Origin of the sequence: Ureibacillus endophyticus, from assembly GCF_003628435.1 — a bacterium.
Taxonomy (GTDB): domain Bacteria; phylum Bacillota; class Bacilli; order Bacillales_A; family Planococcaceae; genus Ureibacillus; species Ureibacillus endophyticus.
The window spans coordinates 1-41,062 of record NZ_RBZN01000030.1; the positions used below are offsets into that span (position 1 = coordinate 1).

General features: G+C 32.4%; 33 protein-coding genes and 1 pseudogene. 2 read left to right on the plus strand and 32 right to left on the minus strand.

The window, feature by feature from the left end; all coding sequences use genetic code 11:
- Positions 1–91: 91 nt before the first annotated feature.
- The 13 genes from D8M03_RS11820 to D8M03_RS11885 all read right to left on the minus strand — a co-directional run bounded on the left by D8M03_RS11820 (position 92) and on the right by D8M03_RS11885 (position 15,533).
- Positions 92–826, minus strand: coding sequence for a YveK family protein (locus D8M03_RS11820; protein ID WP_121214990.1), 735 nt, complete (start codon positions 824–826; stop codon positions 92–94).
- 100 nt (positions 827–926) lie between these two features.
- Positions 927–1,592 (minus strand): glucose-6-phosphate isomerase, encoded by a 666-nt coding sequence (locus tag D8M03_RS11825; RefSeq protein ID WP_121214991.1) that lies wholly within the window; start codon positions 1,590–1,592, stop codon positions 927–929.
- Positions 1,576–2,919 carry a hypothetical protein gene (locus tag D8M03_RS11830; protein ID WP_121214992.1) on the minus strand — a complete coding sequence of 448 codons (1,344 nt, stop codon included), beginning with the start codon at positions 2,917–2,919 and terminating at the stop codon, positions 1,576–1,578. The genes D8M03_RS11825 and D8M03_RS11830 overlap by 17 nt, the downstream gene beginning before the upstream one ends.
- Positions 2,909–4,108, minus strand: coding sequence for a glycosyltransferase (locus tag D8M03_RS11835; protein ID WP_121214993.1), 1,200 nt, complete (start codon positions 4,106–4,108; stop codon positions 2,909–2,911). The genes D8M03_RS11830 and D8M03_RS11835 overlap by 11 nt, the downstream gene beginning before the upstream one ends.
- A 58-nt stretch (positions 4,109–4,166) precedes the next feature.
- Positions 4,167–5,207: a glycosyltransferase family protein gene (locus tag D8M03_RS11840; RefSeq protein WP_121214994.1), complete on the minus strand. Its 1,041-nt coding sequence runs from the start codon at positions 5,205–5,207 to the stop codon at positions 4,167–4,169.
- Between the two features lie 4 nt (positions 5,208–5,211).
- On the minus strand, positions 5,212–6,336 hold the full coding sequence (gene wecB / locus D8M03_RS11845) for a non-hydrolyzing UDP-N-acetylglucosamine 2-epimerase (protein ID WP_121214995.1): 1,125 nt from the start codon (positions 6,334–6,336) through the stop codon (positions 5,212–5,214).
- 3 nt (positions 6,337–6,339) lie between these two features.
- The gene (locus D8M03_RS11850) at positions 6,340–7,449 is read right to left on the minus strand and encodes a polysaccharide biosynthesis C-terminal domain-containing protein (RefSeq protein ID WP_121214996.1); all 1,110 of its coding nucleotides are present in this window, start codon (positions 7,447–7,449) and stop codon (positions 6,340–6,342) included.
- Between the two features lie 88 nt (positions 7,450–7,537).
- Entirely contained in the window at positions 7,538–8,740 is a 1,203-nt protein-coding gene (locus tag D8M03_RS11855; RefSeq protein WP_211330913.1) for an ATP-grasp domain-containing protein, read from the minus strand.
- 81 nt (positions 8,741–8,821) lie between these two features.
- The gene (locus tag D8M03_RS11860; RefSeq protein ID WP_121214997.1) at positions 8,822–9,859 is read right to left on the minus strand and encodes a polysaccharide biosynthesis protein; all 1,038 of its coding nucleotides are present in this window, start codon (positions 9,857–9,859) and stop codon (positions 8,822–8,824) included.
- A gap of 19 nt (positions 9,860–9,878) precedes the next feature.
- Positions 9,879–11,081, minus strand: a complete 1,203-nt coding sequence (locus tag D8M03_RS11865) for a glycosyltransferase family 4 protein (protein ID WP_121214998.1) — start codon at positions 11,079–11,081, stop codon at positions 9,879–9,881.
- A gap of 24 nt (positions 11,082–11,105) precedes the next feature.
- A complete protein-coding gene (locus D8M03_RS11870; protein WP_121215019.1) occupies positions 11,106–12,068 on the minus strand; it encodes an ATP-grasp domain-containing protein in 963 nt (320 codons plus the stop codon).
- A 639-nt stretch (positions 12,069–12,707) separates the two neighbouring features.
- Positions 12,708–13,790 (minus strand): DegT/DnrJ/EryC1/StrS family aminotransferase, encoded by a 1,083-nt coding sequence (locus D8M03_RS11880; protein ID WP_414674162.1) that lies wholly within the window; start codon positions 13,788–13,790, stop codon positions 12,708–12,710.
- Positions 13,791–13,895: 105 nt separating this feature from the next.
- A complete protein-coding gene (locus tag D8M03_RS11885; protein WP_245987566.1) occupies positions 13,896–15,533 on the minus strand; it encodes a polysaccharide biosynthesis protein in 1,638 nt (545 codons plus the stop codon).
- A gap of 1,336 nt (positions 15,534–16,869) precedes the next feature.
- On the opposite strand from D8M03_RS11885, the pseudogene istA reads away from it, so the two are divergent.
- Positions 16,870–18,392, plus strand: a pseudogene (gene istA / locus D8M03_RS11890) (IS21 family transposase).
- Position 18,393: 1 nt separating this feature from the next.
- Positions 18,394–19,143, plus strand: a complete 750-nt coding sequence (istB, locus tag D8M03_RS11895; protein ID WP_121215001.1) for an IS21-like element helper ATPase IstB — start codon at positions 18,394–18,396, stop codon at positions 19,141–19,143.
- Between the two features lie 103 nt (positions 19,144–19,246).
- Here the strand turns inward: istB and D8M03_RS11900 are convergent, their stop codons facing one another.
- From D8M03_RS11900 to D8M03_RS11990, 19 genes are all read right to left on the minus strand, one after another.
- Entirely contained in the window at positions 19,247–19,909 is a 663-nt protein-coding gene (locus D8M03_RS11900) for a sugar transferase (RefSeq protein ID WP_121215021.1), read from the minus strand.
- Positions 19,910–20,261: 352 nt separating this feature from the next.
- The gene (locus D8M03_RS11905) at positions 20,262–21,491 is read right to left on the minus strand and encodes a GNAT family N-acetyltransferase (protein ID WP_121215002.1); all 1,230 of its coding nucleotides are present in this window, start codon (positions 21,489–21,491) and stop codon (positions 20,262–20,264) included.
- 716 nt (positions 21,492–22,207) lie between these two features.
- A complete protein-coding gene (locus D8M03_RS11910) occupies positions 22,208–23,737 on the minus strand; it encodes a lipopolysaccharide biosynthesis protein (protein WP_121215003.1) in 1,530 nt (509 codons plus the stop codon).
- Between the two features lie 308 nt (positions 23,738–24,045).
- Positions 24,046–25,050 (minus strand): UDP-glucose 4-epimerase GalE, encoded by a 1,005-nt coding sequence (gene galE / locus D8M03_RS11915; protein WP_121215004.1) that lies wholly within the window; start codon positions 25,048–25,050, stop codon positions 24,046–24,048.
- Positions 25,051–25,297: 247 nt separating this feature from the next.
- Positions 25,298–26,056 (minus strand): tyrosine-protein phosphatase, encoded by a 759-nt coding sequence (locus D8M03_RS11920; RefSeq protein WP_121215005.1) that lies wholly within the window; start codon positions 26,054–26,056, stop codon positions 25,298–25,300.
- A 171-nt stretch (positions 26,057–26,227) separates the two neighbouring features.
- Positions 26,228–27,784, minus strand: coding sequence for a ribonuclease Y (gene rny / locus D8M03_RS11925; protein WP_121215006.1), 1,557 nt, complete (start codon positions 27,782–27,784; stop codon positions 26,228–26,230).
- 393 nt (positions 27,785–28,177) lie between these two features.
- Positions 28,178–29,242, minus strand: coding sequence for a recombinase RecA (gene recA / locus D8M03_RS11930; protein ID WP_121215007.1), 1,065 nt, complete (start codon positions 29,240–29,242; stop codon positions 28,178–28,180).
- A 239-nt stretch (positions 29,243–29,481) separates the two neighbouring features.
- Positions 29,482–30,738 (minus strand): competence/damage-inducible protein A, encoded by a 1,257-nt coding sequence (locus D8M03_RS11935; protein ID WP_121215008.1) that lies wholly within the window; start codon positions 30,736–30,738, stop codon positions 29,482–29,484.
- Positions 30,739–30,751: 13 nt separating this feature from the next.
- On the minus strand, positions 30,752–31,330 hold the full coding sequence (gene pgsA / locus D8M03_RS11940; protein ID WP_121215009.1) for a CDP-diacylglycerol--glycerol-3-phosphate 3-phosphatidyltransferase: 579 nt from the start codon (positions 31,328–31,330) through the stop codon (positions 30,752–30,754).
- A 46-nt stretch (positions 31,331–31,376) separates the two neighbouring features.
- Positions 31,377–32,258 carry a helix-turn-helix domain-containing protein gene (locus D8M03_RS11945; protein ID WP_414674161.1) on the minus strand — a complete coding sequence of 294 codons (882 nt, stop codon included), beginning with the start codon at positions 32,256–32,258 and terminating at the stop codon, positions 31,377–31,379.
- A gap of 18 nt (positions 32,259–32,276) precedes the next feature.
- Positions 32,277–33,074 carry a DUF3388 domain-containing protein gene (locus tag D8M03_RS11950; protein WP_121215011.1) on the minus strand — a complete coding sequence of 266 codons (798 nt, stop codon included), beginning with the start codon at positions 33,072–33,074 and terminating at the stop codon, positions 32,277–32,279.
- Positions 33,075–33,380: 306 nt separating this feature from the next.
- A complete protein-coding gene (locus D8M03_RS11955) occupies positions 33,381–33,635 on the minus strand; it encodes a DUF3243 domain-containing protein (RefSeq protein ID WP_097072205.1) in 255 nt (84 codons plus the stop codon).
- Positions 33,636–33,678: 43 nt separating this feature from the next.
- Complete coding sequence (gene ymfI / locus D8M03_RS11960) at positions 33,679–34,407, minus strand: elongation factor P 5-aminopentanone reductase (protein WP_121215012.1); 729 nt, start codon at positions 34,405–34,407, stop codon at positions 33,679–33,681.
- Between the two features lies 1 nt (position 34,408).
- Positions 34,409–35,704, minus strand: coding sequence for an EF-P 5-aminopentanol modification-associated protein YfmH (gene yfmH / locus D8M03_RS11965; RefSeq protein ID WP_121215013.1), 1,296 nt, complete (start codon positions 35,702–35,704; stop codon positions 34,409–34,411).
- Positions 35,705–35,707: 3 nt separating this feature from the next.
- Positions 35,708–36,970, minus strand: a complete 1,263-nt coding sequence (yfmF, locus tag D8M03_RS11970) for an EF-P 5-aminopentanol modification-associated protein YfmF (protein ID WP_121215014.1) — start codon at positions 36,968–36,970, stop codon at positions 35,708–35,710.
- A 208-nt stretch (positions 36,971–37,178) separates the two neighbouring features.
- Positions 37,179–38,138 (minus strand): ABC transporter permease, encoded by a 960-nt coding sequence (locus D8M03_RS11975; RefSeq protein ID WP_121215015.1) that lies wholly within the window; start codon positions 38,136–38,138, stop codon positions 37,179–37,181.
- A gap of 1 nt (position 38,139) precedes the next feature.
- Positions 38,140–39,186, minus strand: a complete 1,047-nt coding sequence (locus tag D8M03_RS11980) for an ABC transporter permease (protein WP_121215016.1) — start codon at positions 39,184–39,186, stop codon at positions 38,140–38,142.
- Positions 39,179–40,726, minus strand: coding sequence for an ABC transporter ATP-binding protein (locus D8M03_RS11985; RefSeq protein WP_121215017.1), 1,548 nt, complete (start codon positions 40,724–40,726; stop codon positions 39,179–39,181). Before D8M03_RS11985 ends, D8M03_RS11980 begins: the two co-directional genes overlap by 8 nt.
- A 179-nt stretch (positions 40,727–40,905) precedes the next feature.
- A partial coding sequence (locus D8M03_RS11990; RefSeq protein WP_147404820.1) for a transposase occupies positions 40,906–41,062 on the minus strand: 157 nt, incomplete at its 5' end.

Consider the following 41,062-nt stretch of genomic DNA (forward strand, 5'->3'; position numbering starts at 1 on the left):
CAAAAACAAGGCGCAACCTTTTCGGAATGTTTGTCAAGAGCGATTGTCATCTCGTTCGAAGAGTAATTTTGAGCCTAATACTTTGTGATTTTCAGTTTTTCATAGAAGTTTTTACACTACCTGTTCGGGATGGTAAGGGTATTTCTAAATCCTTCTCTGAAATCGATTTTACAATTCCCATAATTGGGAGAGCTAAAATTTCTTCAATATCTTGTTCAGTTTTAATTGTAGTATCTAAAAATGCTAATAAAAATGCCAACCCAACTCCAAGCATTAATCCAATAATAGCCGCGATTGCGACATTTATCAGTTTATTCGGCTTAACTGGGCTAGGATTCTCACTTAATTTAGCAACTGATAAAATACTTATATTATCAACATTCATGAGAGAAGGAATCTCTTCTTTAAACACTTCTGCGACCGTGTTTGCTATTTCAACGGATTTTAAAGGACTCTCATCTTCTACTCGAATATTGACGACCTTCGAGTTATCCGCATTAGATACATTAATTTGTCTTGCTAAACTTTCTGGTGTTGTATCCAAATTTAATTTTTCAATCACCTTCGTTAAAATAACAGGAGATCGAATGATAACATTATACGTATCAATTAATTGTAAATCCGTTTCTAACTGGGACCAGCCGTATTCTTGTCCACTATTCTTTTGGTTAACTAAAATTTGTGTTTCAGCTTCATAAATGGGAGGAAGCACATAATAACTGATGATTGCAGAAATGACAGAACAAACGAATACGAGGGATAAAATTAAAAATAGCCGTTTCTGTATTATTTTCAGGATTTCTATTAAACTGATTGATTCTTCCACAGTATTTGCCTCCCTGAAGCATGAATTTTTACATTGACATATTATTCTATATTCATAAATTTATTGCTAATTGAACGGTATTATGAATGGAATTCTCTCATTATTTCTTTTTTAATAAACCATTCATTTTATTTATATATATATCAACACCAGGCTGATCAAAAGGATTCACATCTAATAAAAAGGAACTCATGACACAAGCCTTCATAAAAAAATACATTAAAAATCCCATATGGTATGCATCTAATTTTTTCAGCTCTAATTGGATCACAGGAATCCCACCTTCAATATGGGCCAATATACTACCTTCCTTTGCGATGCGATTTATTTCATTAAAGCTATAAGTTGATAAATCATTTAGTTGATCCTCATTTCGGATATCGAAAGGAATTGGATAATCATCTTGTATCTCCTTAAAGTGTAAAAATGTTTCAAATAAGATTGGGCTTCCCTCTTGAATATATTGACCAATTGAATGTAAATCAGTGGAATACGTTACAGCAGAAGGAAATATACCTTTTTTATTTTTTCCTTCACTTTCACCAAATAACTGCTTCCACCATTCATGAAAGAAAGCAAGACTTGGCTCAAACGATGCAAGTAATTCAACCTGATATCCTTGTTTGTATAGTTCATTTCGTATGACGGCATATCGATAAGCATCATTTAGTTCTATGTTATCCACATTTAATAAAACCGCAGCTTCTTTCACCCCTTCAATAAATTTATAAAAACCTAATCCCTCTCTTTTAAACGTTTTCTGCACCCTTAATATAATTTATACCAATTAGAAATAGAGACGTTATAAAAAATAATTCATCTGCAAATAAAATATCTAACGTTAACCAAGGAGCAAAACATGCAATAGCAAAGATAAAAATATTAAGATTTATTTTTATCCTTTTATTAACAGAATCAATTTGAGTTTTATCAAGAATATTAAACAAGTGAATAATCCAAAAGAGTAAAATAATTGATCCGATTATCCCAAACTGATAAATAATTTGAATGATCGTATTATGTGCTGCATCGGTAATTCCACCGTTAAAGACTTCTGAATAACCTTGGCCAAATAACAGTCTCGTGGGATTTTGTTTAAAAAAAGTAAAATAATCTGATAAAATATCACTTCTTCCAGTTGTTAGTGTTGATATATCACTAACCATATTAAAGCGTATTGAATACATATTTATTTGTTTTGCAAATAATTCTGATGTTGCAATAATCAAACATCCTAAATTAATTACTATAAAGATGGATATTTTAGTTGTTATTTTCCCTTTACTAATAAGTGCAACTAGAGACCAAATTACTATAATGGAAAGTAAAACCACTAAAAACATTTTAGAGACTGACAATAAACCAAAATATAATAAAGTAAGCACTAGAATAGATAATAAAACTACATTCTTAAAGCTTTTATTTAGCATAATAATAAGTAACCCAGAAACTGCAACTAAAATATGTGCTGAATAAAAATTTGCATCCCCATAAAAACCGCTTAATCTAGTTAATCCAATAGTTTCCCAATTAGAAACTTTTATAAACGGAAGCATGTGTGAATAATTCATAAGAATTTTAGAAGATAGCCCTGCAAAGACTATCCCTAAAGAAAAAAACACAATGCATATTTCAAAAGATATTTTGCGATGATAAACTTTTATATAAGTAGGAATTAAAATTACCATAAATATGAAAACTAAGTAACCTAATGAAAAACTATTACCAAAAAATAGTTTAATTATCATAGTATACGTAAATATAGAACAAGTTAATATTAAAGATTCTATCCTTAGTATACTTATTTTTCCTTCTAACTCATTGACGATTAAAAAATAGATAAAATACAATACAAAACATATTGTATAGAATGAGTGATCCTCTGCATTAAACTTCATTACAGGTGACCATGGCAAATAAAATAGCAAGATAGCTAAAAATAATGAATACGGACTTATTAATAGTATTGTGATTAACAGTAGCAAACTCAATAAAATAATACTATTCATATTTAAATAATGACCTATAGATATTAGGGAAATATCTACAAACATAAGTATAAAAATTATTAATACTTTTCTGTTATTTAACATTATTAGTTGCTCCATTTAACAAAAAATCAAACTGTTTAAGCGCAACTTCATTTGTAAAATGTTGTGTCATTAAATTGTTTTTAATTTTGAGTAGAGCATTCTGATTATTTAATAGATCGATTAGTGATTCTTCAATACCAGTTATTGAATTTTCACATACCCATCCACAGTTATTGGATTCAACCATTTCTATAGCTGATAATGTATTTGTTGTTAGGACAGGTAAAGCAAGCGCTCTAGCTTCATCTAAAACCATTGGGGCTGCTTCATGATAAGAAGGAAGGAAAAAAATATCTGCATTTTTCATAAACCTATACGGATTTTTTTGATCACCATGGAGAATAACAAATTCCCCTAATAAGTAATCTTGTATTTTTTGTTCTATTTCTTTTCTTTGCCTACCATCCCCAATAATTTGCCAGGTTATTTTATAACCTCTTTTAATTAATCGATTAATAATTTCAAGTGCTCTAATAAGCCCCTTTTCTTCACTCAAGCGTGCCACAGTTACAATATTAAAATATCTAGTATTATATTCTACTGGAAATTGATTTGCATTTTCTTTAATGCATTCATAATCATGACAATTCCTAATACAATAAGTTTTCTGTGTTAGCTCAGGTATAGCCTCTATAAAATTGTTTTTACACGATTCTGATACTGCAGCAATACTGTTAAATTTTAAATATAAGTTTCTATTTTTATGGGTATTACCACCATAATTTAAAAAATCACAATGTATGAATGCTATTTTACTAGTCGACTCAATTTTGTTAAGTACAAATTCATTACATCCGCCATAAAAAGATTTTTCATTTGGGCTTTGGACAAAAGAAATAGCTACATCAAACTTTTTTAATTTCCTTTGAGTTAAAAATAAAATTTTCATTGGAATTTCGTTATTTATCAATTTCGTCCATAAAACCAATATTGCTCGAAGAAGATAATAAAATAACCCTTCCTTTTTCGACTCCTTTTGTGAAATAGCTAATAATTTTAAAAATGAATTTGCGTGTATAACATTAACTTTTTTCGGAATTTCCTCACTGTAGTTACCACTATCACTAAATAAAAATAAAGCAATTTCATACTTATCCTTTATTTCATTTAATAGGTTAACGAGTGCTTTCTGGATCCCTCCTGAAGCTAAATTATTGCTTACAATAATTATTTTCTTCTTTTTAGTCATAAAGGAATACCTCTTTACGAATTTTTTAACTAAAATTTCAATCTAAAAAGCAAGCTAACTACGAATTAATAAACTTGATAAGATTTTTTTTGAAAAGATTATTTTCATTTATTGTTTTTGAAATAAAACGTTTCCTGCCTTCATTAAATTCCTCTGTATTAAATTGTGTTAAATACTTTATTATGTTCTGGTCTACATTACTAAATGAACTAAGTACAATTCCCAAATTATATTTAGATATTTGATCAGCTAAATAAGTACCTTCATAAGCTATCATGGGTTTTCCATGTATTACTGAATTATAAATTCTATTAGGTAACGCAGTCTTATTATTTATGCTATCGTTATATCTGAGAACATTGACTAAATCGCAATTGTTATACAACTGCTCCTCAACATCTTTTAAATATCTACCAGTAATTAATACATTTTTAATTTTATTTACTTCTACGAACTTTTGTATATTTTCGTTAATCTCACTTTCACCATGAAAAAACATTTCAAATCGATTGTTATTACTTAAAGACTGTATTAACTCTTTGTTTATTTCGAAATCCCTAATAGCACCTATATTAGCAATACCTATTTTTTGCTGGTTAAAAGGTCGGATTTCCTTTAATTCATTTATACATGTTATTTGTGTATTGTGATTAATTAAATAATTTAGATTTTCAGGGAGCCATTCCTTATAACAGGCGGAAGAAATAACTGTAAACGAAGTGTATTGTATTAACTTTTTTAAATTAAAAAAATGTTTTATCTTATTGTAATCTCTTATATCTATCACAAAATTCTTTTTATATTTTTTTATTAAAATATTTTTTAGAAAATAGCTTAACTGTATTCCAAATACGATAATTTTATCGTACTTCTCATATGTTAGTTTGTATAATAAGTATTTTTTGTATTTTAAATAATCATAATAGCTTCTCTTGTGGCCAATTTTCTTATCTTTATAACTAATATGACTATTCTCAATTTTAAACCTATCCCAATTAATAATGTCATAAGGTATATTAAGATGACTTAATATTAGTTCGTAATTACTTACATATGGCATAAATAATTTGTTTGAAGGACATACAAGTGCAATTTTCATGGCATTATTTCCCCCAAACTACTCTATTAACATATTCAGTGTATGAAACAATAATTTTAATTATCTTATCAGACACGTTTGGCATACTATAATCATTAACCATTCTAATAGTATTAACGTCTTGTGTTTCTAATATCTCTAACCCTTGTATTATCCTTTCCTTCTTAAGCCCTACCATCATTACAGCCGCTTCTTCCATTGCTTCTGGTCTCTCATGAGTTTCTCGTAAATTTAAAGCTTTAAATCCTAGTATTGTCGCTTCTTCACTTATTGTTCCACTATCACTAAGAACAGCTTTAGCGTACATCTGCAGTTTTATATAATCATTAAACCCTAAAGGCTTCATTATCCTAACTAATGGGTTAAATTTAATTTCTTTCATCTCAATCATTTTTTTTGTTCGAGGATGAGTACTAAAAATGATTGGAAGTTGGTACTTTTCAGCGATTGCATTAATACTACCTATTAAATTACTAAAATTACTATTATTATTTATATTTTCCTCTCGATGAGCAGATACAACAAAATATTTCCCTTTTTCAATATCTACTCTTTCTATCACATTTGACTTTTCTATATCAACTTTTCTTGAATTTAGCACCTCAAGCATAGGACTTCCTGTTTTAATTACACGGTCTGCAGAAAACCCTTCCTTTAACAGATATTCTCTTGCAATATCGCTATAAGTTAAGTTTATGTCCGCTATATGGTCGACAATTTTTCGATTAGTTTCTTCAGGTACCCGTTGGTCGAAGCATCGATTCCCGGCTTCCATATGAAATATTGGAATTTGTCTTCTTTTTGCAGCAATAGCACATAAACAACTATTTGTATCTCCTAATACTAAAAATGCATCTGGTTGAACTTTCTCCAATATGGGATCGATTTTGATTAATATATTTCCAATGGTTTCAACTGCAGTACCTTTTGCAGCATCTAAAAAATAGTCAGGTTTTTTTAAATTAAAATCTTTAAAAAAAACTTCATTTAACTCATAATCATAATTTTGTCCAGTGTGTACAAGTATATGTTCAATGGCACTAGTTTCTTCTAGTTTATTAATTACCTCAGAGAGCCTAATAATTTCTGGCCTAGTACCGACAACTGTCATTACTTTAAGCTTTTTCAAGATTTAAACCTCCTGAAAATAAGTGTCTGGCTTATCAGGATCAAAGTGTTCATTTGCCCACATTACTGTTACTAAATCATTTTTACCTACATTGACGATGGAATGTGTGTAACCTACAGGAATGTCAACAACCTGAAGCTTTTCTCCACTTACTCTATATTCAATAATGTCCTCAGAGTCAATCTTCCTAAATCGAATTAGACCTTCTCCACTTACTACTAAAAATTTTTCGTTTTTCGTATGGTGCCAATGGTTTCCTTTTGTAATTCCTGGTTTCGATACATTAATCGATACTTGACCTTGATTCTTTGTTTTGAGAAATTCAGTAAACGAACCACGTTCATCACAATTCATTTTTAAATCATAGGAAAAGTTATCCTCGGGTAAATAACTTAAATATGTGCTATATAAATTTTTTACAAGTTTATTTTCCATATTCGGTATATTTAAGCTGTCTCTTGTTTTTTTAAAACTTTGTATTGTTTCCGCTAATTTACTTAGTGTGATAGTATGTATTTGGGGTACAATGAAATAATTAGATATTTTCGACGGGTTACCATTTAATGCACAAATAAATTCTTCTAACACATCATCAATATAGCAAAGGGTTAGTTCAGTTTCTGGATGACTGATTTGGATTTCTAAGCCTCTTGCAATATTATGACAAAATGTTGCCACTACCGAATTATAGTTTGGTTTACTCCACTTTCCGAAAACGTTTGGTAATCGATATACATACGCAGTAACGCAATTTTCCTTTGCATAGTTAAAAATTAATTTTTCTGCCTCTAATTTGCTTCTCCCATAAGAAGTTCCATTTTCAGCTTGTATTGAAGAAGTAAAAAGTATAGGGGCTTTATTTTTATGTTCTTTTAATAACTGTAAGAGCTGAAATGTAAAATCTACATTTCCACTAAAAAATTCATTATCACTTTGAGGACGATTTATCCCAGCAAGATGGAAGACAAAATCACAATTTTTTGTATATATACTAAGTAATGAAATATCATTTTCTTTTGTAAATTCAAATACTTCGTAAGAACCTATATTTCTTAGTTCTGTAACAAGATTTTTCCCTATAAATCCATGTGCACCTGTTACAAGAATTTTCATATATACCACCTTTCACTCGGATTTTAATGAAAATTTGAATTGGTACTCTTGATGCCATAATCTATACAATATCAAATAAGTTTTTTTACTATACACTTTCAATCTCTAATTTTATTAATTTAGAAATATTCTCCATCTTTTCTTCCATTTCCTCAAAAGTCGAGAAATTTAATATCATTATTCCAACTTTTTCATATGCACTATTAAGTTCATATATTTTATCCCCTGGGTTAACAAATAAGTCATATTCTACTATATTAGTTTTTATGTCGCTATGAAATTTAATCCCTTTAAAAATACCGTTAACTTTACTATTAATTACATATGTTGCCCAGTATCCCTCTGGCTCAACCACGGATAAATCACTACAGTCTTCCCCTAACGCAGCTTTCAATGTATATTCAATGAGATCAACCCCAGTTGCATATTTAATTGCATTTGGATTCCAGTCACCACCATTTCTCGGAGCTACTTCAATTAAGTAGACATTTTCATTCTCATCAATACGGATGTCAAAATTATATGCACAAGTTTTCATATTTAGTAAGTTCAATAATCTATCAATTTCTGCATGGATTTTATTTTGGATACTTTCAGGCATTATATATGGCCAACTCGCTATAATTGATAAAAATGGATTACTATACCCTTCTGAAAATTTTTCATTAGAAAAACATCGAAATACAAGTTTGCCGTCAACAGAAAACCCATCTCCTCCAACGTGTGGGCCATGATTTTCAATATATTCTTCAATGATAAATCGCTTTACTTTCGAAAAAGCTAACGCATAAGAAACTTTTTCTTCTAAAAGTTCATGTGTATCAATCTTTGAAACTCCTAAGCTACCAGCAGAATCAACAGGTTTAATCATTACAGGCATATTAAAATTGTGAAAATCTGCTTTTGCTTCGTCTAATGTTTGATAGCCAATAGCTCTTGGAACATTAAAACCATTATCCTTTTGAAATCTCCTAAAGAGGTCCTTATTAGTTAGTATCATTATAGAATCATAGGGGTTTGAAGGTAGATCTAATTGTTCAGCAACATAAGCTACTGTAGAGGCTCCCGAATCAGCTTTGTAACATACAATACCATCAATATTTAATGATTTTGCGAGTTTTAGAACACTCTCTTTATCTGTTGTACTTATGTTAAAAAATTGATTAGCATACTTTTGACCAGGGCTTTTATTATTGGAATCACAAACAATTACAAAATAGCCCATTTCCCTTGCCTTTTTTATGGCAGGAATTTGAGAATAAGCTCCCCCCAGCATAAGTAGTTTTTTCAAAGTTATACACCCCTTTTTTATTAAATGTGCACTACATTTTCTACAAATTCGATATTACTAACCTTTAAAATTATAATTCCCCTAAACCTCACAATTATTTTTTTTATTCCACACAAATAATTCATTTTGAATATAGTCTAATTCTAATAATTTCTCCTTAATCTCTGGTATTTTTAGGATCCGTGTATTATTAGAGTTATATTCTTCAGTAATAGTAAGCAACTGATTTCCTTCAATAAAATACTTATCGTAATATAAATCTCTATGGTCTGCAGGAACTCTGAAAAATTCACCTAAATCTTCTGAAACAACATATTCTTCTTTTGTTAACAAAGTTTCATATTTCTTTTCTCCGTGACGTGTTCCAATTATTTGTATTTCTGTTTCCACATTAAATATTTCTTTTAACGCAATAGCAAGATCGCCGATTGTTGTGGCTGGTGCTTTTTGAACAAGAATATCCCCAGCTTTCCCATGTTCAAAAGCAAATAATACTAATTCGACTGCTTCTTCTAAATTCATTAAAAATCTAGTCATGTTTGGATCTGTTACTGTTAATGGTTTGCCATTTTTTATTTGTTCAATAAATAATGGAATTACGGACCCTCGTGAAGCCATAACATTCCCATATCTTGTACCGCAAATAAGTGTTTTTTCAGAAGAAACTGTTCTAGATTTAGCAACAAATACTTTTTCCATCATTGCTTTTGATATGCCCATTGAATTTATAGGATATGCAGCCTTATCTGTTGATAGACAGATGACTTTTTCCACTTCATATTCAATGGCAGATGTAAGTACATTATCTGTTCCTAATACATTCGTCTTTACCGCTTCTAAAGGGAAAAATTCACACGAAGGTACTTGCTTCAAAGCGGCCGCATGAAAAATATAATCCACTCCATGCATGGCATTTTTTACACTTTCAATATCTCTGACATCGCCTAAAAAAAATTTTAATTTATTACTATTAAAGTATTTCCGCATATCATATTGTTTTTTTTCATCTCTTGAGAAAATACGAATCTCTTTAATATTGGTAGCCATCATTCTCTTTGTAACTGCGTAACCAAATGAACCGGTACCACCTGTAATTAATAAGGTTTTATTTGTAAACATAAAATACAACCTCTCCAAATTATTTAAAATGATTTAGTATAATCTCATAAGAATGTTTAGTTGTATAATTTCTCTCCAAATATTTTCGTGCATTAGTTCCCATCTTATTTCTTAATTCATTGTTACAAAAACGCACTATGAGTTTGGAAAATTTTTCTACATCTATACTTTCACACCAATAACCAAATTCACCTTGTTCAATTACTTTCCCAATATCTGTATGAGAATCTGTAGCGGCTAAAACAGGCATTGCTGCTTGCATGTAAGATAAGATCCTTGAAGGAAAGTTTGGAATAGTGAAACGATGATCTAAAAAAATTAAACCTACATCACAAGAATTAGCTAGTAAATCGTATTCTTCTTTTGGTAATTCATTTAATAGTAATATATTTGATACATTTTTATTGTCTACAAAACTTCTTAGTTTATTAAACTCTGTACCAGATCCAACTATTGTAAAAAAAACTTTTTCATTAGATTGATTCGCCTTTAGACATTCGATTAGGAAATCAATTCCTTGAGGTTTCCCCAAGTTTCCCCCATATACAAATACTGTTTTATCTAAAGGAATGTTGTATTTTTTCCTTATCTCTATTTTTTTCCTGTCGTCTACTTCAACTCTAAATGGATCAATACTATTAGGGCAAACTTCTACACATTTCTTTGCAATCCTAGGATTATGATTTAGTATAAAATCTACATTTGCCTGAGACATACAACCGATTATATCCGATGCTCTATATAATTTTTTTTCTTTATATCTAAAATATTTATAGACTAAGCTACTTTTACGGAGCAATTTTAAATCAACTGCATTTTGTGGAAAAATGTCTTTCAGTAGCAAATAACACAATGCATTGTCTCTTTTTTTTATATAGCGAATCACTTTTTCAAGGGTAATAGGTGGAGTTGAATATAAAACCAAATCAAATTTGACATTATTCATGTATCTTTTGATAGCTCTTAAAAATTGATACTCTATCATAATTGTTGAAATCCCTTTTTCGACAGGGTTATTCTTTGTTAAATTACCTGTTCTAACTTTAAGAAAATGTACACCATCATTTCTCTCGTATTCAGTCGGTCTATTCATTCTTTTTTCGATGGAGTTAACTATATAAACTTGATGTCCACAATCTCGAAACTCCCTCAACAAATCTGTGTACAATCCTGACTCTTCAACATTTGTGAAACTTCCAATGGTTAAAAACAATACCTTCATTTGTTCACCTACATATGAATTCTTTTAATTTGATTCTAATTTTCCAACCTTCACTTCATTATATTTCATCATATAAATACCCTCTTCAAATTCACCAATCACATTTTCATTAACAATACCTTGCAAATTATTTATTAGCATCTTTGGAAAATTAATACCACTTTCATATGCATGTGGGTACCCTCCACCGAAACGAGGATTTACTTCTGAAATAAAGTACTCATCTTTTATTTTAAATATATCAATGTCTATCATCCCTTTATACCCAATACTTTTCACAACCTTTTGAATTAATTGAAAAAGTTTTGGATCTTTTACGGAAACCGACTTATCAGTTTCCCCTGCTCTCATTCTTATTTTTTCTTTTGTAAATATCGCTACAGGTTCATTTGAAATTAAATCGACATAAACATCTGCCCCATATTCAACACCATGCATAAACTCTTGAATTATCAAGTTATCATGATTTGCATACAAAATTTCGATTTCTTCTTTAGTTTTCACCTTATTTATGTCAACACTTCCACTTCCATATAATGGCTTTACAATTACAGGGAAATGGATACGACCCGACTCTAAATCTCTGTAAAATAAATCTTTATCTTGATAGGTTTGAATAGTATTGATCTCTCTTTTACGTAGATATTGGTACATTTTGAATTTATTAAAACTCATTTCTACAGATTTAACGGATGATACAACTGGGATAGTGCCAATGTTTTTAAATTTTTGCTCGTGCTCAGCGATTATACATATTTCTGGGTCAATTAAGGAAAATACCGCATGAATATTAAGATTTTTACAAAGTGATAAAATTGAATCTAGATAGCTAACTTCATCAATTCTTGGAACTATAAAATATTTGTCTGCTTCATACAGTGCAGGCGCTAATTCATTACAGTCTGTCGCAAAAACATTTCCTTTTTTTTTCAATTCCTTTTTAAAATATTGAACTATTTTATTTCTTGAGCCACAGCTTAATATCATTATATTCAACTATTTAGACACCTCATTTTTAACATTTAGATGTGATAACTATTTAAAATTTCATATCTATTTACTCAAGAATTTAATAATAGTTCCTTTTATTTTAATGACTTTCAAAATGTTGATTATCAAAATATTCAAGTCAATAAATAATGTAATATTTTCTATTTATTAAATATCTAATTTAATAGTTTCCTAAATGATAAGTTTATTCTTCCATTAATCCAGATAATCCAGGTTTTGCATCTTGTCTCTGTTTTGTCCTTTTAATAAATTGTGGAATATGTTTAACCACTTAAGGTCTTGTTCCAATAAAGAACACATCTAAATCATTTGTGGAAGTTCATCAATAGAAGTGTTTTGTAACACTATTACAAACCGTGTAATTCCAAAATTATCAATAAGTAATTCTCCTTTATCATCTCTTTATCCATAATTGTCCGAAATTAATGAATTGTAAATATTTTCTCATTTAACCCTGCCGCTCTTGTTTAAATATAGTTGAGCTATCCAGTTTAACCTTTACTAAAATTGCAACCAATAGGATAAGCAGGCTATAATATATTAAATTAATTAAGGTTAATACACTTTCCAATAATCTCTTTATATAGCTTCTATAAAATGCACCCTCAGTTTGCTTCACTTTATCCACAGTCTTTTAATCGTATCAACTACTCTCCCTATATCCTCATCTGTCATTTTGGTGTCAGAAGGTAAACAGACCCCTCTATCAAACAACTTTTCGGATATATCGTTTCCTACATAGTCGTAGTTTTTATAGAACGGCTGCATATGCATGGGCTTCCATACATGCCTTGCTTCAATGTTTTCATTTTCAAGAGCTTCAATTAAATCAAGTGGTTTTACCTTGCTATTTAATGTGATACAACTTAACCAATAATTCGGCTCATTCCAATCATTGATCGGCATAAATTCAATCCCATCAAGTCCTGATAATTCACGTGTATAGTATTCAAAAATGAATTTCTTTTTTTGTATCCGTTGATCCAATACTTGCAATTGCCCTCTACCTATCCCAGCAACCACATTACTCATTCGGTAATTAAAACCTAATTCACTATGCTGATAAAACCTTGCTGGATCTTTAGATTGTGTTGACCAAAATTTAACTTTCTTAATACGTTCTTCATTGTTTGAAACGAGCATACCACCACCAGAAGTAGTAATAATCTTATTACCATTAAAAGAGAAAATACCATAGTCGCCAAAAGTTCCTGTATGTTTTCCTTTATAGAAGGTGCCCAGACTTTCCGCAGCGTCCTCTATCAATGGGACTTTATATTTGTCGCAAATTTCCATTATTCGATCTAAATTTGCTGATAAACCATAAAGATGCACAACTAAAACTGCCTTTGCGTTAGGATATTTTTGAAATGCTTCTTCTAAAGCAAGTGGACACATATTCCAAGTTTCCAAATCACTATCTATAAAAACAGGAATCGCATTTTGATAAATGATTGGATTAGCTGTTGCCGAGAAAGTAAGGGATGAGCAAAAAACAATATCCCCTCTCCCAACTCCTGCTGCTTTTAATGCCATATGAATACTAGCAGTGCCAGAAGAAAGTGCCACAGCAGATTTTGTACCAATTTTTATTGCAAATGCTTTCTCAAATTCATCAACATTTGGACCTAATGGAGATATCCAATTTGTTTGAAAAGCCTCTTTTACATAATTTAATTCGTACCCTTCTTCGCTCATATGTGGCGATGAAAGATAGATTTTATTAGCAATCCGAGAATTTAATTCAGCTTTTAACAAGTTATTTTTTGAGAATGACAAATTCATTCCTCTTTCTTTATGGATTTAGGCTATTGTTTTAGGCTTACGAATTTTACTTTCCCAATTTCCATTTGCAACTTCAATAACTTTTGCTTTTAATTCATCCACTTCAAAATTTTCTAGTTCCATAAGGAAAGTTAATAACTGACTTTCTTCCATTGCATTCGCTTTACCAACGTGAATTTTGGGGTAGATATGTTGTTCCTGTATTTCTTCTTCATTTAATAACTCTTCGTACATTTTCTCGCCTGGGCGAATACCAGAAAATTCGATGCCAATTTGCTCTTCTGTAAATCCGGAAAGTGAAATGAGGTTCTTAGCTAAATCAACTATCTTAATTGGCTCACCCATATCAAGCACAAACACTTCTCCCCCCTCGGCAAGTGCTCCAGCTTGTATGACAAGTCTTGATGCTTCTGGGATCGTCATAAAATATCGCGTCATTTCAGGGTGAGTAACAGTGACTGGTCCTCCCGCCTTAATTTGTGCTTTAAAACGAGGTACAACACTTCCACGGGATCCGAGTACATTGCCAAAGCGTACTGCTGCAAAGTTAGTATTACTATTAAGAGCCATATTTTGTATAATCATTTCAGCTATCCTTTTTGTTGCCCCCATTACATTCGTTGGATTAACCGCTTTATCACTTGAAATCATTACAAAATTTTCCGCATTAAAAGTGTGGGCTGCTTCTGCAACATTTTTTGTACCAAAAATATTATTTTTTACTGCTTCACGTGGATTAAATTCCATTAATGGAACATGCTTATGTGCAGCAGCATGGTAGATAACGTCAGGTCGATACTGTTGTACAACTTCAAATATTTTTTCACGATCCTGTATATCCGCGATAATTGGTAAGATACGAATCGTTTTATCTCCTATTTTTTCTATTAGTTCCATATGAATTTTATAAATTGAATTTTCCCCATGACCTAAAAGGATGATTTCCCTTGGATTAAATTGAAGTACTTGTCTACATATTTCTGAACCTATAGATCCCCCAGCACCTGTGACTAGGATAACTTTATTTAGTAGTTTGCTAGAAATTCCATCCATATCTAACTTTACTTCTTCTCGACCAAGTAACTGTTCAAACTTTATCTCTTGAATATCATTTACAGTGGATTTACCCATTACAATATCTTCAATCTTAGGCATTGTTTTAATAGTTGCTTTTGTATTTACACAGCGCTCATAAATTTTACTCATTTCTTCTTTTCCTAATGAAGGTATAGCTAAAATAATTTCATCAATATCTTTCTCTTGCACAATTCTCGGTATATCTTTTGTTGTGCCACAGACTTTAACATTCATTAATGTTAAATTTTGTTTATTTGGATTATCATCGACAACTGCAACCACTAAATATTCAGGTTTGATATTTCTTTTTATACTCCGAATTAATAATGTTCCTGCTTCCCCTGCACCAACAATTAACACACGTTTAATATTATTTTGTGGTTTTACGGTATTACGATAATCGTGGAACAATCTTAATAAGAAGCGTGAACCGCCAATTAGCACTATATGTAATAACCATGTAATGAACATTACCTTAAAATAGATGCCGCCTTGAAAAATGAATTGAATGAAACTTGTTATTAATATACAAATAGTTACTGAGTAGCCTATTATAAGAAGTTCATTAACAGATGCCATACTCCATATACGATTATAAAGGTGGAAAAAATTGCTTATAACGTGGAAGGTAACTAGCAGTATAAAAGAGCTAATTGTAATTACTGAATCTAAATTTGTAGAGGAATTCACTAACCAATGACTTATAAAAATTGAGAATAGTACTATAAATGAGTCAATTATAAAAAAAATTGAGTACCTAAGTTTCAGATTCAATTTTGCACCTCTTTATGAATGGGTATGTTACATAATACATAAAGCATAAAAATAAGGAAGTAAAAGGAACCTGATTCTTTACTTTTAGTAGTATTATATTATTTCTCCATTCTGTTAGAACTGAAAAAGCCTCATTTTTTGATGTTTTATTATTAAGATGAAAATATTACTATAAATACTCTTTTGCCTAATTAATTGATTTTTTCCATGCTCTACTACTTGTCTTTTATCTTCTATCCATTGAAGCTGGGAAAAACAAAAACACCTCATTTTTTCCATTGAGAAAAGTGAGGTGTTTTTAATGTAGTGAAAATTGATTTTCAAATATAATATCTTATTATTATTTCTAAACCTATATTCTAGAAAAATTTATGTCCAGCTTCTTTCTAAATTAAACTCATAAAGATTTTCTTGGCGATTATTCTCCTTATTGAAATCAAAATCTTCATTATCATTTATCTCTTTAGAACGGATTTTGGAAATATAAAACAGTGAATCTATTAATCTTTAAAGTCGCATATTGGGGCAAGAGCATGTATTCAATACATTCTATTTTGGCGATCATTTAATACTTCTAATACATTAATATAGAAATCTTTTTTTAAGAAATAATAATCTGTAACAGCATTATTTTTCATTATTGTATAATATATAACGTGATAAATTCTTCCATCTGGTCATTATTTTTAATCATATATGCCCACACCACTTTTTAAAATTTTTTCCAATATTTATTGTTTTCTACTATGTATTTATTCAAATGAATCTGTTTCAATTGCAATCTTCATACTATATGGTTTTATATCATACATTTCATTATATTCACATAATTTTTGAGAACCGGGTGATAACGGACAACTTACGATATTATCCCTTTTGGTATAACAAAATCTAATCTTCATTTAGAACGTTTATATTTCCTCAGTAACATTTCCTTATTATATTAATTGTAAAAAGCTCTAGTAAATATTTAATAGATAATAAGTATCATAGTATCTAAAGTTATGCAGTTCTGTAACCGCTAGAATAGAATTAACAGAAACTGCTTGAATGCAATGAACACTTTTCGCCAAAATTCGCCAAATCTTATAAACTAGATATATTCTGTTTATAGGAGGCTGTATCAGTGGAGGAGAAACTAGTGTTATATATTGAGATTCAACAATTAAAAAAGCGAGGATTGAAGATTTCACAAATCTCAAAACATTTAAATGTTGCTAGAAATACAGTTTATAAATATTTGGAAATGACATTTGAAGAGGCTCAAAATGAATTTGTCATTCCTCATAAAGCAAAAAAATTAGACCCTTATAAAGATTGGATTGTGAATTGGTTACAAGAATTCCCGCATTTGAGTGCAGCACAAATTAAAGACTGGTTGTTGGAGCGTTGCGTTATCCTAATATAAAGGTTGGGGACAGTACCGTTCGAAGCTATGTAAATGAGATACGGGAAAAATATCAAATTGAAAAGTCATTACAGAAAAGAGATTACGAGTCTGTGGATGAACAACCAGCTGGAAAACAAATACAAGTCGATTGGGGACAAACAAAACAGAAAACAATCGATAAAAAAGAATTGAAGCTCTATTTTATCGCATTCGTTTTAGCTCACTCTAGATACAAATATATGGAGTGGCAAGATCGACCATTTACAACACAGGATACGATTCGATGTCATGAAAATGCTTTCCAATTTTTTGGAGGACGTACAGATGAAATCGTCTATGATCAAGATAACTTGATTGCAGTAAGTGAAAATGCCGGGGATATTATATTAACAAAAGAATTTCAAGCGTATGTAAAGCAACAAAAGTTCAGGATTTATCTATGCCGCAAAGCAGATCCAGAATCAAAAGGTATGATAGAAAATGTAGTGAAATATATTAAGGGGAATTTTGCGGATAGTCGGGTATTTAAAGATATTGAAGATTGGAATGAACGTGCCATTTCATGGTTAGCACGAACAGGCAATTACAATATACATAACACAACAAAAAAGAGACCAGTAGAAGTGTTTGTCGTCGAAAAGCAACACCTACAACCAGTCTCATCCCTGCTTAATTTAACAGAAAATATAACTAACCAAAGTATAACAAGGAACGTAGCAAAGGACAACACCATACGCTTTGAATCGAACCGTTATTCAGTTCCACTGGGGACATTTAATAAGCAACAACAAGTGTTTATCGAGATAAAAGATGGCAAACGGTTAGTCATTCGCCTTTCACCTACAGGTGAATCGATTGCGGAACATTCAATTTGTCGGGAAAAGGGAAAATTAATTAAGAATTCGAATCATAAGCGTGATCGTTCACACACAATTGAAGTTCTAAAAAAAGAAGTGCTTCAGTTATTCCCCTATGAATCTGCATCTTCTTACATTCAGCAAATATGCGATAAATATGGGAGGTATCGTCGGGATCAATTAGCCATTTTAAAGAAATTAGCGGAAGAAGAACCCGAAATGATTCCTGTAGCACTTGATAAGTGTATCCAAGAAAAACTGTATAGTGCAAATGATTTTCGGGATGTACTCTATTATCTCAAGAAAACCAAACTGAAGGAATCAGCAAGTATAGAATCAGGCAAAGGAACAATACCGTCCATCTCGGTTAAAACGAGAGATTTTAAAGAATATTTAAAAGCTATGGGAGGTGTTTGAGGTGAGTAAAAGTGTTTCAGATATCCAGATTTATTTTAAACAATTGCGACTAGCTGAAACAGCAGAGGGGCTTCCAGAGCTCATCCGCTTAGCAGAGCAATCTTCATGGACCTACTTAGAGCTTTTGGAACAACTAACAACATATGAAATTCAAAAACGTGAAATAAAGAGTATTGAAAAGCGAATGAAATGGGCACAATTTCCATACCAAAAAACACTTCAGGAATTTCAAATAGAAGAACAAACAGCATTAACTGAAAGACAATTAAAACAGCTTAGTGAGCTAAACTGGCTAGAGCAATTTTGTAATCTAATTTTATTAGGACCACCTGGTGTTGGTAAAACATTCTTAGCAATTGGATTAGGAATAGAAGCTATTCGCAAGGGATATCAAGTGACTTTTGTGACGATGGGAGAACTCGTTCAGCTCTTAAAAACGCAGGAGTTTACGCGTAAGGCCCAGCTGCAATTAAAGAGGCTCCAATCCTCGGATTTAATCATTATTGACGATATTATGTATATGGCTATGGATCAACGAGAAGCGAATCTATTCTTTCAACTAGTCAATCAGCTTTATGAAAGAAGTTCGATTATTTTAACTTCTAATAAAGGTCCTGAGCAATGGACGGAGTTAGTCGGTGATCAGGGAATTATGACGGCCATATTAGACAGGCTGTTACACCGAGTTGAGGTAATTCATATGAACAGTGATAGTTACAGATTAAAGCATCAACAACGTGTTTTTAATTAGCTAAAAGTGTTCAAACGATTCGAGCAAAAAATGTTCATTTGGACTTGACGGCGACAAGTTCTCATTTTAATTCTTTTTCATTGATTTTAATAACTGAAAGCAATTATGCACTTCCTTTGTAAATGTTATTGTGAAATTCCTCTTTATTTTTGTCTCCTTCAAAGTACTCCATTATTTTATGTGGATCTGCACATATGTCTTCCCGTTTAATCACTTTTTTTATTGTTAAAACCATTATCTTTAAATCATTTAATAAACTAATATTATCTATATACTTTACATCCAAATTGCATTTTTCATCCCACGATAGATAATTTCTCCCCCTTACTTGTGCGAGCCCAGTTAATCCTGGTCTTACTTCATGACGTCTTTTTTGATAATCATTATATAATTCCAGATACTCTACAAGTAAAGGTCTAGGTCCTATTAATGACATTTCACCCTTCAAAATATTAAAAAGCTGCGGCAATTCGTCTAAGCTTGTTGATCTTAATAACAGTCCAAATTTTGTTAATCTTATCGTTTCAGGAAGTAATTCACCGAATGCATCCCGTTCATTAGTCATTGTTCGAAATTTATACAAAGTAAAGATTTCTCCATTTTTCCCTGGCCTTTCTTGCTTAAAAATAATTGGACTACCAAGTTTTGTTTTAACTAAAATCGAAACCAGTAAAAAAAGAGGACTAAGGAATACAATAGCTGCAAATGAAATAAGTAAATCAATTAATCTTTTAATAACTTTTTCGTAAAACTTTCCAGTAAAAATGTTCAAGTATCATCACTCCTGTAGCATTGATCAATTTCCTCACCCATAATAAATTGATACCTAACTAATCCAAATACCCAAATGAATCAAAAAATTACTATAAATATATTAATGCTTACAGATATCAAAAAATTACTATTTCATCATTCGATACATCAAAAATGGCTTATTTTTTTAAAAAAGTTACCTAAGTACAATAAAAAAATATCTAATAATTCAAAAAAATATTTTATACCAAATGAGTAATAGGTACAAAAACCTATTATTGGACAAAAAATAAAACATCCCTAAAAGTCTTAATTAAAGACTTTTTGGAATGCTTTGTAACTACCTTATTAAAATTTTGCTCTCTTTAAAAGTAATCGATAAATGTAGGAATCCCAACTGGAATGATGTCCTCTAACACCGTAATTATTTCACTTTTACCTTTTAATCGTTCAATTTTTTCAAGATATTTTGGTCGTTTGTATCCTAAAATCATCGTAGTTAATGTTTGAATCGACATCATAACCAAAATATCCGACTTCTCATTTCCCTCATCGATTTTTTTCACTTTAACTTTCCAATCATTTGATGTAATTTCATATATTCCATTATTCCACTCTGCTAACCGATCTGTTATTTTTAATTGAATGTGGAAATTAGGCTCATCAAAAGGAAATCGTTCAAGGAATTTTTCAACATCCACGATACGAGCCATAAAGTACGGAGAGACTTTTTGTATAATCTCACTATCCTCTAATAAAAACGCAACTGGCTCATTTCCTGCTGTTTTTCCGTATGCATTATATACCATTGATTTATGGGCAGAAACGAAATTCCATAATCCTTTCCGCGCTTCTTCTTGTAAATACACAATTTCATCAATGTAAAAGTTTTCTTCCATAATTCGATAAAACAGATATCCTTGAGGAATATCATTTTCATCATAATATACTGCTGCCTGCAACTGTACATTGGTATCGACAAATTTTTCTTCCCAATAATCCTCATGGAATTTTTCATTCCAAGCAATTGAATTACGAATCATCACTCCATGGGTTCTAGATGCATATCGCTCATATACACTAATTACTTCTTCACTTAATGTTTCTACTCGTCGCATTTTTCCCGACACTTCAGCGTAGTGTGGAAATTGTGTATCCTTTACTTGAAACTCTACAATATCACATATTATCTCCCATCCTTTTTTCCGATAATAAGGAATTGAAAAGGGAAATAAATAGGATATATAACGTCCCTCTTGTCGCATTATAATCAAAGTTTTTTTAATTAGTTGGTCCATTAAACCCTTTTTGGAGTATTCAGGATACGTACCAATTGCGGTGATCCCCCCCATTTCATAACATTCACCAAATACATTTACTTGAAAAGGTAAACTTAAAATTTGGGAAACCAGTTGATCACCATCAAACCACCCTAAAGCATGTCCGACATGAAACTGTCTACTCTTTTCACTAACATATTTGCGATCTTTCTTGATAGACAAAGACATTTGAAAAACATAATTTAATAATTCAATGGATTGTGCCATCTCATCCATTCGAATTTCTCGCATGACTAACCCTTTTCTCTGATTCACATTTATCACCAATCATTATATTATTGACTTATTTTGCATCAAATAAAAAAAATTATGTTGATATTAAGAATATTGTTAAATAATCGTCTTTTATATTTAGAAACGAACACAATAGCTATTAACATTTCCGTGTTTAATGAGCTACACTTGTACTATCCATATCCATATAAATCTCCTTCCGTACATAATTAGTTGACTAGATCATTGGTACGTTTGGAGTATTTTTTGTTCATAGCTAACCTTTTTAGAACCCCTATACAAATGTCAATTTAATCATGTACAAAAACGCTCGTTTAACCATGTACATTTTTGATCCCCAGTGTATATTACAACTTTACTTGGAGGGGCGAGTATGATAGCCTTGTTTGGTCAGCCAGCCCTTGTAATAGCTGGCTTTTGGCTGACGAATCATGCGAGTAGAGGTCTCCATGTCAAGTTGTAATTATTCATAAACATGTATAGAGAAACGCATTTCGAACGAAAGTGTACATGCTTAGACAATCAAAAATGTACACTTTGATACGGACATTTATACCCCTACATAGAAGGGGTTTCATTTAACAAATAATAGCGCCCTCGCATTTTACGTGGGCGCTTGTATGATGCTAACTACTTTTAAATTCTCAAATCAAAATTTACTCACTCTAAATCCAAACAAACTCTAGTAAGATGCATAACACTTACGGTATTTTAATAATATTCTAATTATTTTTCCACTAACTCACCAATTTTATTCTATTCCTTATTAATCCTTTTAATAATTCATTAATATATTTAAATTCCATAGTTTTATTAAATAATATTAGGAAAATAAAATTTGGTATTGTTATACAAATTACTAGTTGAAGAATAAAGTTGACAATAGAACTATCACTAAATATATTTGCTATATAATACGTTATTATACAAGTAACAAATGTTACTATTCCATATAATAAATATTTCCTAAAAAATGGTATAGCAGATGATTTAAATCCATGTTTATAAAGAACAAAAGGTTCAACCCAGAAACAAGTTGTTAAGGTACTTATAGTTGTTGCTAATAAAACTCCATTTATCCCGAATGACTTTACTAATATTAAGGAAAAAGCTAGGTTTATAATTGCTTCAAATATTGGCTTATGTCTGTCATAATAATACAATCCAAATGCATCCTTAAAAGTCAAAACAGACATTCTCATACCACTTAAATAAAAATTTAAAATTATTAATAAGACTGTAAATTTATTTAAAATATACTCATTCCCAATCCATAATTGAATAAATGAATTAAATAGAATTACAAGGCATATTGCGGAAAAACCATATATCCAAAAGTTCATAAATAAAACTATATTAAAGATATATATTTTTTTATCATCTTTTTCAGTAGCTCCTAAATTACCAACACTGGCAGTAATTGATAAAAACACTTGTCCTAATACTGTATTTAATGCATTTATAATAAGTTGGTAATTCGAATATAAACCTACTAAATTTAAACCTATAAATTTAGAAATTACAATATTACTTGTTGAATTTACTACAACTCCTCCTAATCTATGAGCTACCATTGCACGAACATTTCTAGAAATCTCATTCATAACTTCCTTACTTAACTTCCGAACCGATACATCTTTTAAATAAGGATAAAGTCTATTTGCAGTTTTCGAAACAATAATATTTTCCATAAAGGTTACTATTAACTGACAAGTAAGGAATAATATAAAATTGTGTGTTAAAAGTAATATGAAAATTTGTATAATATTCAAAATAGCAAAAAAGCTATAACTGTAAAAGGTTGCTATATAGCGTTTTTGGTCTGCAATAATTAAAGAACGTTTATATGAATAAAAATAAGAAATCGCTGTATTTGCAACAAATAAAGAAAAAATTAAATGCACACTAGGAATATCCGGCATAGTTTTTATAAATAAGCTAATAAATGGAGTAAATATAGTCCCCAAAACTATTATTAAAATCCCTATAATTATATAAACCTTTTGATAAAGTTTCATTAGGGATTTAACATCTTCAATATTATTATTAGCAAGCGGTTTATATAAACTAAAAATCATGGCTGGGCCTATTCCGAGCTCAACCAATGATAACAAACTAATTATATTTGCAAATAAAGCATTTAGACTTAAGTAATCAACCCCTAGTTCGCCAATAAATACTATTCTTGCAATAAAACTTATTAATATACCAATTAATTGGCCAAGAAAAGCTACTAATAGGTTTTTTAACGAACTTTTTATACGCATAAAATCTCCTTTTACCTTTATAAAAGTATTGAATACTCTTCAAAAAAATCATTTGAAGAATTTTTCAATATTCACAATACGTGCCTTAAAGTATAGAGAGATTTTTTGTATAATCTCACTATCTTCTAATAAAAACGCCACTGGAGCATTTTATGATTATTATTGAGCGCTCTTTTATTTAACAAAAAATACAAGTGATATTATTTCACTTGTACTCTAGTTAATGGTTAAACTCAGTCAGTATTACCTCTCTAAACTGATGACCTTATTTTGTAATTTAACCTTTTTCATAGATTACAACATATTATTTATGTTATATCCCACAATTTATTTTTCTCAAATCGCCAAGCATCTCGGCACATTGTAACAAGGTCTCGCTTTGCTGTCCACCCTAGCTCCCTTTTGGCTTTTGAAGCATCAGCATAGCATGAAGCGATATCCCCAGGTCTCCTTTCAACAATTTCATAAGGGATTTCAATGTCATTTGCTTTTTCAAAAGCTTTCACTAATTCTAGTACACTAGTACCTTTTCCAGTCCCCAAATTATAAATATGAACACCTTCTGTTAAGTTTTCTAAAGCGGCAAGATGCCCTTCAGCCAGGTCTACTACATGAATGTAATCTCGAACACCTGTACCATCCACAGTTGGATAGTCATTTCCAAAAATACGTAATTTCTCAAGTTTACCTTTTGCCACTTGAGTTATATATGGCATAAGATTATTTGGTATTCCATTAGGTGCTTCACCAATCAAACCACTCTCATGAGCTCCTACTGGGTTGAAATATCGAAGAATTGATACTGAAAATGCTGGATTTGCACTCACTATATCTGTTAAAATTCGCTCACTAATAGCCTTTGTTTCACCATAGGGATTAGTTGTTGGCAAGAGATCCATTGTCTCTACAAAAGGCACTCTATTGTCTCCATACACGGTTGCTGATGAACTAAATACAAATTTATTTACCTCATATTTCTGACAAGCTTTTGTAATAACCATTGTGCTAACTATATTGTTGTAATAATAGTCTAAGGGCTTTTTCACTGATTCACCAACCGCTTTAAGACCAGCAAAATGAATAACTCCATCTAATTCATGACTGGAAAAGATGGTGTCAATTGCTTCTTCATCAGTTACATCTATCTGATAGAATCTAATTGCTTTATTTGTTATTTGCTTTATTTTATTTATAGAATCGGGTTCACTATTACAAAGATTATCTACAATAATTATTGTATGCCCCGCTTCGAGTAAAGCAACACACGTATGTGAGCCTATATATCCAGCACCACCTGTAACTAGAATATTCAATGCCTCACCCCCAATATTTCCCATTATCCCATTACTTAATAAGCTTTTATTAAAAAATACAAAATACCTATTGCAACAAAAAATAAAATAGTATCAAAAAATAATTCTTATAAATCAAGAGATTAAGTTATTATTTAACAGGAATATTAGTAGAATTTCAGGCATGATTAACCCTTATGATTCACTCTAATCGCAAATAGATATATTAATGACTGATTTTACTTCAATAAAAAGTTTATGATAGTTATTAAAATAACCATTTACTTTTCTTCACACTTACTGGTTCAAGAACAGTTAAAGGTTTATTCTTAATCACACAACGATTATTATCAAGCAATAATTTTACATAGTCAGTTAATCCCCTTTTTTCTAAAACCTTTAACCCCTCATTAAAAAGAAATGGTCGGGTGGTTAAGTTATGTGCATCTGACCCGTACGTATGAATTAAATTTGCTTCAATTAGTTTTAATGAAAACTTTTGAATCTTACGCCCATAGTTACCTGCTAAACTTCCTGCTGTAATCTGTGTGAAAGCCCCCATTCTTATTAGATCTTCTAGAAGTCTAGGATTTGCATAAATTGCTCTATTTCTCTCAGGATGAGCAATAATTGGAATAATGCCTGCAAAAGTTAACTCTTGTATAATATGTGATGTATAATACGGCACAGAATTTGAAGGAAGTTCGATTAACATATAATCTGATCCTGCTAACGAATGAATGCTTAGTTGTTTATATTGACTTAGGATATTAGTGGATAGCCTAACTTCATGGCCTTGATGGATTGTTAAGGGTATATTGTTCTTTAGAAGTTCTAATTGAAGAATACTTACTTTTTGATGTACTTCACTAAAATCAACTGAATAAAGTGGATGTTGGTAATGGGATGTGGCGACTATTTCAGAAATTCCTTCTTCTACAGCACGATTTAACATTTTTATAGTCTGCTCCATTGTTGTGGGACCATCGTCTACATTCCATAATAAATGGCTATGTAAATCAATCACCGACTCTTTCCCCCATTATAATGTTCTACATTTAACATAATGTTAAAGGACGAAAAATAGAACTATTAGTAAAAAAGAATCAATGTATTATTTACAAAAAGAAATAGAAAACCCCCTTATGACAATTGTCATAAGGGGGTTATTATAATTACATAAAGGCCTTTATAAATGTTATTTCGCGTACTCAACCGCACGAGTTTCACGAATAACTGTTACTTTTATATGGCCTGGATAGTCAAGTTCTTCTTCAATTCGTTTTCGAATATCTCTAGCCAAACGATGAGAGGCTAAATCGTCCACTTTATCTGGCTGTACGATAATGCGGATTTCACGTCCAGCTTGAATAGCGTATGATTTTTCAACACCATCATAGCTTTCAGAAATTTCCTCTAGTTTTTCTAAACGACGAATATAATTTTCAAGCGTTTCACTTCGAGCTCCTGGTCTAGCTGCTGAAAGTGCATCTGCAGCCGCAACAATTACAGCAATTACAGATGTTGGTTCAGTATCACCATGGTGTGATGCAATACTATTAATTACAACTGGATGTTCTTTGTATTTCGTAGCAAGTTCTACACCAATTTCTACGTGACTTCCCTCTACTTCATGGTCAATTGCTTTACCAATATCATGGAGTAATCCTGCACGTTTCGCTAAAGTTACATCTTCCCCTAGCTCTGCTGCAAGAAGTCCAGATAAATGAGCTACTTCTATGGAGTGCTTTAAGACATTTTGTCCATAGCTTGTACGATATTTCATACGACCTAAAATCTTCATTAAGTCTGGGTGTAAATTGTGAATTCCCACTTCGAAAGTAGTTTGTTCACCTGTTTCACGGATTTGCTCGTCCATTTCTCGACGTGACTTTTCAACCATTTCTTCAATACGTGCTGGATGAATACGTCCATCTTGCACTAATTTTTCAAGAGCTAAACGTGCTGTCTCACGGCGAATTGGATCAAATCCAGATAAAATAACAGCTTCTGGTGTATCGTCTATAATTAAATCGATTCCCGTCAGTGTTTCCAGTGTTCGAATGTTTCGACCTTCACGACCAATAATACGGCCCTTCATTTCGTCATTCGGTAAGTTTACAACTGATACAGTTGTTTCTGCAACATGGTCAGCTGCAAAACGTTGTAGTGCCAGTGACAGAATTTCACGAGCTTTTTTGTCAGATTCTTCTTTAGCACGAGTTTCAGCTTCTTTTGTCATCATTGCAATATCTGTCGAAAGTTCATTCTCAACTTGTTTTAAAATGATATCTTTCGCAGCTTCTCGTGTTAGGGCTGCAATTCGTTCAAGCTCTAACGTTTGTTCGCGTACTAGCTCTTCCACTTTACTTTCCATCTGTTCAATATGCTGTTGTCTTTCAGTTAGAGCTTCTTCTTTTCGCTCTAAGCCTGATTCTCTCTTATTCAGAGCATCATCCTTGCGATCAAGATTTTCTTCTCTTTGCAATAACCGGTTTTCTTGTTTCTGAAGCTCTGCCCGGCGTTCACGGATGTCTTTTTCTGCTTCAGTTCGAATTTTGTGAGTTTCATCTTTTGCTTCAAGTAGTGCTTCTTTTTTAAGCGCTTCCGCCTCACGCTTAGCTTCATCTATGATGAGTTCGCTTGCGTGTTTCGCACCATTTACTTTTGATTCATTCACTTTTTTCATATAGAAATAGATAACAGCGGCACCGACGATGAGTCCAAGCAAAGCGGAGATAATAATTTCAATCATTCGAACACCTCCTCTTGCTATATTCGTTTCATTTTCAGTCGGCTCATACATTGACTTTTTAGTAATTTTTTCAACATACTGCCTATTTCATTTCATAATTTAGAAATTATACAACTTTTATTGTATAGTTCAATACTAGGTATGTCAAGGATTCCCACTACTTAAGAAGTTTTTTATACATAATATTTTATATGTTTTTTATCCACTTAAAACAGGATTTTACCTATTAATTATTTTAGGCAAATAATGTGAAATCTATTCAATATTGGGTATTATTTCTATTCAACTCTATTTGCATCCAACATCCCTTTATTTAAGCAAATACTAGTAAACTCATCTATAGAAAAAAACGTTTACTCCAAAGTAAAAACTTTAAGAGTAAACGTAGAATTATTATTCATCTTCTAAAAGCAATGCTAATTCTTCATCCATGTCTTCATCTTCATCATGAGCTCCAATTGTGTATGATGCAGCCGCTAAACCATATGATTCACGGATTTTATTAGAAATTTGCTCACGAATTTCAGGATTTGCCTTTAAGAATTGTTTTGCATTTTCGCGACCTTGTCCAATACGTTCGTCCCCGTATGCATACCAAGAACCACTTTTTTGGATGATATCAAGTTCAACACCTAAATCAACAATTTCTCCCTCTTTTGAAATCCCTTCACCAAACATAATATCAATTTCTGCAGTACGGAATGGTGGCGCAACTTTATTTTTAACAACTTTAATTTTTGTTTTGTTACCGACCATTTCAGTGCCTTGTTTGATTGTTTCAGCACGACGAACTTCAAGACGTACAGAAGCATAGAATTTAAGTGCTCGACCACCAGTTGTTGTTTCAGGGTTTCCAAACATTACACCAATTTTTTCACGTACTTGGTTAATGAAAATGGCTAATGTGTTTGATTTATTAATAATACCAGATAATTTACGTAACGCTTGAGACATTAAGCGAGCTTGTAACCCCATATGAGAGTCACCCATCTCACCTTCAATTTCAGCTTTTGGTACAAGGGCAGCAACAGAGTCAATTACAATAATATCGATAGCTCCACTACGAACTAGAGCTTCAGCGATTTCTAATGCTTGCTCCCCTGTATCTGGTTGTGAAAGTAAAAGTTCATCTATATTAACACCTAATTTTTGTGCATAGACAGGATCAAGTGCATGTTCGGCATCGATAAAAGCAGCTTGACCACCCTTTGCTTGTACTTCTGCAATTGCATGTAGCGCAACTGTTGTTTTACCAGAAGACTCTGGTCCATATATTTCAATAATACGTCCACGTGGATAACCACCTACGCCAAGTGCTGCATCAAGTGCTAACGAACCACTTGAAACAGTTGAAATTTGACGGTCAGATTGCTCTCCAAGCTTCATAATAGAACCTTTACCGAATTGTTTTTCAATTTGTTTTAACGCCATATCTAAGGCAGCTTTACGATCACTCAAAAGATTTCCTCCTTATAGAACACGTTTATAATTTCTCTCTCTTTTTCTTATGTCTCTACTATACTTCTTTTTGAGACAAGTTTCAAGAAAAAAGCGAACATATTTTCGATTTTTAACCAAAATAAAAATTTGAGCTATTTATTATAACTCAAATTTTAGAAGTAATACTATAAATAAAGGCGAATTTAAACTGGCAATCTATTCTTCTTCAGGAAATAGAAAATAAGAGGTGTTACCAGTTATTTTTTTTCGTAACCCTTTTCAGCTAATAGACGCATTAAATAACTAAATGCTAATTTGACAGCTCTTAAACGATTTGTATTACGCATTCCTGACAGTTTTAATTGACGTGTTACCGGTTCATAACCTTTAATACTAAAACCAATCCAAATCGTTCCTGCAGGTTGACCGTCATGAGGTTCAGGACCTGCTGCACCAGTTAATCCGACACCAATATCTGTTCCGAATTTTTCTCTCACCTTTACAGCCATTTCCGCCGCACACTCTTGGCTAACAATGCCAAATTGATCTAATAAAGATTTTTCGATACCCAGTTGGTTAATCTTTGCATTTTCAGTGTATGTAACAACACCACCTACTAAAGTACCGCTTACTCCTGAAATTTCAGCTAATTCAGATTGGAATAACCCAGCAGTTAAACTTTCTGCAGCTGATATCGTCAGTTTATTATGCAAGAGCATTTCAACTAATTTTGATGCTAATGAATCATCATTATTTCCATAGTGAAACTCTCCTACAATTGCTAATATCTCGTCTTCCTTAGTTTTAATCAAATCCTTCGCTACTTGCTCTGAGTTTGACTTTGCAGTAATTCTTAATGTAACTTCTCCATCAGAAGCAAGGGGAGCTATTGTAGGGTTTGTTTGAGTATCTAAAATATGTTGAACTTTATGTTCTAGTTCTGCCTCACCGATTCCGTAAAATCGTAAAACATGAGACATGATCACACTTTCACCATTAAGTCTAGCTACTAGTTTTGGCTTTGCTTCATATTGAAACATTGGTTCAAGCTCTTTTGGTGGTCCAGGTAGTAAGATATATGTATGGTTATTTTTTTCTAGTATCATACCTGGAGCCATGCCATGATTGTTTGCTAACACTTCGCTACCATCAAGAATCAGCGCTTGTTTTCGATTATTCTCTGTCATTGGACGATTTATTTTAGCAAAAAATTGTTCAATATAGTTTAAAGCAGTTTCGTCAAAGGTTAACGAAACACCTAAATGATTTGCAATGGTTTCCTTTGTTAAGTCATCTTTAGTCGGTCCAAGTCCACCTGAAAAGATAATCAAATTAGCCCGTGATTCCGCTATCTCAATTGCCGACTTTAATCGATTTGCATTATCCCCTACAACCGTATGATAATACACATTTATCCCTAATTCAGACAATTGATTAGAGATAAATTTTGCATTGGTATTGGCGATTTGTCCTAAAAGTAACTCTGAGCCTACTGCTATGATTTCTGCATTCATACACTAACCTCGCTTATTTAGAGTTGACAAACACACGACGATTTAAATAGAAATATTCCCAACCTGACCAAATAGTAAAAATTAATGCAACATAAAGGGCAATCATATCAAATGGGATGTTTAGTAATTCAAAAATAATATTGTGTAATAACAAAGCAGAAATCGCGACAATTTGTGCCCATGTTTTGATTTTACCCAATTGACTTGCTGCCACAATTTCACCTTCACCAGCTAAAATTGCTCGTAAGCCAGTAACAGCAAATTCTCTACTTAAAATAATGATGATAATCCAAGAAGGAGCCATCCCTAATTCAACAAGCACGATAAATGCTGCACTTACAAGTAATTTATCTGCTAATGGATCTAGAAATTTCCCTAAAGTTGTAACTAAGTTATATTTCCGCGCAAAGTGACCATCCACCCAATCCGTTGTTGAGGCAATGATAAAAATCATCGCCGCAACAAAGTGATTGACAGGCATTTCTGCACCTAATAACTCCATAGAACCCCAATTAAAATCAAATAGTATTACAATCACAAATAATGGTATTAAACATATTCTAGAGATTGTAATCTTATTCGGTAAATTCATTTTTTAACACCTTTCATTCGAAAGAAAATAGCCATCTTAGAGATGACTACTGTTCTTGTTGTAATGTAATAATTATATTTTGTGTAGTAATATCTTGAACGTACTTAAGTTCTTCATCATTTACAAATACTTTTGCGGCTTTCGAATTTCCAAGTCGAATACGTGCATAGGCATTTGTTGTTGAGTCATGCTCTACAACTTCACCTGCTTGATATACACGGGCATCCACTTGCTCATCACCGTTAGCATTTCGAATTCCTACCCAAGTTTCACCTGAGACTTCAATTCGAATTTTCATTGTATCTGTTCCTGTTAAAGTATAATTCGTTGTTTCGCCACTTACTTCACCTGGAGTAATCGTTTGGGTTACAACCGGTTCCTCTTCCTCTTCTTCAACAGGCTCTTCTGTCACTTCGTTGTCTTCTTTATCTGTTTCTTCTTCAACAGGTTTCGTAGGAGTAGGTGATTTATCATATTCCACTTCGGAAACATCATCTTCTAAATCATCCGGTGTATTGGAAACTTTTTGTTGATTTAAAAACCAAATAGCCAAAATAATGACAACAATAAATAAAGCCACAATAATTTTTGGCATTGTTTCTAATAAACGATTTGTTGACCTTGTATTAAGCTTTCTACGCGTAGGACTTTGTGAAATCGATTGAGCAACCTCTTCTGTTGGTTGATTCGGGAGATCTTTTTTAAATTCTGCTAAAATTTCATCTGCATCTAAACCTACTGCTTCTGCATATTGCTTAATAAATGCCCGTACGTAAAATGATCCAGGCATAATCGAGTAATTACCTTCTTCTATACCTACAAGATATCGTTTTTGAATTTTTGTAATCTCTTGTAAGTCATCCAAACTGTATCCTTTTGATAACCTCGCTTCTTTAAGGCGAGTACCGAGTTCTGTCAACAATAACACCTACTTCTTTCTAAATTACTAAAAATTAAATCCACCAAAACCACCAAATTGGTCATTCTGTGACATCATCTCATTTTTCTCAATTATCTCATACGTAATCACTTCGTCTGGATGGTGACGTAGTTCAATAATGTAATCGAAATCTTCAAGTTTATATTCTGAGTGTTGGACAAACAAATCAGGATGCTCTACAACTTTTGTGGCAGGTAATCGCATTATTTCCCTAACAAGTTGTTGATGACGTTCGTCTGTTGTTCTTCTTGTAACTGCACCATCTAGTATAAATAGATTGTTTTGATTAAATTCATCACCTATTAATTGATTACGGACGGTTTGTTTAATCATTGTTGATGATAAGAAAATCCACTTTTTATTGGCACATACACTGGCAGCAACAACAGATTCCGTTTTGCCTACTCGAGGCATACCACGGATACCAATTAATTTATTCCCTTCCTTTTTAAATAATTCTGCCATGAAATCGACTAATATTCCGAGTTCATCACGAACAAAACGGAAGGTGTTTTTTTCGTCCGCATCCCTTGTAATATATTTACCATGCATAACAGCTAGTCGATCCCTGACTTTTGGCTCCCGAAATTTTGTTACATGAATATTGTCCATCGTTGAAACAATTGACATGAACCGTTCAATTGATTCTTGCTTCTCTGCTTTTAATAGCATTCCACGACGGTCTTCATCAATACCATTAATTGAAACAATATTTACACGCAACATACCGAGTAAAGATGCAATATCTCCTAATAAACCTGGACGATTTACTTGAATCTCATATTCAAAATACCATTCTCCCATGAAACCGCCCTCCATAAACGAAACGATTATTTCTTTTATAAGTTTCATCATAGCGGATTTTATATGTATTGAAAAGTTAGAAACATGCGATTTTCTTCCATTTTATAAAATTTTATTAAAACGGAAATAAAAGACGTTAAAAAACGAGAAAAAGGAAATTTCTTTGTCGAAAAATGATGAATAATTGTATTTCAGAAAGATTGATAGAAGAAAAAGGAGGACTAGCCTCCTTATGAAAAAATTGTAATAAGCGTCCTTAACTGTTGCTAATTTGCAAAAGTATCGGACGCCTTTCGAAAGCTGTGTTTATTGTACACGATTTTTTTGTACAAGTTTAATTACACAGTTAGCAAGCGCATGTTTTTCTTCGCTATCTGCTACTCCCCATAAATCGGAAAGTACTCGCTCTTGTTCATTTTTTGGATCAACATTTTTAGCTAAGTAGTCACCAATTTGAACAGCAGTTTTTTCAATCACTTTTTTACTCATTCCGTGTTCTTTTGCTTCTTCAACTTGTTGACCTAAAAATGATGTCCATTTTTCCCAGTTTTCTAATAACATTGTAATCTCCTCCTTTGCACTTTATTATGTGCAGCTTCGGAGATTATATGTACCATCCACCATTAATTCGAATAATTTGTCCAGTTATATAATCCGCTTCACCACTTAGATAAAAAGCAACTAAATTTGCAACATCTTCAATACTACCAGGTCTTCCCAATGGAATATCGTCCTGTAATTGTAGTTGTTCATCTTCTGATAAATGTGCGTTCATCTTAGTTTCAATTAATCCAGGTGCTATCGCATTAACAAGTATATGATTGTAGGCGACTTCTTTTGCATAGGATTTTACGAAAGCATGTTGTGCACCTTTTACAGCACTATAAACTGTTTCAAAAGCTGCACCTGCCTCACCCCAAATAGAACCAATAAATAGTACATAACTTACTTTATTCGCTCTCAATTTACTCGATACTAATGCAAGTAAACGCATTGGGTTTTGCACATGTACTTTCCATAATTTATCCATTTCTTCTACAGGTGTGTCTTCTATAAGTCCATAATATGCATGGCCACCAGCAAAGACAATTGCTTGAAGTGAATAAAGTTGAGAAGCTAATAGTTCAGCTGCGTTATTTAATGAAAAGTCTGATTGTACCACTAGAAACTCTTGGTCTTTATATTTTTCGGACAATTCCATTTGCAATTCATTTACCTTAGTACGATTGTAATTGAAATGTAAATAGAGCGACCAACCTCTATCTGCTAGTCGCTTAACTATTGCACTACCTATTGCACCTGAAGCACCTATTACAAGGGCAAACTTCTTCATTTTAAGCTTCTTTCTCACTTGAAGGTAAGATTTTAAATACTGTTTGTTGTGACTCACCCTGGATTGTTTTGAATGCATTTTTGACATCTTCTTCAGTAATTGTCTCGATAACTGGAACTGCATCAAACAAATTCATATCATTAAATTTATATCTCGTAAATTGGTTTGCAATAAATTCCATCGAGTTTAATGCTCTTAAGAAATAACCAATTTTTTTACGTTTTACTCTTTCAATGGCTTCTGAAGATAATAATTGTTCTGCATTATTGATTTCTTCTTTAATACGCTGTGCTAATTCATCTGGACTTGTTGAATCTGAACCGATTAAAGCAAATCCATATCCCTTTTCTAATGAGAAATCATAGGCAAAAGATTCATCTATCAAACCGTTTTCATATACTTCTGTATAGAAATCAGATGCACGACCAAATAGACACTCTAAAGCGATTTGGACAGAAAGTTCATGTTTTAACATTTCTTCCCCGCTTAAATCTGTTTCTTTAGCCTTTAAGCCAACATATACTTTTGGTTTTTGAACATCCATTTTCAGTTCGCGTTCTTTAACAGCAACATCTAATGGTTCATCTTCAAAATGACGTTCAATTGGTGTTGGTTCAGGGAATTCTTTTTTATTTTGGTTATCTTCTATAAATGCCATCATTTCAGTAGGATCAATTGCACCAACTACAAATAATAACATGTTCGATGGGTGATAAAACGTGTTATAGCATGTATATAAATGCTCGGCAGTGATTTTATCAATTGATTCGATTGTCCCTGCAATATCAATTTTTACTGGATGTGTATGGTACATATTTTCGATTGCACCGAAATATAGACGCCAATCCGGTTGGTCATCGTACATCGTTATTTCTTGACCTATAATCCCTTTTTCTTTATTTACTGTTTCTTCAGTAAAATAAGGTTCTTGAACAAAGTTTAATAATGTTTCAGTACTTTTATAAATATTATCCGTTGCAGAGAATAAATAAGCTGTACGAGTAAAGGAAGTAAAGGCGTTGGCTGATGCACCAGCTTCACTAAATTGTTGGAAAACATCCCCATCTTCTTTTTCAAACATTTTATGTTCTAAAAAGTGTGCAATTCCATCTGGTACTGTAATTGATTCATTTTCACCGATTGGCACAAAAGTACGATCAATAGAACCGTATTTCGTTGTAAATGTCACAAAAGTTTTTGAAAATCCTTTTTTCGGTAAAATATATACATCTAAACCGTTTGATAATTTTTTATAATATAACGTTTCATCTAATTGATTGAATTCAATTGCTTTCACGGCTTAAGCCTCCTTTCCACATAAGAAATAAATTGCTTCTAGTTTTACTTGTGATGCCATTTTTTGCACGTCTTCCTTTGTAACTTTTGCCCATCGTTCTTTCCATTTATCAACAGAGAATGTTTCTCCTAAATTTTTATATTGATCATATATATCAATTTGACCTCTCGCTAAATCAAGGGCTTCTTTCAGTTGATTAGTTAACATAGCTTTTGTTTGATTTAGTTCTAAATCTGTAATTTCTCCATTTTTGATAGCATCTAATTGCTCAAAAATAACATCTGTTGCTTTCTTTTCATTAGCGGGTTCAATACCAGATACTACATATACTAAGCCATATTGCGCTGAATAAGAACTAGATGCATAATAAGCTAAACTTTCACGCTCACGAACATTCATAAATAATTTTGAATGTGCATACCCCCCAAATACACCATTGAAAATTTGCATTTTAGGGAAGTCTTCATCGCCAAACAAGACTGGCGTACTAAAACCAATATGAAGTTTACCTTGTTTCATATCTTGTTGTTCTTTTGTATATTCTTTTTCTGGTTTTGACTCTTGATTTTGTTGCTCTAGTTTTTTTGGTGTACGGTCTTTAAATTGTAAAACTTGAATTAACTTGTTTTGTACTTCCTCTACATCAATATCTCCTACTACATAGATATCAACTTGGTCTTCGTTAATCATTGAATAATAACTATCCGTTAAGGATTCTGGAGTTACTTTCTTAACTGTTTCAATCGTTCCATTTGCGGAAATTGAAGCAGGATGATTTGGTCGGATAATTTGTGCCAAGCGAGTTTGAGCATAACGGGTTTTGTCATCAAAAATCGATTGAATACGTTGAATAATCATCTCTTTTTCACGTTCTACAATAGATGATACAAATTTCTCATTTTCAAAATTTGGTTCGAAAACAACTGTCTTTAATAAATCTAGAACATCGTTTAATACATTACTATTAGCTAAATATTGATCGTTGACTGTTTCAATATTTAATAATACCGTATGTTCATTACCACGCTTGGAAGCATCAAAATACAAAACAGTTCCATATAAATCGTCTAAATAACTACGAAACTGCGCTGATTTTTTATATTTTCCATTACTATGGTGTAATACGTTTGACAAAACTGCTCGTGCTGCTGCAGTTTCCTCCGTTAATGGGGCTCTCCATTTTATTGAAAAATTAACTGTCTTAAATTGGGTAGTTTGTCTTATATGAAGATTTACACCTTCCGCTATCTTTGTTGTTAGAAACAAAAAAATTCCTCCTGACATCAATCTTTAGAAGTAACTATACTTACTATACATGTATAATTGGTGTTTATGCAAAAATAATCCAATTTGTTTCTCATTATGTGAAAAATTTAATAATTCATCCTATATTTTGCCCTACAACAGTTGTTTAATTCATGCACAATAAAAAAGACCACCTCCACATATGTGAGAGGTGATCTTTTTAGGAAAATTATCTTTTTCCTTTTATATATGGTACACCACTTGCTTTTGGTGCGTTAGCTTTACCTATAAATCCTGCTAGAGCTAAAATTGTTAATACATATGGTAGGATGTGTAAAAATACATCTGGTACATCCTTAATATAAGGAATGGACGAACCCACAACACTTAATGCTTGAGCAAAACCAAAGAACAGTGCTGCCCCAAGTGCACCAATTGGATGCCATTTACCAAAAATCATCGCTGCAATTGCCATGAAACCTTGTCCACTAATTGTTGAAGCACCAAAGTTACCTGCAATCGCTTGTGCATAAATTGCTCCACCAATTCCACCTAATGCTCCGGAAATAAGTACAGCCATATATCTCATTTTTGTTACGTTTACACCCATTGTATCAGCAGCCATTGGGTGTTCACCTACTGCACGTAATCTCAATCCAAATGGTGTTTTTGTTATGATGAACCATGCAATGATTGCTACAGCAACGGCTAAAATAGATGTTGCATAAACGTCTACAAAGAACATTTTTCCGATAACAGGGATATCACTTAAAAGTGGAATATCGAAACGTGAAAAACGTTCTGTAATTGAATCTGTTTGACCTTTATCATAAATCATTTTAACAGTAAATACTGCTCCAGCTAACCCTAACATATTTAAGGCTACACCAGATACTGTTTGATCTGCTCGTAAAGATACCGCTGCAACAGCTAAAATTGCTGATAATAAAATTCCGAATAACATGGCTACGATTAATCCAATCCACGGTGTTGCATCGCCGAATTGATCTGCAAATGTAAGATTGAAAATAATACTACTTGCTGCTCCAACAATCATAATGCCTTCAAGACCAATGTTTACAACACCTGATCGTTCAGTGAATACCCCACCAATAGCTGTCATAATTAATGGCGCCGCGTAGAAAATTGCAGAAGGAATGATAAAATATAACACTTCTAAAAAGCTCATGTTATTTTACCTCCTTTCTCTTACTAAGACGTTCAAGCGCCAATCGAATAACATAGCCTGAAGCTACAAAGAAAATAATTAATGCAATAACAATCGAAACGATTTCTGTAGGGACTCCTGCTTCACTAGGCATATTTAATCCACCATATTTTAGTGAACCGAATAGGATTGCACCAAGAAGTACTCCAAATGGTTGATTAGCCCCAAGTAAGGCTACCGCAATTCCATCAAAACCGATACCTGTACTTGCATGTAACTTTGTCATATTTTCAAACGTTCCTAATGCTTCCATTGCCCCACCGAGACCAGCAAAGGCACCTGAAATAACCATTGCAAGAATGATATTTTTACTAACGTTCATTCCAGCATATTGTGAAGCGTGTTTATTAAATCCTACTGCTTTTAGTTCATACCCGCGCGTAGTTTTTTCTAATATAAACCACATAACCATTACAGCAATTAATGCAAGGACGAATCCCCAGTGTAAACGAGAGTAATCTGTAATGGATTGAAAGAATTCAGAGCGTAGAGATGCCGTTGCATGAATTTTTTCAGTACGTTCTCCACCACCAGAAATAACGTCAATCAATGCATTTGCCACATGTAATGCAGTATAGTTCAACATAATCGTTACAATTACTTCGTGCACTTGTAACTTCGCTTTTAATAAACCTGGAATAAATGCCCATAATGCACCCGCAACAGCAGCTGCGATCAATGCTAATGGTAAGTGAATGATTGCAGGTAGTTCAAAAGCCTGTCCTACATAGGCAGCAGCCAACCATCCCATAATAAGCTGACCTTCAACCCCGATGTTGAAAAGCCCTGTTCTAAAAGCAAATGCAACCGCTAAACCTGAGAACACATATGGCGTAATCTGACGAACAGTTTCACCAAGTGTATAAGAATCCATAAAAATACCGTTCCACAATGCCGCATAGCCATCAATTGGATTAAATCCACTTGCAGCCATTACAATCGCACCTATAATTAACCCGAGTACAATTGAAATTAGTGGAACAAGAATATTAATTAGTCGTTTATTCATTTTCGCCACCTACTTTATTTCCGTTTTCTTGTAGCGATTGACCTGCCATTAATAAACCTAGTTCTTGTTCATTTGTTTCATTTGGGAACACTGTATCAATTATTGAACCATCATAAATTACAGCGATTCGGTCAGAAACATTCATTACTTCATCAAGTTCAAAGGAAATAAGTAATACAGCTTTTCCTTTGTCACGTTGTTCAATTAAACGTTTATGAATAAATTCAATGGCACCTACATCAAGTCCGCGAGTAGGTAGAGCTGCAATTAATAAATCTGGATTTCTATTAATTTCACGCCCAATAATAGCCTTTTGCTGGTTACCACCAGATAGTGAACGTGCAATTGAAGATTCGCCATGTCCAGTACGAACGTCATATTCTTCAATTATCTTACGAGCAATCTCGCTCACTTTTTTGTAATTAATTACACCATTTTTTGAAATCGGCGCTTGGTAGTATGTTTGTAAAGCAATGTTATGTCCAATAGGAAAATCTAATACAAGTCCATGTTTATGACGGTCTTGAGGGATATGTCCAAGACCTGACTCAGTAATTTTACGTGTTTTTAAACCTGTAATATCTTGGCCGTTTAGAGTAATTTTTCCTTCTTTTACTTTTCTAAGACCAGTAATTGCTTCGATAAGTTCAGATTGACCGTTTCCATCAATCCCTGCAATCCCTACGATTTCACCTGCACGTACCGATAAATTTAATCCTTTGACTTTATCGATTCCACGGTTATCGGCAACAACTAATTTATCAATTTGTAGAACAACATCTTTTGGTTGTGCCTCTTTTTTCTCTGTTTTAAATACTACTTGACGTCCAACCATTAATTCCGCTAGTTGATTTGGATTTGTTTCTGCTGTTATAACAGTGCCAATTCCTTTCCCTTTACGGATTACCGTTACTCGGTCAGAAACATCCATGATTTCTTTTAATTTATGAGTAATTAAAATAATGGATTTACCTTCTTCAATTAGACGTTTCATAATTTGAATTAATTCTGTAATTTCCTGAGGCGTTAGTGATGCAGTGGGTTCATCGAAGATTAATATGTCAGCACCTCGATAAAGCGTTTTCAAAATTTCCACACGTTGCTGCATCCCAACAGAAATATCCTCTATTTTTGCATTGGCATCTACATTCAAGCCATATTTTTCAGATAGTTCTTGAACTTTTTTTGATGCATCTTTAATATTAATCGTCGCCATTTTCGTTGGCTCCGCACCTAGAATAATGTTTTCCGTCACCGTAAAATTTTCAACTAGCATAAAGTGTTGATGTACCATACCAATTCCAAGTTTATTTGCAACATTTGGGTCAGTTATTTTAACTTCTTTACCGTGAACTTTAATTGTTCCTGCTTCCGGTTGATATAACCCAAAGAGTACATTCATCAACGTCGATTTCCCTGCACCATTTTCGCCAAGTAGTGCATGAATTTCGCCTTTTTTAAGTTGAAGGGTGATGTTGTCATTTGCTACAAAATCCCCAAATTGTTTGCGGATTCCAAGCATCTCAATCACATATTCCAATGTGTTCACTCCCTTGGACACTTATATTTTTTAAACTAGTAGACTTGTATATTAACACAAGAAAGGTTTCAATCGTTATTAGTAAATTTATGTAATTTTAAAACCTTTCATCTGTTAACGTTTTTAAGTTTGGTTCTTAGTCAAATGTTGGGGTGATGTGTTCTTGCACGTCACCCTTGTTAACCTAAATGAATCCCGATTTCTTTATATAAATCATTTAATAAAATCTTTGCTTTAAAATGCTTAAAACTTCTAAAACCATAAGCATTTCGTTTCATTACCTTCGATTTATTATTAATGCCTTCTAGAAATCCATTTGAATACCTAAAACTAAAG

What these genes read in the sequence shown, in the direction of transcription:
- D8M03_RS11870 (WP_121215019.1), bottom strand. Translation starts at nt 12,068, where the DNA reads ATGATATTAAGCTGTGGCTCAAGAAATAAAATAGTTCAATATTTTAAA.
- D8M03_RS11885 (WP_245987566.1), bottom strand. Translation starts at nt 15,533, where the DNA reads ATGGCATCTGTTAATGAACTTCTTATAATAGGCTACTCAGTAACTATT.
- D8M03_RS11850 (WP_121214996.1), bottom strand. Translation starts at nt 7,449, where the DNA reads ATGAAAATTCTTGTAACAGGTGCACATGGATTTATAGGGAAAAATCTT.
- D8M03_RS11910 (WP_121215003.1), bottom strand. Translation starts at nt 23,737, where the DNA reads ATGCGTATAAAAAGTTCGTTAAAAAACCTATTAGTAGCTTTTCTTGGC.
- D8M03_RS11835 (WP_121214993.1), bottom strand. Translation starts at nt 4,108, where the DNA reads ATGACTAAAAAGAAGAAAATAATTATTGTAAGCAATAATTTAGCTTCA.
- D8M03_RS11935 (WP_121215008.1), bottom strand. Translation starts at nt 30,738, where the DNA reads ATGAATGCAGAAATCATAGCAGTAGGCTCAGAGTTACTTTTAGGACAA.
- D8M03_RS11830 (WP_121214992.1), bottom strand. Translation starts at nt 2,919, where the DNA reads ATGTTAAATAACAGAAAAGTATTAATAATTTTTATACTTATGTTTGTA.
- ymfI (WP_121215012.1), bottom strand. Translation starts at nt 34,407, where the DNA reads ATGAAGAAGTTTGCCCTTGTAATAGGTGCTTCAGGTGCAATAGGTAGT.
- D8M03_RS11980 (WP_121215016.1), bottom strand. Translation starts at nt 39,186, where the DNA reads ATGAATAAACGACTAATTAATATTCTTGTTCCACTAATTTCAATTGTA.
- pgsA (WP_121215009.1), bottom strand. Translation starts at nt 31,330, where the DNA reads ATGAATTTACCGAATAAGATTACAATCTCTAGAATATGTTTAATACCA.
- D8M03_RS11860 (WP_121214997.1), bottom strand. Translation starts at nt 9,859, where the DNA reads ATGTTTACAAATAAAACCTTATTAATTACAGGTGGTACCGGTTCATTT.
- D8M03_RS11880 (WP_414674162.1), bottom strand. Translation starts at nt 13,790, where the DNA reads ATGAGCGAAGAAGGGTACGAATTAAATTATGTAAAAGAGGCTTTTCAA.
- D8M03_RS11975 (WP_121215015.1), bottom strand. Translation starts at nt 38,138, where the DNA reads ATGAGCTTTTTAGAAGTGTTATATTTTATCATTCCTTCTGCAATTTTC.
- rny (WP_121215006.1), bottom strand. Translation starts at nt 27,784, where the DNA reads ATGATTGAAATTATTATCTCCGCTTTGCTTGGACTCATCGTCGGTGCC.
- D8M03_RS11865 (WP_121214998.1), bottom strand. Translation starts at nt 11,081, where the DNA reads ATGAAGGTATTGTTTTTAACCATTGGAAGTTTCACAAATGTTGAAGAG.
- D8M03_RS11955 (WP_097072205.1), bottom strand. Translation starts at nt 33,635, where the DNA reads ATGTTATTAGAAAACTGGGAAAAATGGACATCATTTTTAGGTCAACAA.
- D8M03_RS11950 (WP_121215011.1), bottom strand. Translation starts at nt 33,074, where the DNA reads ATGGGAGAATGGTATTTTGAATATGAGATTCAAGTAAATCGTCCAGGT.
- D8M03_RS11840 (WP_121214994.1), bottom strand. Translation starts at nt 5,207, where the DNA reads ATGAAAATTGCACTTGTATGTCCTTCAAACAAATTATTTATGCCATAT.